The following is a 55494-nucleotide window of genomic DNA, read 5'->3' as shown; positions in this document are numbered from 1 at the left end:
CCGCGCACCCGCCTCCCGGGCCCGCTCCTCGAACTGCCGCTCCAGCTGCGCCTGGGGGCACTTGAGGATCGGCTCCGGCTCGGTCTCGGGCGCGGTGATGAACAGGCCCGGCAGCCCGGCGAAGTGGAAGGGGCTCCCGGTCCGGGCGCCCCGGGCACCGGCGTACGGGGCGGCCGGCCCCGGCAGATGGCCGCGCCGGGCCAGGCACTGCACGGCCCGGGCGTGCAGCGTGGTCGCCTTGGGCCGGTCGCAGACGCCGGACCGGGATTCGAGGAGCAGCGTGTCGACTCCGTACCCGGCCAACTCGGCCGCCACGAGCATCCCGACGGGTCCCCCGCCGACCACCGCCACCTGTGCCCGCATACGACGCTCCCCCTGCACCGCGGTGCCCTCCCCGTGGGCGACCCCTCAGGCGCAGAAATATACCGGGTGTCCCGTTTCTTTTCCAAGGAACGGGAAACCTCGCAGCGAGCAGCGGAACGGGCTGCCCAACGTGGCGCCCACCGGCTACGGAAGGATCCCGCCCACCGCCGAGGACATCGGCCCGCCCTCCGAACGCTCCGTCTTGCGCCCCTTGTTGCCCGGTGCCAGCGTCCGGGCGTCCACGGCCTCGGCCGGCGCCCCCGTCGCGTACAGCCCGTCGGGGGCGGTGTCCCGGTCGTGCGGCAGCAGCCAGAACACCCGCCGCCGGAAGGTGCCGGAGGAGCGCGAGGGCTTCGCCTTCGGCCCGAGCAGCGCGTAGCCGACCATCCGTCCGTCGCGGTGGTACGCGGGCCGCCCGCGCCGCGTCGGCAGCCGGTCCAGGCTCTGGCGGACGTAGTCGAGCCGGCTGATGTCCTCGAGCCAGACGAGCTCCACCTCGTGGACGATCTCGTCTTCTGCGATGAGGGCGCTCATACTGTCTCCTCGTCCGCGAGCAGGCCGATGCCCGGGTAGTACTTGCGCTGGTTGGACAGGATCATTTCCTTCGGCGAGGCCAGTCCCACCGACTCGCGCACGCGCGCCGCGAAGGCCCGGGAAGAGATCGCCGGGGCGCCCTCATGCTGGCACCAGCCCCTGTACGCCGCGTAGAGCTGCGCTTGTTCCACCCTCAGATCGGCCTCCAGCCGGCAGGTCTCGCCGATGAAGCGCCCGGTGTGGTCCTCGGTCTCCGCGTACGCCGTCGTCGCGATCCGGACCCGCTCCGGACCCGTGAGGTCGCGGTCGCCGCCGAGGTAGCGGCGGGCGCCGTCGATGAGCCAGTTGAGGATGCCCGGACCCTCCTGGGTGACGAGTACGTCCGCCAGGTTGTCGATCTTGCGGTCGTCGGAGACGACCCGCTCGAACGGGATCAGCCGCATGCGCCGCCAGAACGCGAAACCGCCGGTGCCGACCTCGGGCCGGTGGTTGCCCAGCAGCCACATCTTGTGCGTCGGCTCGAAGCTGAAGAAGTCCTGGCGCATCCGGCGCGCCTTGATGCGGTCCCCGCCGGTGAGCAGTTTGACGCGGGCCTCGTCGAAGCGGTCGCCCGGTTTGACCTCGCTGCACACGATCACGCGGCGGCCGTGCAGTTCGGCGAGGTCGGTCGGGTGCCCCTCGTACGGGCGCGACATCAGGAACCCGGGGGGCGCGGCGTCCGCGTAGTCCCCGAGCAGCTTCATCAGGACGTCCAGCAGTACGGACTTGCCGTTCTTGCCGGAGCCGAACAGGAACGGCATGACCTGGGCGCCCACGTCCCCGGTGACGGAGTAGCCGAGCAGCAGCTGGAGGAAGTCGATCATCTCCGCGCCCTCCGGCCCCTCGCCGAAGGTGTCCGTCAGGAAGCGGTTCCAGCGGGGCGTGGGCATCTGCCGCGGCGCCGCCGAGGTGGAGCGGGAGTGGAAGTCCTTCGTGGGCTCGGCCGGGCGGATGTGCCCGGTCCGCAGGTCCACGACTCCGGCGGGCGTGCACAGGGCGTACGGATCGGCGTCCAGGCGCGCCGCGTTGAGCACCATGCCCGGGGCGGACTTCGCCTGGGTGAGCATGGCGTTCATGCCGCTGGTGCTGAGCGTGCGGCGGCGGTGCTGCTGGAGTGCGGCGGCGGGGTGGACGCCCCGGGGGTCGGTGGTCGCGATGGACTCCGCCAGGTCGCCCGCGGACCACATGACGGTGTCGTCCTCGTCGATCTGCCAGCGCGTGCCGTCCCAGCGGAACCAGCCGATCCCGGGAACGTGCCGGTAGTCGTTGCGGTAGAGCTTGACGAACAGCTTGGCGTTGCCGCGGTCGGTGAGCGTGTCGGGCAGCAGTCCGTCGGCCGTCGCCTCGCCGCCGGCCACGGCCAGGGCGTCCAAGGCCTCCAGGGGCTCTCGCGGGCCGCTGTCGGCCCTCTCCCGGCCCGTCGCGTATCCGGCGGACTCCAGACTCTCCAGGCTCTCCAACGACTCCTGGGACCCGCGCGGCGCCGGTACGGGCTGCGCGAGGATCTGCGCCGCGACGGCCTGTACGTCGAAACCGGCCGGCATGCCGTCGTTCTCCGCACTCGCGTGCGGCCTTGCCTGCGGCCTCACACGCGGCCTCGGAGGGCCAGCGGACGCGCCAGGCCCGCGCTGAGCCCGCCGCGGATGATGGCGCGGCAGCGGCCCTCCTGCCCGGGGCGGGCCTGTTCGGCCGCGTCCTCCAGGGCCCGCAGGGCCTCGGCCTCGGTGACGTGTCCGGCGGCCACGAGTCCCCCGGCGGTGTAGGCGGCGCGGTTCAACTTCTCGGAGAACGCAGCCCCTTCGGGTATCGCCGCGCAGCCGGCGACCTCGGCCAGCACTCCCGCCAGGACCCGGTCCGACACCGCTCGTCCGCCTCCGGCCGCGATGACGGCCTGCCGGGCCCGGGGCGGCACGGGCCGGGGGCCGGGGACGGCCTCGGCGGGCAGGTGCCCGGTGCGCTCCAGTTCCCCGGCCAGCCAGCCGGGGAGCGGCGCGGGATGCCGTACGGGCCCCAGCGGCCGGTAGACCCCGGCGGGGGTCACGGTCCCGGGGGCCACGATGTACCCGCCGTGCGCCCGTACGTCGACCTGCCAGGCGAGGGCCCGGCCGCTGCCCGACCCGGCGGAGCACTGCCAGCGCAGGCCGCCCTCGTTGCGGTACCAGACGTGCAGGCCCCCGGAGGGGGTCCGTACGCGCAGGGTCGTCTCGTCGTCCGCCGGGCTCGTGGCACCGCGTAAGGCGGCCAGCACGCCCAGGGTGTGGAAGCCGTCGGCCAGCCCGGTCAGATCGACGGTGTCGGCGATGGGGATGCCCGGCAGCAGCCGTTCGCGGCCGGGGAGTTCCGTCGCGTGCGCGTCGATGTCGATGACGACGAGGCCTGCCGGACCGGTGGCGACGCCGACCCCGAGATCGGGCCGGGCACCCCACCACTGCCGGATCCGCTCGCAGTCGAGCGTCGCGGCGTGGAACCCGTGGCACCAGCGGCCCGCGCGCAGGCAGTCGCAGGCGCCGCGGTCGTGGCCCGGAACGCGGCACGCGTCGCAGTTGGCCACGGGCGTCTTGCGGCCCGGCGCAAGAGGGTGAACCGGCCACCCCTGGCGCGCGCACCACGTGGCAGTCGTCAGAGGCTGCGACACGACCGCGGCGGTTCTCGTGAACTGCCTTGGGTCGCTGCGCGAAACCCGCAGCTCAGCTGCCATCCACTTCCCCCATCAGCGACTGAAGCGACTCAACGCCCGACAACAGGTTAGCGAAACCGGTGGGAGGCGAGAGGCATATGAGCCAGAACAGATGTACGCGTCCACGAACGGCCCCAGCGACTGAGCGACTGAAGACACAGCGACCGAGTCTCGTTCGGTAGCTCGTTGAGTCGCTCACAGAACACCAGGTCACAGCCTCACGCAAGGCAAAACAGCGACTGAAGCGACTCAAGACCCCTATATATGACGCGCACACGCGCAAGCGCACGCGCACGCCAATGTCTCCATATACCCGGACCTTGAGTCGCTTCAGTCGCTGTTTTCTCCGTCCATGCCATCTGACCTGCACTTTCTCTTCCGCTCTGAGAGCGACCGAAGAGTCGCTCAGTCGCTTTCCTTCAGTCGCTGCCCCCCGCCCCGCGCGCTCCGGGCTTTCTTGAGCGGTTCTGGATCCCCGCTCCGGCGGGAAGCGAGCAGCGACTGAACGGCGCGAAGGGGCGGCGCACCCCGACGTGGTGTCGGAGTGCGCCGCCCCGGGGCGGGCCGGGCGCTCCCGGCTACTTCGGGTCGCGGTCGAAGGCCGACTTCGACCAGCAGTAGCCGAGCACGCAGAGCGCGAGGCACCAGCCGAGCGCGAGCCACCCGTTGATGCCGATCTCGGTGCCGAGCAGCAGCCCACGCAGCGTCTCGATGGCCGGCGTGAACGGCTGGTACTCGGCGATCGGCCGGAACCAGCCGGGCATCGCGTCGACCGGGACGAAGGCGCTGGAGATGAGGGGGAGGAAGATCAGCGGCATCGCATTGTTGCTGGCCGCCTCGGCGTTCGGGCTGACCATGCCCATCCCGACCGCGATCCAGGTGAGCGCCAGGGCGAACAGGGTGAGCAGTCCGAACGCCGCGAGCCATTCGAGGGCGGTGGCGTCCACGGAGCGGAAGCCGATGGCCACGCCCACGGCCCCCACCAGGACCACACTGGCGACCGACTGCAGCACGCTGCCGACGACGTGCCCGACGAGCACCGAGCCCCGGTGGATCGCCATCGTGCGGAAGCGGGCGATGATGCCCTCGGTCATGTCGTTGGAGACGGACACCGCGGTACCGATCGTGGTGGAGCCGACGGTCATCAGCAGGAGGCCCGGCACGAGGTAGGCGATGTACGCGGAGCGGTCGGCGCCGCCGCCCATGCCCGCGCTCATCACGTCACCGAAGACGTAGACGAAGAGCAGCAGCAGCATGATCGGCGTCAGCAGCAGGTTCAGGGTCATCGACGGATAGCGGCGCGCGTGCAGGAGGTTGCGGCGCAGCATCGTGGACGAGTCGCGGACGGCGAGGGCGAGCGTGCTCATCGGGCGGTCTCCTTGGGCTGGTCGGTGTCGCCGCCGCCGGTCAGGGCGAAGAACACGTCGTCGAGGTCGGGGGTGTGCACCGTCAGCTCGTCCGCCTCGATGCCGGCGGAGTCCAGCCGGTCGAGGAGGGAGCGCAGCTCGCGCTGGCTGCCGTCACTGGGGATCTGGACCGACAGCGCCTCGTCGTCCCGGGTGACCCCGCGGAGCGCGAGGGTGGCGTTCCGGTAAGCGGCCGGGTCGGAGAAGCGCAGGCGGACGTGTCCGCCGGGGATCAGCCGCTTCAGCTCCTCGGCGGTGCCCTCGGCCGCGATCCTGCCGTTGTCCAGCACGGCGATGCGGTCGGCGAGCTGGTCCGCCTCCTCCAGGTACTGCGTGGTGAGGAAGACGGTGACGCCGTCCGTGACCAGCTCGCGGATGATCTGCCACATGTTGTGGCGGCTGCGCGGGTCGAGACCCGTGGTCGGCTCGTCCAAAAAGATGATCCGCGGGTTGCCGACCAGCGTCATGGCGATGTCGAGGCGGCGCTTCATGCCGCCGGAGTACGTGGAGGCCGGCTTCCCGGCCGCCTCCACCAGGTCGAAGCGCTCCAGCAGCTCTGCGGCGACGCGCCGCCCCTCGCTGCGGGAGAGGTGGTGCAGGTCCGCCATGAGGAGCATGTTCTCCTCGCCGGTGATGAGCCCGTCGACGGCGGAGAACTGCCCGGTGACGCCGATCGCGGCGCGCACCCCTTCCGGTGAGGCGGCGATGTCGTGGCCCGCGACCCGGGCCTGACCGCCGTCGGCGGTGATGAGCGTGGACAGGATCTTCACGACGGTGGTCTTGCCGGCGCCGTTGGGTCCGAGCAGTGCGAACACGGATCCGGCCGGGATGTGCAGATCGACGCCGTCGAGGACGGTCTTGTCACCGTACGACTTGCGCAGACCGGTGGTGGAGACGGCTGCGGGCGACGTGTGACCGTTCGCCCGCCTTGGCGTGGGCATGACAGAAGAAGGCATGGGGCCCTCCGTTCGAAGGCTGAAGTGGTCGGAAGACGGCGTCGTTCGAGGGGTGGGGGATCAGGCCTTGGCGCGGCGGACGTCGATGTTGCCGTGCCGGGTGCGGGCGCGGACCTGGACGGTCTCCTCGGTCCCTCCCGGGGTCTCGGACGGGGTGAGCGCGTTGCGCACCTGGCCGGAGGCCGAGCTGACGTCGAGCCAGGCGGCCGTGCCCTCGCGGACGCCGACCTCGATGGCGCCGTAGGAGGTCTCCAACTGGACGGTGCCGCGCACCACTTCACCGACGCGCAGGGTGCCGTGGGCGGTGGTCGCGGTGACCGAGTCCTCGGCGCGCCGGATCTCGATGTCGCCGTTGGCGCCGCTCACGCGCAGCTCTCCGGTCGCGGCGCCGACCGTCGTGGTGCCGTGCGAGTTCTTCAGGACGGCGGACCCGTCGACGAGTCCGACGCGCAGGCTGCCGGAGCTGGTGGTGATCTCGGCCGTGCCCTCGACCCGGTCGACCGTGATGGACCCGTGCGAGGCCTTCAGGTGCAGCGGACCGGTGGTGTCGAGGCGGACGTCGCCGGAGGAGGTCTTCACACGGACCTCACCGAGCCGGCCCTCGCCGAGCACCTGGGTCCAGGAGCCGGTCGTGTCGATGCGCGAGCCGGTGGGCAGTTCGACCGTCACGTCGACGACGCCGGTGCGGCCGAACATGTTGGACTTGGGCGTCCTGACGGTCAGTACGCCGCCCGAGTACGTGACCTCGGTCTGCTCGGCCGTCCGCACGTCCAGGTCCTTCTTGGGGTCGCGGGGGTTCACCTCGACGACGGTGTCGGTGCGGTCGCCGGCGACGAACTGGATGGAACCGGCCTCCACGCGCGCCGTGGCCGAGATCGGTTCGGGGGTGTCGAAAGAAGGCATGGCTGTCCCGTCCTCTTGGGTCTGTGGGGTGAAGTGGTGGCGTGTTGCGGGCTTGAGGCTTGAGGCTTGCGGGCTGGGGCCCGGGGCCTGGGGGCTAGCGCACCCAGCCGGTGATGCTCTGTCCGACGTTCTGGGTCTTCTCCGCCGGCCGCGGCCGGGCGCTGCCGTCGACCGCGGCCGACACGGCCCGTACCAGCCAGGCGTTGACCGACAGGCCCTCGCGGTTCGCGGCCTCCTCGGCGCGTGCCTTGAGGTGGGCCGGCAGGCGCAGGTTGACGCGGGCGGTGCCGCCCTCGTCGCCGTCGGCCGGGGCCGCGGCCGGCAGCGGCTCGACGAACGCGTCCGGCTCCGCGGGGGCGCCGCCGCCGGTGGACGGCAGCGTCACGACGAAGTCAGGGTCCAGACCGCGCAGCCGTACGTCGACCGAGCCGGGGGCGAGCTCGCGGGTGATCTCGTCCATCGCGGCGGAGAGCACATTGAGCATGGTCAGCCGGGTCGCCGACTCCAGAGGGGCCGTGAGCCGCTCGGCCAGCTTCCGGGCGTCTTCCCCACCGGCTTCGGCGGCCACCGCGAGCTCGCGGCGAAGGTTGTCGACATAAGGCGTGAGGTCCATGGCTCAATGATGGCACCACAATGGCGCCACTTGCAAGCCTTCATGGCACCAAGCATGGCGCCGACTTGGCCAAACACTCCCTCACCTGCGAAAACGCGAGAAAACCCATGGGGCTCGCGATGGCGCCACACGCACTGACGCACCCTCGAAGGCGCCACATGACACCACGTGGCACCGAATGGCGCTCCGTGGTGCCACGTGGCACCACGCCGGGAGCCGACCCGGCGGCACTTCGAGTACGAAACCCCTTGCGCAATGGTCAAGAAGTGTTGACCATTGAGCCATGCCTACCGATGATCTTCCCGAGACGTTCCACGTCACCACGGACGAGCAGCTGCGCGCCGTTTCCAACCTCACGCGTCACCGGATCATGGCCGTCCTCCGCTTCGAGCCCGCGACGATCACGCAGATCGCCGAACGGGTGGGCCTCGCGAAAGGGAGTTCCAGCTACCACGTACGGCTGCTGGAGCGGGCCGGCCTGGTGAAGGTGGTGCGAACGCGGAAGGTCCGGGGGGTCACCGAGCGGTACTACGCGATGGCCGCGCGGGCGATCGTGCTGCCGGATCCGGGCGAGGGAGGGCCGGACGTGCTGATGCGGCATGCGGTGGCGGACCTGGAGGCGGCGCCGGCGGACGCCGAGCGGCACGTGGGGATGGCGCACCTGCGGCTCACCGACGAGCAGTTCGCGGAACTGGGGGCGCGGCTGGAGGCGCTGGCCAACGAGTACCGGCAGCTGTCCGACCCGTCGCTGCCGGACGCGTCACTCGTCTTCGCACTGTTCCACCCGGCACCGCGCCGACAGGCCGAAGGGGACGCCAAGTGACCTCTGACATACGGAAGTTGCCGACCGGGTTCGGACGCCTGTGGACCGCGCAGACGGTGTCCTCCTTCGGTGACGGGGTGACGCATGCCGCGCTGCCGCTGCTCGCGCTGACGCTGACGCGGGATCCGATGGCGCTCGCCGTCGTCACGGCCGCCGGAACGCTGCCGTGGCTGCTGTTCGGGGTGCTCGGCGGTGCGCTGGTGGACCGGTGGGACCGCCGGTGCACGATGTGGATCACGGACGCGGCGCGTGCGGTGCTGCTCGCGGCAGCGGCGGCAGCGGCGGCGCTCGACGTGCTGGGCATTCCACTGCTCGCGACCGTCGCCTTCCTGCTCGGCCTCGGCGGACTCTTCTTCGACACGGCCGCCACTGCCTATCTACCGGATCTGCTCGGCCGCGACCCCGCGCTCCTGGAGCGCGCCAACTCCCGCCTGCGCGGCACCCAGACCGCCGCGTCCGGCTTCGCGGGGCCGCCCGCGGGCAGTGCGCTGCTCGCGCTCGGGCGGGCGGTTCCGCTGCTCGCCGACGCGGTGTCGTTCGCGCTCTGCGCACTGCTCGTACGGTCGCTGCCCGCCGCACCGCGGCCTGTACCGCAGGCCCGTGAGTCGCTGCTGCGACAGGCGCGGGCCGGCGCCGCCTACGTCCTGCGGAACCAGTTGCTGCTCGGGCTCGCGCTGCGCCCGGCGGTCGGGAACATCGCCTTCCTGGCCGTGGAGACCGTACTCGCCCTCTTCGCGCACGACCGTCTCGGCATCGGCACCTTCGGCTTCGGCCTGCTCCTCACGGCGGAGGCCACCGGCGGCCTGCTCGGCGCGGGCATCGCCTCCTTCCTCGGCCGGCGCCTCGGCACCGGCACCGCGCTGACCTGCACGGCCGCGGTCGAGGGACTCGCCATCCTGGGCCTTGCCGCCGCCCCGAACCCGTACGTCGCCGGCCTCGCGCTCGCCGTCTGCGGGGCGGGCATGGGCGCCACGATGGTGCTCGCCCCCTCCCTCCGACAGGCGATCGTCCCCGCCCACCTGATGGGCCGCGTCGCCTCCACCTCCCGCATGCTCGCCCTGTGCGCCGCCCCGTTCGGCGCCTTCCTCGGCGGCTGGCTGGCCACCACCTACGACGTGCGCACCCCGCTCTACACCGCCGCCGGTCTCCTCCTCACCATGACCGCCGTCACCGCGACCATGACCGGCAACCGCCGGGTCGAGGCGGCGCTGCGTGCCGCCGCCCTCGGGGACGACGCCACCCACGACGCCGCGAGCGGCTCCTCGCCCACGAACCGACCGGTGTAGGGGGCCGGGCCCCGCGCAGCCTCAGCCGGTCTGCGGGCCGTACTCCCCCGTCAGCAGCAGCTTCTTCTGCGGCTTGCCCATCGCGTTGCGCGGGATCGCCGCCACGAACCGCACCTCCCGCGGCCGCTTGTGCACGGACAGGTACGCGGCGACGAAATCCGTGAGCTCCGCCCCCGTCACCCCCTCCGCCACCACGAACGCCACGACCCGCTGCCCCAGGTCCGCGTCCGGCACACCCACCACCGCGGCCTCGCTCACCCCGGGGTGGTCCAGCAGCGCGTTCTCGATCTCACCGGCGCCGACCCGGTACCCGCCCGTCTTGATCATGTCGATGGAGGCCCGCCCCACGATCCGGTGCACCCCGTCCACCTCGTCGACGGCCGCGATGTCGCCCGTACGGAACCATCCGTCCTCGGTGTACGCGGCCGCCGTGGCCTCCGGCCGGCCCAGGTACCCGGCGAACAACGTCGGCCCGGTCAGCTGGAGTTCGCCGATCTCGGCACCCGGCTCGGCGACGATCCGGGTACGGATCCCCGGCAGCGGGGTGCCGACCGTGCCGGGCCGCACCTCGCCGCCCGCCCGCCCGCTCACGGTGATCAGCGTCTCCGTCATCCCGTACCGCTCCACCGGCCGCAGCCCCGTCAGCCGCTCCAGGTCCCGGAACACGGGCGCGGGCAGCGCCGCGCTCCCCGACACCAGCAGCCGGGCCCCGGACAGCGCGCCCGCGGCCTCGGGGTCCGCGGCGATACGGGACCACACGGTCGGCACCCCGAAGTACAGGCTTCCGCCCGCCTCCGCGTACGCCTCGGGCGTCGGCCGCCCGGTGTGCACGAGGCGGCTGCCGGTGCGCAGGGCCCCGAGCACGCCGAGTACGAGCCCGTGCACGTGGAACAGCGGCAGCCCGTGCACGAGGGTGTCCTCGGCGCTCCACTGCCAGGCTCCGGCCAGCGCGTCCAGGTCGGCGGCGAGCGCCGCGCCGGTCAGCACCACGCCCTTGGGCGCGCCCGTGGTCCCGGAGGTGTACAGCACCAGCGCCGGGTCCTCGGGCGCGGCGGCGGGCCCGGTCCAGTCGGAGCGCCGGGCGAAGTCCACCTCCACGACCTCGGCCCCGGAGTCCCGCAGGACGTGCTCGCGCTCGGCGGGCCCGGCGTCGGGCGGCAGCGGTACGAAGGGCACCCCGGCCAGCAGCCCCCCGACCGCGGCGGCGACGGTCTCCAGGGAGGCCGTCGCGGTCACCGCGAAGGACTTCGCCCCGGCCACATCGGCGGCCACCGCCCGGGCCGCACCCAGCAGTTCCTCGTACGAGGCGGTCCGCCCCGCGACGGAGACCGCATCCATCCGATCCCCGTACACCCCGTCCAACGCCGTCAGCACGGTCACGTCCCCCTCGGTGTTCACTCCGGCAGCTCGGCCCCAGGCTACGGCCGCCCTCTCCACCGGGGCTGGAGGAGCGGGGTCCGGAGAGGAGCGGGGTCCGGAGCCGAAGCCCCGGACCTCCCGCCCGCGCTCGGGTCCGGCGCTCAGATCACACCCTGGGCGAGCATCGCGTCGGCGACCCGCTCGAAGCCGGCGATGTTGGCGCCCGTCACGTAGTCGCCCGGGCTCCCGTACCGCTCGGCGGTCTCGTACGCGACCGCGTGGATCGAGCGCATGATGCCCGCGAGCTCCTCCTCGACGCGCTGCGCGCTCCAGGCGATACGGGCGGCGTTCTGACTCATCTCCAGGGCGCTGACGGCGACTCCGCCCGCGTTGGCGGCCTTGCCGGGCCCGAAGGCGACCCCGGCCTCCTGCAGGAGCCGTACCGCCTGCGGGGTGGTCGGCATGTTGGCGCCCTCGGAGACCGCCTTGACCCCGCTCGCGATGAGCGTACGGGCGTCCTGGCCGTCCAGCTCGTTCTGCGTGGCGGAGGGGAAGGCCACGTCCGCCGGGACCTCCCAGACCCGCCCGCCCGGCACGTACCGCGCCGAGGCGCCGCGCCGCTCCGCGTACTCGCTCACGCGGCCGCGCTCGACCTCCTTGACCTGCTTCAGCAGCGCGAGGTCGATGCCCTTGTCGTCGACGACGTAGCCGTGGGAGTCCGAGCAGGTCAGTGGGTTCGCGCCGAGCTGCTGGAGCTTCTCGATCGTGTACAGCGCCACATTGCCCGAGCCGGAGACCACAGCCGACAGGCCCTCCAGCGACTCGCCCCGCACCTTCAGCATCTCGGCGGCGAACAGGACGCTGCCGTAGCCGGTGGCCTGCGGCCGGATCGCGGAGCCGCCCCAGCCGGCTCCCTTGCCGGTCAGGACCCCGGCCTCCCAGCGGTTGGTGATGCGCCGGTACTGGCCGAACAGGTAGCCGATCTCGCGGCCGCCGACGCCGATGTCCCCTGCCGGGACGTCGGTGTGCTCGCCGATGTGCCGGTGCAGCTCGGTCATGAACGACTGGCAGAACCGCATGACCTCGGCGTCCGAGCGACCGCGCGGGTCGAAGTCGCTGCCGCCCTTGCCGCCGCCGATGCCCAGCCCCGTCAGCGCGTTCTTGAAGATCTGCTCGAAGCCCAGGAACTTCACCACGCCGATGTCCACGGAGGGGTGGAAGCGCAGGCCGCCCTTGTACGGTCCCAGCGCGCTGTTGAACTCGACGCGGTAGCCGCGGTTGACGTGGACCCGGCCGCGATCGTCCTGCCACGGCACCCGGAACACGATCTGCCGCTCCGGCTCCGTCAGCCGCTCGACCAACGCCACCGCAGGATCCGCGTACTCGGGCCGGGCGGCGAAAACGGGTGCCAGGGTCTCCAGGACCTCCCGCACCGCCTGGTGGAACTCCGGCTGAGCGGGGTTGCGGCGCTCGATCTCGGCCCGCAGTGCTTCCAGCCTGTCCTTCGAGTCCTTCACGTGTGTCCTCCAGAGAGTGCGCGGTGCTTAGACGACGGCAGGTGCATGCATGGTGCCAGCAGGTCCGCGAATATCGGTCGTTTCCGAGCGGAGTGTGTCCAGGACGCGCATTTTTTGCAGAGCCCTAGGATCGGCAGCCTTGAGCTTCGACGACCCGCACATGACCGCGAGCAGACGATCAGCAGGGGGAACCGGACGTGGACACCGCGAGACTTGCCGCACTCATCGCCGCCACCGTCACCACGGGCCTCATGGCGGGCCTGTTCTTCGCCTTCGACGTGTCCGTGATGCCGGCGCTGCGGCGCTCGGACGACCGGACGCTCATCCGGGTGATGCAGCGCGTCAACGTCGCCATCGTCAACGGCCTGTTCATGACCGCCTTCCTCGGCTCCCTGCTGCTGACGGCCCTCGCCCTGGTCCTGCACCTCGCCTCCGGCGCGGGCTCCGTGGCGCCGCCGCTGATCGCCGCCCTCGTCGCGTACGCCCTGCAGCTCGGTGTCACGGGCCGGATCAACATCCCGCTCAACAACGCCCTGGACAGGGCGGGCCCCGTCGAGCACATCGCCGACCCGGCCGCCGTCCGGCAGGCCTTCGAGGCGCGCTGGGCGGCGGCCAACCGCCGGCGGACACTGCTGTGCACGATCGCGCTCGGCTGCCTGGCCTGGGCCCTGGTCCTCAGCGGCCGCCTCTGACCGGGCCCTGACGGCGCCTCACCGGGGGCCGGTCGCCCGCCCGTACAGCACCAGCGCCCGCACGAGGGCGATCAGTGCCGCCGTACTGGACACCGTGCGCACGATGTTGGCGGCGACCCAGGTCCCCTCGAACCGGTCCACGATCGAGAAGTCGGTCAGCCGGGCCGCGTCGCCCGCGTCCGCGAGCTCGTTGTTCAGCGGGATGTTCACGGTGAAGGTGATCACCAGGACGGCGAGGTAGAGCACGGCCGCCGCCCCCGCCCACACCGCGACCCCGCGCCGGCCCCTTCGCAGTTCCACGGCCGCCGAGGCGAAGGCGGCGAGCAGGGCCACCACGAAGACGGTGCCGAACAGCCCGCTCCCGTCGATGACGGCGTTCATGTTCTGCATCGCGGTGACGTACGTCCGCTCGTCGCCCCGCGCCAGCCCCGGCATCACCGAGACGTCGAACGCGAAGAACAGGCCCGCCATCAGGCCCACGAGCACGGTCGAGACCGTGAGCAGGACGGTCGCCATCCGGCTGCCGCCGCCGACGGCGATGGTGTTCGTCTGCATGGGAAGCTCCCTTCTGCTGGTACTGATACTTGGTACTGGTACTGGCACTGATCGGATCCCGTCGCCGAACATCCGCCGCCGGCGCAGGACACGGCCTCGGCTAGGGTGCGGCCATGAGCACCTCCGCACTGCGCCTGGAGCCGGTCACCGCAGCCAATTTCGATGCGGTGTGCGCGGTCCAGGTACGGCCCGACCAGGCCCATCTCGTCTCCCCCGTGGTCAAGTCCCTCGCCGAGGCCTACGTCCACGGGGACACCGCCCGGCCGCTCGCCGTCGTCGACGGCGACGAGGTGGTCGGCTTCGTCATGGCCTTCGTCGACATCGCCTGGAACCCGGAGCGCGACCCCGCCGACATCCGCTCGGGCATCTGGCGGCTGAACGTCTCCGCCGCCCACCAGGCCAAGGGCTACGGCCGCTTCGCGGTCCAGGCCCTCACCGCCGAGCTCCGCAGCCGCGGCGCCGACCGCGCCTACGTCACGTGGGAGCAAGGCCCCGGCACGCCCGAGCCGTTCTACCTGGGCCTGGGCTTCCAGCTGACCGGCGAGACGAGCGGCGGCCAGACCGTGGGCGTACTGGACCTGTCCCTCTAGGCATTCCCCGGCAGGACCACGGTGCGCGACGGCCCGCCCGCCTCCGGCCGGGCCGTCGGCGCAGCCGCCGCCCCCGTACGGAACTCCTGCGGGCTCACCCCCCGTACCCGCTTGAACGCCGTCGACAGCGCGAACGCCGACCCGTACCCGACCCGCCGGGCCACCGTCGCCACCGTGGCGTCCGGCTCCCGCAGCAGATCGGCCGCCAGTGCCAGCCGCCACCCCGTCAGGTACGCCATCGGCGGCTCGCCCACCAGCTCCGTGAACCGCCGCGCCAGCGAGGCCCGCGAGACCCCGGCCTTGTGCGCGAGCTCCTCCACCGTCCAGCCGTGGGCCGGGTTCTCGTGCAGCAGCCGCAGCGCCCGGCCGACCACCGGATCGCCCTGCGCCCGGTACCAGCCCGGTGCCCCCGAGCCGGGATCCGCGAGCCACGTCCGCACCACCCCGATCAGCAGCAGGTCGAGCAGCCGGTCCAGGACGAGCTCCTGGCCCGGCTCCTCCCGGGAGATCTCGGTGGCGAGCAGTCCGATCAGCGTGGCGTCCGCGGCCGCCGCCGGCCGGACCACGATCGTCGGCAGCGCGGCCAGCAGCCGGCGGCCGATCTCGCTGGGCGCCTGGTACGTGCCGCTCAGCATCACCGCCGACCCGGCCTCCTGGAGCTCCGCGCCCCACGTCCGCACGCCCAGCGCCATGCTGTCGGTGACGTCCTCGCCGTCCGAGGTGCTGCACCGCTGGTCCGGGTCCACCGTGATCTGCACCGGCGTGTCCGGGGAGTCGGCGATCGTGTAGGGCTCGGGCCCCCGTACGACCGCCACGTCCCCGGGGCCGATCCGTACGGGCTCACCGCCGTCGGGGAGCAGCCAGCTCGAGCCGTGCACCATCGTGGCCACCGAGAGCGGGGCCCGGTCCTCGATCCGCACCGCCCAGGGCGGGTTGTAGACGGCCTTGAGGAGGAAGGCACCCCGGGCCTTGGGTCCTTCGAGCAGACCGGTCAGCGTGTCCATGGCCCCATCCTCTCCCCGGCCCCGTGTCAGGAACTCAAACCTCCCAGACACCGGTGGCCGCCGCCTCGCGAGCGAAGTCGGCGAAGTCCTTGGGCCGGCGCCCGAGGACCTCCTCCACCCCGTGCACCAGATGCGCGTTGCGCCCGTCGAGGATCTGCGTGAACAGGTCGGCGAACTCCTCGGGCAGGCCGTTCTCGCGGAGCGCGGCCCGGTACTCCTCGTCCGAGACGGGCGCGTACGCGATCTCACGCCCCGTCGCCTTCGACAGCTCGGCGGCGACGTCGGCGAAGCTCATCAGCCGCGGCCCGGACAGCTCGTACGTCCGGCCGATGTGCCGGTCGCCGGTCAGCGCGGCCACCACCACGTCGGCGATGTCGTCGGTGTCGACGAACGCCTCGACGGCGTCCGCGGTCGGCAGGACGATCTCCCCGGACCGTACGGGCTCCAGGAAGAAGTCCTCGTCGAAGTTCTGGTTGAACCAGCTGGCCCTGACGACCGTCCAGTCGGCCCCGGACGCCTTCAGGCTCTCCTCCCCACGCCGAGCGGCCTCCTCACCCCGCCCGGACAGCAGCACCAGCCGCCGCGCCCCGGCGGCCACGGCCGCCTCCGAGAACGCGCCGACCTGCTCGGCGGCCCCCGGAAACCCGAGGTCCGGGTAGTAGGTCACGTACACCCGGTCGACGCCCTCCAGCGCCGGCCCCCAGGTCCCGGGCACGTTCCAGTCGAAGGCGGGGGCCCCGGTACGCGACCCGATCCGCACGGCACGCCCCTGCCCGCGCAGCTTCTGCGCAACGCGCCGCCCGGTCTTGCCGTTCCCGCCGATGACGAGGGTGAGGGAGTGGGTGTCGTTCGTCGTCTGTGCCCGTGTCTGTGTCATGCCTCAAGTCAAGCCCGCCCCGGCGAGACGCGACATCGCCGAAAAGCTCAACTCCATGCGCAAGCGTCCACGCGGCGCTCAGGCCCGTCCGGCGTCCTCACCGAGGGTGTGCGCGACGAGGGCGTTGGCGTGGCCGTGCCCGATCCCGTGCTCGGCCTTGAGCCAGGAGACCAGCTCCATGTGCTTGCTCAGCGGCGAGGACCGGATCAGGTCCTTCCACTCCGCGACGGGACGCCCGTACTTCTTCTCGATCGAAGGGAAGTAACTGGCGGGGCCCTTCACCGGCTCGCTCATCTCTGCGATTCTCCTGTCATCCTGGCTGTCGTCCGCGTCGTACAAAGGGTTGGACCCGGTCCCGCCCCGAAACTCATCGCTGTCCCCGCAAGAATCTTGGAAGAGGTCCTCCACGCGCCTCCTGGCCGATCTTCTCGCCAAGTCAGCCGGAAACGGGACCGCTTCGGTCAAACCGGCCGATCAGAGTCCCTCAACTAGGGTCGAGATCAAGCAATGTGATCACATGTCGGTATGACCCCCACGAGGACTCTCTACCTGCTCTGCTCCGCAGCCCCGCCCGTCTTCGACGTGGCCCACGTGATCGAGGACGCCCAGTCCCGCGGCTGGGACGTCTGCCTCGGCCTCACGCCCACCGCCGCGCACTGGGTCGCCGGAAGCCTCGACGGCCTGGCGGCCCTGACCGGGCACCCCGTGCGATGGCAGTACAAACTCCCCGGCGAGCCAGACGTATGGCCCGCCGCCGACGCCCTGCTCTTCGCCCCGGCGACCTTCAACTCCCTCAACGCCTGGGCCCTCGGCCTCACCGACAGCTTCGCCGTCGGCGTCGCCGCGGAGGCCATCGGCAAGGGCACCCCGGTCGTCACCATGCCCTGCACGAACGCCGCCCTCGCCGCCCACCCGCAGTTCGACCAGTCCCTGGCCACCCTGCGCGGCGCCGGCGTCCGCGTCCTCTACGGCGAGGGCGGCTTCATCCCCGGCCCGGCCGGCGTCGACGCCCCGCCCCACTTCCCCTGGCCGGCGGCCCTCACCGCCCTGGACTCCGCGACCACCCCGCACACCCCGTGAAGCAGGCGGCTACTCCCCGGTCGCCCCGTCGATCGCCTCGCGCAGCAGATCCGCGTGCCCGTTGTGCCGGGCGTACTCCTCGATCATGTGGGCCAGGATGTAGTGCAGCGAGTACGCCTGACCGCCGTCGTGCCCCGTCACGTCGAGCGACTCGGCGGCGTCCACGATCGCCCGGGAGCGCGCGCACGCGTCCTCCCAGATCCTGAACGCCTCCGCCGGATCCGCGTCCTCGACGTGGAACTCCGTCCACTCCCCCGCCGCGTTCCTCGGGAAGCAGCCGCGTACGTCCTCGTCGTTCAGGACGTTGCGGAACCACCCCCGCTCGACCTCCGCCAGGTGGCGCACCAGCCCGATCAGACTCAGCCCGGACGGCGCGACCGCCCTGCACCGCAACTGCTCGTCGGTCAGCCCCGCGCACTTCATCATCAGGGTGTCCCGCTGCCACTGGAGGACGCTGGTCAGGGTGGCGCGCTCATCGCCCGTCAGTACGGGCCGGGTCCGCTGCTCGTCGATCACCACCCGATGATCACAGCCGTACGCCGTCCCGCGCCCCCCGTTCCACATCCCGGACCGTTAACGCCGTTAACGCCGTTAACGCCGACAACCCCGGGGGCTCATCCATGTGGATCATTAACGGCGTTAACGCCGGCCCCGGCCGAGGGCCCGGGGTGCCCGGGCAGCGGGACCGTTAACGGCGTTAACGGCGTCAACGCCGCGCGCCGACCATGGCGGCCTCGGCATCCGGCTCCCCGGCCCGCGCCCGCAAGGCCCGTACGACCGGCCCGGTCACCGCGGTCGTCACCAAAGCCATCAGCACGAGCGCCGTGAACAGCTCCGCCCCGATCACCCCGAGCCCGAGCCCCACGTTCAGCACCACCAGCTCCGTCACCCCGCGGCAGTTCATCAGCGCCCCCAGCGTCACCGCGTCCCGCGCCGGCTGCCCCGCCAGCAGCGCGGCCCCCGCCCCGCCGCCCCACTTCCCGGCGACCGCGACCGCCAGCACCGCCACCGCCCACAGCCACACAGTGCCGCCGCCCAGCAGCCCCACGTCCGTCTTCAGCCCGCTCCCGACGAAGAACAGCGGCAGCAGCACCGGCACCGCGAACGCCCGCATCCGCTCCGCCGCGGCCCCGACCACCGCCGTCCTCGGCACGACCGCCCCGAACACGAACGCTCCGAACAGCGCGTGCACCCCCATCGCGTTCGTCGCGTACGCCGCCAGACAGAGCCCACTGCACAACCAGACCACCGGACCGGCGCCGGACTCCGGATCCGGCGCCCACCTCTCCACCCCCCACGCCAGCAACGGCCGTACGCCCCACCACATCCCCGCCAGGAACAGCCCGGCCAGCGCTCCCATGCCGACGGTCCCCCAGGCACCCCCTCCCCCGCCCCCCAGCGGCTGGGCGATGGCCACCACCAACGCCAGGAGGCACCACGCCACCACGTCGGCCACCGCCGCACACGCCATTGCCAGCGCGCCCACCGGCGTCCCGTACAGCCCCTGGTCCTTCAGGATCCGCGCCAGCACCGGAAACGCGGTCACGCTCATCGCGACGGCCACGAACAACACGAACTCGGCCCGCCCGACCCCTTCCGGCGCGAGGGACCCGTACATCGCCAGCGCCAGCAGGCCCCCGAGCCCCAGCGGGATCCACACACTCGCCTGGCTCACCAACACCACGGCCCGCCCGCGCCCCCGCAGCAACCCGGGGTCGAGCTCCAGCCCTACCAGGAACATGAAGACCAGCAGCCCCAGGTTCCCCAGTACCCCCAAGGACGGAAGGACCTCCCCCGGCAGCAGCCACCGGCTCCCCGCCGGCCAGAGCCACCCGAGCAACGAGGGACCGAGCAGGATCCCGACCAGGATCTCCCCGACCACGGCCGTCTGCCCGAGCCTGCGCATCACGGCGGCGGCCACGCCGCACGCGAGAACGACGACGGGTACGGCCACCAGCACGGCTTCGAGCGGATCACGTGACGCTCCCACCATCACAGGCTTCCGCCGATCCCCCGGCCCCGGCAACGAACCGCCCCACACTTCCGGGGGTCCGACCGTTAACGGCGTTAACGCCGTTAACACCTCGACGCCCGCCGGAAAGAAGAATCGCCGTGCAGTGAAGGCAACCCACCAAGACCACGGGAGACCACAATGACCGCACGCATGGGAAACCCCGCCCTCGTCGTCCCCGGCGCCATGGCCGGCCTGTCGGCCATCGGGAAGGCGGTCGCCGCCACCGGGATCAGCGAGCGGACCCTCGAACTCGTCCACCTCCGCGCCGGCCAGATCAACGCCTGCGGCGTGTGCCTCGACATGCACCCCAAGATCGCGAAGAAGCTCGGCGAGACCGACGAGCGCCTCTTCGCGGTCGCCGGCTGGCGCGACACCCCGTACTTCACGGAGGCCGAGCGCTCCGCCCTCGCCCTGGCGGAGGCCGTGACCCGCGTCGCGGACCGCAGCGACCCGGTCCCGGACGAGGTCCGGCGCCGAGTGGTCCTGAGCCGCGACCGTTAACGGCGTTAACGCCGTTAACGGTCGCCGGTTCCGACGAACCGTCAGTCACTCCCACTTAAAAGTACTTGTCGACTGGTTTTCTTTGGGGTCGCGCCACTAGATTGAACCTTGTACGAGCTTCAGCAGCGGCAAGCGGCAACGCACCAGGAGACCCCCACATGGCAAGGGCCCGGCAGGAACGCGCCGAGATCACCCGGCAAGCAATCCTCGACGGCGCAGCCATCGCCTTCGACCGCTTCGGCTTCGGCGCCGCCAGCCTCAGCGACGTGGTCAAGCACGCCGGAGTCACCAAGGGCGCCCTGTACTTCCACTTCCAGTCCAAGGAAGCCCTCGCCCGCACCCTGATGGACGAGCAGTTCCAAGTCTCCGAAGGCGTCCCCGCCATCGAGGAGCCCGGCCTCCAGACGGTCATCGACCTGACCCACCAGATGGCGTACGGACTGCGCTCCAACGTCCGCATCCGCGCAGCCATCCGCCTCGTCATCGAGTTCGGCTCCTTCACCAACCCCGACCCCACCCCGTACAACACCTGGATCGACACCGCCTTCGGCTGCCTGAAGCCGGCCCAGGACAGGGGCGACGTCTTCCCGACGCTCGACCTGTACGACCTCTCGACGCTCCTCGTCGGCGCGTTCACCGGTATCCAGGTCACCTCACACGTGCGCACCGGCCGCGAGGACCTGCACACCCGCGTCTTCGACCTGTGGCACTTCCTCCTCCCGGGAATCGTCCCCGCGGGCCGCCTCCCCCGCTTCGACCCGGCGGGCTCGCCCGAGTGCCGGGCCGAACTCGGGCTGACCACCATCCCGGACTCCCCGGCGGTGCCGGTCGGCTGACGGCGTGTCCAGGGCGGCCTCGCACACGCCGTGGTGAACCACGGGGGTGCTCGCTACGGAGTGTGCGAGGCCGCCCTGTCGCGTACCCGGCGCCCGTAACTCCACCCCTCACACGAAACGACGGACCATTTCGTTAGCAAAACCCAAGCGTGGCGCGCACATGGACCCGTGAACGTTAGTAAAGTCCCTCTCATGACTTCGCCCTCGACCCAGAGCGACCGAGAGAAGGTCGTCTCCAAGCTCCCCCCGTGGCTCCGCCAGGAGTTGAAAATCCGCACCGCGCAACTGCGGGTGGACATCCAGGACGCCGTGCACCAGGGAATCGCCCACTGGAGCGCCCTCGCCTCCGCCCCCTCCCCCGTCGACACCTCGGGCGCCGAATCGTTCTCCACCTGGCTGCCCTCCGGCCAGTGGGAGTCCTTCCGCGCCGGCTCCAAGGACCGCGGAGTCTCCCTCATCCAGGGCCTCGCCCAAGCGGTCCGCCTCTGGCTGGAGATGAACCCCGCGCCCACCGTCAGGCGTCCCTCCGTCGTACGCCGCATCGTCGTGTGCAACCAGAAGGGCGGCGTCGGCAAGACCGCCATCACCGCCGGCACGGCAGAGGCCCTCGCCGAGGACCCGGACAGCCTCCACCCGGTCCGCATCGCCCGCCAGCTGGCCCGCCGCTCTGCGACCGAAGACGGCGAGGACGGCAGGGTGGGCGGGCACCAGCCCCCCGAGACCACCCCCCTCGACCTCGAAGACCTCCCCGGCCTCGGCATGCGCGTCCTGCTGATCGACTTCGACCCCCAGGGCCACCTCACCAAGCAGCTCGGCCAGCAGCCACTGCCCATCGGCGGCGACAGCCTCACCTGCCACATGGCCGGCGAGGCCAAGGGCCCCCTCGCCGACCTGATCGTCCCCGTCCCGGACCAGCGCTTCGGCAACCGCCTCCACCTCCTGCCCGCCTGCACGGACGCCTTCCTCCTCGACGTCCGCCTCTCCACCGTCCGCGCCCGCGAGGCCGCCCTCGAACGCGCGCTGGCCCCCGTCGAGTCCGAGTACGACGTCATCCTCATCGACTGCCCGCCCAGCCTGGGCCTCAGCATGGACGCCGCCATCTACTACGGGCGCCGCCGCGACACCGAGCAGCCGGGTGCCTCCGGCGCGCTGATCGTCGTACAGGCGGAGGATTCGTCGGCCGACGCGTACGACCTCCTCACCTCCCAGATCAACGACCTGCGCGACGACCTCAGCCTCGACATCGACTACCTCGGCCTCGTCGTCAACCTCTACGACGGCCGCCGCGGCTACATCGCGACGTCCTCGCTGCAGGCCTGGATGGACATAAAGGATCCGCGTGTCGTGGCGATCGTGCCCGACCTCAAGGAACAGCGCGAAGCCGTCCGCGTGAAGCAGCCGCTGTTCGTCTACTCACCCAAGGGCGACCAGGCCATCGCGCTGCGCGCCCTCGCCAGGGAGATCTCATGAGCAAGGCCGACAAACTCGGAGTCTCGGCATCCTTCGCCCGGGCCCAGCCCGTCGGCGTCAGCCCCCGCCGCGCGGCGATCGCGGAGGCCACGGGAGCGCCCACCTCCGGCATGGTCGCGCCGTCCGAGGTCCCCATCGAGGCACTCGCCCACAACCCGTTCAACCTCCGAGAGGACCTCACCGAACTCGACGAGCTGGCCCAGTCCCTCATCTCCCGCGGCCAGCTCCAGCCCCTCGCCGTCGCCACCCGCATGGCGTTCATGGAAGCCCACCCGGGCCAGACCGACGGTCTGGGCCGTGCCCCGTACGTGGTCATCGACGGCAACCGCCGTCTCGCGGCGGCCCAGCTCGCCGGACTGAAGACCATGCACATCCATGTGAACGACGCCCTGTCCGCCTCCGCGGCGGACATCCTGGAGTCGGCGCTGATCGCCAACGTCCACCGCGTGGACGTGGCCCCCATGGACCAGGCACGTGCGCTCCAGGAGCTCGTCGACGTCCACGGCTCCCAGGCCCAGGTCGCGAAGCGGCTGGGCAAGACGCCGGCCTGGGTCTCCCAGCGCCTGACCCTCCTGAACCTGACCCCGGCGCTCCAGGAGAAGGTCGACACCGGGGAGCTCAAGGTCGAACCGGCCCGCCGGATCGGACGGCTCCCCCAGGAGAAGCAGGAGGAGGCGGCGGACGAGACCCTGAGCTCCCCCAACCCGCCGCGCCAGCGCACGCACACTCCCCCGCCGACCGTTAACGGCGTTAACGCCGTTAACGCTCCCACCCCGGCTCCGGCTCCGGCCCCTCCGACCGTTAACGCCGTTAACGCCGTTAACGCTCCGGCCGCGGTACCCGCCGCGCCCCGGATCACGATCGCCACGGACTCCCCGGAAACGATCGCGGACGGCCTCACGGCCCACCTCACCCCGGACGACCTCAAGGCCGTCACCGAGCTCCTGATGCAACGGCTCTGAGCCGGGCCTCCGGGGCAGCACCTACGCCGGGGGCGTTAACGCCGTTAACGCCGTTAACGCTGTCAGCGCCCCCACGTGCGCTTCATGTGCGTTCAGCCGTGCGGTTCACCTAGGCTGCACACGGAGGTAAGTACCGATGCCCGACGAACAAGAGAGCCTCTTCGCAGCGGTCGACGCGCTGCTCGAAGAAGCCGCCCAGGACCCGCTCCCGCACCCGGACGAGCGCAAGCGCCTGCGCGAAGCCGCGGGCCTGAGCCAGGACCAGATCGCCAAGGCCCTCTCCGTCCGCCGCGAAACGGTCACGTCCTGGGAGACCGGCCGTACGGCCCCCCGCGCCCCCAAGCGCGCTGCCTACGCCCGCCTCCTCGAAGGCCTCTCCACCCTCCACCCGGACCCGACCGTCAACGCCCCGGCCCCGACCTCGGCCCCGGTACCCCCGACCGTTAACGCCGTTAACGCTCCGACCCCGGAACAGCCGACCCCGGCACAGCCCCCGGCACCGGCCGCGTCAGCCCCGCCGACCGTTAACGCCGTTAACGCCGCCGGAGCCCCGACCCCCGCGCGCGCCGCAGGCGCCGCCCGCCCCACCCCCCTGGAAGGGAACGGTCCCCTCGTCGTCCTCGACGGCACCGACAAGGCCCACGCCGCCCACGGCCTCCTCCTCCCCCTCCCTCCCAAGGCCCGCACCGACCTCCCCACCCTCATCTCCTGGGCCCTCGGCCCCGACGCCGATCTCCGCTCCCCCCGCCTCCACCGCAACGGCAAGGACGGCGACCCCCTCCTCGTCCTCACCCCCGCCGCCGCCGAGGCGCTCGGCCTGCCCCCCGCCCTCGAGGACCGCCGCACCCTCCGCCTCCCCGACAACCACCCCACCCTCAAGCTCCTCGCCAAGGCCAAGTGGCAGCTCACCCGCCGCGGCTTCGGTCCCTGGCCCCGCATCTACCGCCCCGCCACCCCCACCACCGGCCGCCAGTGCGTCCAGCTCGCGGTCCTCCCATGGGGCGCCCTCGACGCCCGCGCCTGGGGCGAGCACACCGCCGGGCTCCCCGCTCCGGAACTGGCCGCGCTGCTCACCACGTACGCCTCCCGCGTCCTGACCCCCCGCGGCTCCACCGCCGTCTCCGGCCTCGAACTCATGACGGCCCTGCGCCCGCCCACCCGCGCCGCCCGCAACCCCGAGACCAACACCTGGGAGTCCGCACCCGTCGCCGGCTCCCTCACCCGAGCCGTCGACCCGGCCCCGCCCGAGGCCCCCGACGAGCACCCGGTCGTCGCCGCCCTTTACCCCCGCGCCCACCAGCGCACCCCGGACCAGGTCCTCGACGAAGAGGCGTACGACTGGATCCGCGACCCCCAGCTGCTCACCGACGCCGAATGCACCCGCACCCACGCCGTCGGCATCGACGTGAACATGGCCTTCGCCGCGGCGGCCAACCGCCTCCCCGTCGGCATCGGCCCCGCCGTCCACACCCAGGGCCCCCGCTTCGACCCGAAGATCCCCGGCTGCTGGCTCGCGGACCTCTCCTCCCTCGAACTGGACCCGCGCCTCCCCAGTCCCTTCACACCCAACGGCCACCCGCCCACCGGCCCCGCCTGGTACGCGACCCCGACCCTCGCCTACGCGCAGGAGCTCGGCCACCCCGTCCACGCCGCCGAGGCCTGGCTCCGCCCGGACCACGGCCCGTACCTCGACGCCTGGTACACCCGCCTGCGTGACGCGTACGTGGCGACCATGGCGGACCTCGGTGTCACCTCCGCGCTCCCCGAGCCCGCGTTCCTCGCGGCGATGGCCGAGCTCCAGGAGCACCCCGACCCCGTCCTGAAACCGGTCCTCTCGGCCATCAAGTCCACCGTCAAGGGCGGCATCGGCAAGCTCCGCGAACGCCCCCAGGGCGCCGCGTACCGCCCGGGCGAACCCTGGCCCGCCCTCGAACGCCCCACCTGGCGCCCCGACATCCGCGCCGCCGTCATCTCCACGGCCCGCGTCAACATGCACCGCAAGATGAACAAGCTCGCCGCCGCCGGGCTCCACCCCGTCGCCGTCCTCTCCGACTGCGCGGTGTACCTCTCCGACGGCCCGAGCCCCCTCGACTTCCTCCCCCGCACCCCCGAGGGCAAGCCGCTCCCCGGCGGCTTCCGCCTCGGCGTCAGCCCCGGCATGGTCAAGCACGAGGGCACCCAGTCCCTCCTGTGGGCCGTCGAGATGCTCGACCAGGGACTCAACCCCGCACGCCACATCAAGGGCCACGACGCCGCGGCCGACGGAGAGTAGCCGGACATGCCCGAGATCGACGACAGCCTCACCCGAGCCGACGAGCAGCACTTCACCCGCCCCGTCCCCAAGTCGGCGGGTGCCCAGATGCGGTTCCTCGTCAAGCAGCTCAAGTCCACCCGCGAGGCGGCCCGCCTGCTCGGCATCTCCCAGCGCACGGTCGAGCGCTACGTCAAGGACCGGCTCCGGCAGCCCAAGCCCGCCCTCGCCGCCCGCATGGAGTCCGAGGTACGCCGCCGCTGGCAGCCCCTGGTGCGCAAGCGGGCCCGTACGAAGGCCGCCCGGACGACCGGCCTCGTCATCGAGACCCGCGCCCGCTTCGGCTTCACCGCCGCCCCCGGCACCACCGACGACGGCCGCATGCGCCGCATCACCCAGCACCTGCCCCCGGAGTACGCGGGCCGCCTCTTCGCCGCCCAGGAGGCCGGCGCCGGCGAGGCCCAGCTGCGCGCCATCGCAGCGGAAGGCCTCCAGGAGATCTACTTCAAGGACAACGGAGCCCGCGCCGGCGGCCTGCTGGTGGAGTTCACCGACATCGACTACGTCGACTTCGCGTTCTGAGGACGCACCCGACCGACGCCCACAGGGTCTGAAGGGACCGAACACGCCATGCCGCTACGACCTGTCCAGGTGAACATCAAGGCCCTCGACGCCTCGGCGCTCGGCCGGTTCTGGGCGGCGGCACTCGGCTGGACCGCCTCCGCCGGGACACCCGGCGTGACCACCTACGTCGGACCCGCCGGCCCCTTCGTCTGGCCGGACCCGGTCGCCGTCGGCATCGACGTGGTCACCGTCCCGGAGCCCAGGACGAACACCAAGAACCGTGTGCACCTCGATCTCGCGACGACCTCCGCGGCCCACCGGGCGGAGCTCGTCGCGCGCCTTCGGTCCCTCGGTGCGACGCCCGCCGACGTGGGCCAGGGCGAAGTGCCGTGGACGGTCCTCGCCGACCCCGAGGGCAACGAGTTCTGCGTACTGGAGCCCCGGGAGGTCTACCGGGACACCGGACCGATCGCCGCGGTGGTGGTCGACTGCGCGGATCCGCGGGCGATGGCCCGGTTCTGGGACGCGGCGATCGACTGGACCCTGCACGAGGTGTCCGACGACCAGGCGGTGCTGCGCTCCGCCCGGGGCGTCGGCCCGTATCTCGAGTTCATCCGCACGCCCGACGTGAAGACCGTGCCGGACCGCGTCCATCTCGACCTGCTGGGGTATCCCGGTGACGACGAAGCGGCGGAGGCGGCCCGGCTGCGGACCCTCGGCGCCGTCGATCTCGACCTCGGCCAGGGCGACGTTCCGTGGACCTGCCTGGCGGATCCGGAAGACCACGAGCTCTGCGTCCTCGCCCTGTCCTGACCCGGAACGGGGGACAGGACAGGGACCGAACAGGGACCGGAGGGACTCAAGGGACTGAAAAACGGAATCACGAACAAGAAACGGAAACCAGGAATCCGGAAGCCGGGCGACGGAACAAAGCAGCCGAAATCAGGCGCGGAAGGCGGCCGGTGTCACGCGACCGTGGGCGCCGACAGACCGCGCTGGGAGCGCTCGGTCTTCCTGCCCACCTGCCGCGGCCCGATCGTCCGCGGGTCGACGGCCTCGCCCGGCGCGCCCTCCCGGTACAGGCCGTGCGGCTCGGCATCCCGGTCGTGCGGCAGCAGGTAGAAGACGCGCCGCTTCTGCAGACCGCTGTCCGGATCCGCCTCGGCGGTGTCGCCGAGCTCGGTGAAGCCGATCATGCGCCCGTCCCGGTGGTAGCGCGGCTTCCCCCGGCGGCGGGGCGTTTTGTCCAGGGCCTGGCGCACGTAGTCGAGCTCTTCGGGGTCCTCCAGCCACACCACTTTGTCCTCGTGGGCGAGATCGCTTGATGTCAGTAGCGAGCTCATGGCCTGGGTCCCTCCTCGATCACGTGGGCCCGGTGGAGCCCCTGGTCCCTCCACGCCGCGGACGGCGGCGCCGATGCCGGTATACAGCAGGGCCCTGCGGGCCGCTGCCGGGTGGTGGGTCTGTTCATCGTCCTTGTCCATCGTAGGCGTGCCCACCCCGGGGCGGCATCACCCATCGTCCGATCACGTCGTGGTTGCCCTGTTCGCCTCGCGCGGAGTCTGCTCCTCATCGGCCAGGAGAGCCAGTCCGGGGTAGAACTTCTGCCCGTTCGAGCGGAGCATCTCGTTGGGCGAGGCGACGCCGACCTCGGCGCGGATGCGTGTCGCGAACGCGCGCGTGGTCGCGGGCCGCAGCCCCTCGCCGTCGAGGCACCAGGCACTGTACGCCCGGTACAGGGCGCCCTGCTCGACCTTGAGGTCGCGGGGATCGGGCAGGTCGGCCCCGCCCGTGGTGCAGCACTCGCCGAGGAACCGCCCGATGTGGTCCTCGGTCGTCGCGTACGCCTGCGTGGCGCTGCGGACGACGCTCGGCCCCGTCAGGGCCGGCTTGGCGGCGAGATAGGCCTTGGCCCCCTGGATCATCCAGTGCAGGATGCCGGGGCCCTCCTCCTGTACGAGCGTCTCCGCCAGATTGTCGATCTTGCGGTGGTCGGGGACGACCTTCTCGAACGGGATGAGCCGGATGCGGCGCCAGAACGCATGTCCGCCGGTGCCGACCTCGGGACGGTGGTTGCCGAGCAGCCAGAGTTTGTGGGTGGGCTCGAAGCTGAAGAAGTCCTGCCGCATCCGCCGGGCCTTGAGCCGGTCGCCACCGGTCAGCAGTTTGACCCGGGCCTCGTCGAACTTGTCGTGCGGCTTGAGCTCGCTGCAGACGAACAGGCGCCGGCCGTGCAGCTCGGTCAGCTCAGTGGAGTGCTCGTTGAACTTGCCGCGCTCCATCAGGAAGCCGGGCGGCGCCACGTCCGCGTAGTCCCCGAGGATCTTGATGACGACGTCGAGGAGGGCGGACTTGCCGTTCGCGCCGACGCCGTAGAGGAAGGGCAGGACCTGCCCGCCGACGTCGCCGGTGATGGAGTAGCCGAGCAGGAGATGAAGGAAGTTGATCATCTCCTGCCCCTTCTCGTCGTCCCCGAACGTCTCGTCGAGGAAGCGGTGGAACCGGGGCGTCGGCATCGCCTCGGGCGCCAGGTGCGTGGCGCGCGAGTGCAGGTCCCGCGTGGGGTCGGGCTTGTGCAGGTCGCCCGTACGGAGGTCCACGACGCCCGCCGGGGTGCACAGGGCGTACTTGTCCCCGTCCAGGGTGTCGGGGTCCAGGGCCAGTTCGGGGGAGGCCTTCGCCTGGGTGAGCATGGCCTTGACGCCCGAGGTGGACATCGCGCGCTTGCGGTGCTGGGACAGCTCGCGGTCGGTGAAGTAGCCGCGCGAGTCGTGGATCGGCAGCTCCTCCGCCATGTCGCCCGCGGCCCAGATCGCGGCCTTCTCGCCGCCGGTGCGCTTCCAGCGGTACTCGTCCCAGACGTACCAGCCGAGCCCCTCGACGTGCCGGAACCGGTCGTGGTGGAGGTGGGCGAACAGCTTGGCGTTGCCGCGGTCGCTGAGGTTGTGCAGGAGGCCTGTCTGGATGAAGTCGGCGCCGCCCCCGCCGGCGGGGACCGGGGCAGCGTTCTGCTGGGCGGGCAGGCGCCGCCTGCCGCGCGCCGCGGCGGCGGCGGCGAACGCGGCCGACGCCGTGGGCGCCGGCGATCCGGCGCGCGATCCTGCGGGCTCACCGGTCACGCCCTGATCCACCGTCACCTCGGCCGTGAACGCGGCGAGCTGTTCCGCCGCCGCCTGGGCGTTGAACCCCGTGCTCTTGGCGCTGCTCATGTGCGTTCCTTGGGGTGGATCGGCCGATCGCTTCCGGCGCGCAGCCCTGACTCGACGATGAGGACGTTGCGGCGGGACTGGCGGGGCCGCGCCCGGTCCGCCGCTTCGAGCAGGAGCAGGCGGCCCTCCGCCGCGTCGAGATGGCCGCCCGCGACGAGCCCGCCCGCGGTGAAGGCGGCACGGTTGAGCTTCTCGCTGAAGGCCGTTCCGGACGGGCTCGCCCCACAGGAGCCGACCTCCTCCAGAAGGCCCCTCAGCAGCCGTCTCCCGGCCTCCTGTCGACCGCCCCGCAGGGGAAGCCCCCGTACGGCTGCGGGGGCGGGAGAAGGGCCGGGGGAGGGCTCGGCGGGCGCGGGGGAGTCCGCGTGTCCCGTACGGACGAGCTCTGCCGCCAGCCACAGCGGCAGGGACGCGGGTACCCGGGCCCCCGGCAGCGCCTCGTAGACCCCGGCGGCCGTGCGCGTCGTCGGAGCCACGATGTAGCCCCCCTCGGCCCGTACGTCGACCTGCCAGGCGAGCGCGACCCGGGAGCTCGACCCGCTGGAACACCGCAACCGTGGCCCGCCCTTGGGCGCCCGGTACCAGATGTGCATCCCCCCGGACGGCGTGCGGACCCGCAGGGTCGAGGCGTCCTCGCAGGGGTCGGGCCGGGACCGGTGGGCGGCCAGCAGCGCCAAGGTGTCGAATCCGCTCTGCAGTCCGGTCAGGTCGACGCGGTCGTCGATGGGGATGCCGGGCAGCAGCCGCTGCCGGTCGGGCAGCCCGCAGGCGTGGGCGTCGACGTCGATGACGACGAGCCCGGCGGCGCCACAGGCCACGCCGATGCCGAACTCGGGCTCCCTGCGCCACCATTCGCGCAGGGTGTCCAGGTCGGTGGTGGCCGCGTGGAACCCGTGGCACCAACGGCCCTGCGCATGGCAGGGGCACGCCTCGGGGGAGTGGTGACGGCCGGTGCACTCCCGGCAGTTCGCGGCGGGCGTCTTGGTGCCGGGGGCCAAGGGGTGCACCGGATAGCCGCGCGAGGCCAGCCAGGCCGCCACGTCCAGCGCCGTCCCGCCGGTCGCGCCGCGGCGCGGGTTCTCGGGATGGACCAGCACTGGCTCTTCCTTGACGCGGTGTCGGGGGCGGCTGTCGGGCACGGCTGTTCGTGTCCCCTGACCCGGTCCCTGACCTACAGGCTGGCTGACCTGCGCCTCAGGGACCAGAGGGACTGAAGATTCACTATTGCGGAGATTACCGCAGGGACCGCGGGGGCTCGGGCGCCAGGCACCGCTATATCGAGAATTCAGTCCCTTCAGTCCCTCAGTCCCTGAAGTTCTACCCTGGTTCGTCCGGAAAAGTTCTGTCTTCGAATCGGCTGCCACCCCGGGCGTGTCGCGGCTGGCCCACCGCCCCCGACCGTCGGCTCCAGCAGCCCTCGAGTACGACGCCAGACCTGCATGCCGACCGCGGGCTCCGGCAGACGGGTCCTGAGACAGGTACTGAACCACTCAGGCCCTCGTTCAGTCCCTCTCTTTTCAGTCCCTCAGTAAACATGCAGGTCAAAGCCTTGCGCCTCAGGACTCAGGGACTGAAGGGACTCAGAATCACTACTTCCGCTCTTTATGTGCGTGTGTGTATGCGCGCATGCATATAAGAAGCCTGGTAGTTCATATCTGGCTCATAACTGGAAAGTTGGGTCCCTTCAGTCCCTGGACCACCGGCCTCAACCCCCTGACCTGCAGGTTCAGGTAGTGACTGAAGGGACAGGGACCGAAGCGTTCCCACCGGCGTTCAGTACCTGTCGGGGGAGGGAGTACCGAGGGAGGGGGCACCGCCGCGCACAACCCAGGTTCCGGGACCCACCGGACGGGCCACCCCGGCCACGCCGAACCAGGAGCAGATCCGCCCCACCCGGCCGAGTCGGCGCCGAGAGGGACGGAGCGGGTGAGCCCGGCCCGCCGGGCGGTTGAGGGCGCCGGGGGGCGCCGGGGGGCCGCTCGTACGCCGAACGCGCGGCGCGGTGCCGACCGGGCCGCGCGGCACCCGCACATCGCGTGTACGCCCGGGGCCCCGATGTGCGGCCTGAAGGGCACCGCGCCGGTCCATGACATCTGTCATGCGAACCCATGAGGCCACTCACTGCGAAGCCGGTGCACGGAACGCAAAGATCGAGGCATGAACGCCATCACCGAACGGCATGTGATCGAGGTCACAGGTCTCTGGAGGTGCTACGGGCCACCCGGAGACGCCGGGTTCGACGCGGTCCGCGTCGAACCCGGCCTGATCGACCACTCGCGCGGGCTGATCCTGGCCTCCGTCACCATCGCCCTGGTCCTCGCGCAACTCCCACACCCGGCGGTGGCACTCGCCCCCGTCCCTCGCCGCGGGCGCCCGCGCGCCGGCCGCCGCCCCTGCCGTACTCGCCTTCACGGCCACCACCTGGGCGGTCATCGGCACGCTGATGCGGTCCTCCGTCCGGTTCCTCGCAGTCCTGTGGCAGCTCAACGCCGCCCGCGAGGCCCGGACCCGGCTCGTCGTCGCGGAAGAACGCCTGCGCCTCCGCCCGGGGCCTCCACCACGAGATCCGCGAGGTGGCCGACGGCTACCGCTCCGGAACCCTGCGCCACGGCCCCTCGGCCGGGCAGACCCACCGACCGACCGCGCACCCACCGACAGGGAGACGTCGATGATCCGCGTCCTGCTGGCCGATGACGACTACCTCATCCGCGGCGCGTTCGCCGCACTGCTCTCCCTGGAGGAGGACCTGGAGATCGTGGCCGAGGCGGCCACCGGCCCCGACGCGATCGAGATGGCACTGCACCACAGGCCGGACGTCGCCGTGCTCGATCTCCAGATGCCCGGCAAGGACGGGGTGGCGGTGGTCGAGAGGCTGACGGAGGTCCTCCCGAGCTGCAAAACCGTGATCGTGACCGGTCACGCCCTGCCCGGCCGGCTCAAGCGCGCCCTCACCCACGGGGTCAACGGCTTCGTCCTCAAGGCGGTCTCCGCCCACGAACTGGCCACCGTCATCCGCAGCGTCCACACGGGCAACCGCTACATCGACCCGGTCGTCGCCGCCGACGCCATCAGCGAGGGCGCCTCGATCGAAGAGGTCGCCGAACGGGCAGCCCTCGCCCCGGGCACCGTCCGCAACCGCCTCTCCTCGGGCACCACAGAACCGGGAGCCGAGAACCGCCACGCGGCAGCCCGCCCGGCCCGCCAAGGCGGTTGGATCAACTAGACCGGGCGGCGCCCCACGCGGAGATCATCGGGGCGGTGGTGAGGTCGAGGCGGCCCGACTCGACGCTCGCGAGATGCCGGTCGATCTCCTCGCCGGTCGCGAGGCCCGCCCCGACCGGCGGGCCGCGCACCTGCCTGACCGTCGCCGCCTCCAGCACATCGCAGGCGGCCGAGGTCACCGGAAAGTACGCGTCCGCGGCGACGTCGGTCAGTCCCGCACCCCGCAGCAGCCGGGGCAGCTTGCGCCGTACGCGAGATCGGCGCCGCGGGCGGCCGGCAGCGCGCGGAACCCGGCCCTCAGCCTGTTGGCCAAGACCTGCTCGGGCCCGTACTCGGCCAGGCAGATCAGCGGCTGCGCCGCCGGATCGGCATCCTCCACGATCGGCGACCCGCCGGGCCGCGGCGCGCCGGCCATCGCCCGCAGGACCTGCTCCCTGTCGGCCACGTGCACGAGCACCAGCCGCGCGTGGACCAGGTCGAAACCGCTCCCCGGCGGCTCCTCCCGCCCCACGTCATGGCGCGGCACTTCGACGATCCCGCCCTCGGTCGGCGCGGCCCAGGACGTGTCGATGTCGGTCGCGACGACCTGCCCGCCGGGCCCGACCCGGTCGGCCGGCCACGACACGACCGAGGAGCCGCCGGCCCCCCTCCCGGCACCGCCACCCGGGAGCGATCCCCAGCCCCTCGACGTGCCGGAAGGTCGTGGGATCGAACAGCGCCCCGAGCGCATCGAAGCGAACACCGGCCTCGGCCTGCGCGTTGTCCGGAAGACAGCCGTCACCATCGTCACGCGTCACGAGGCGATCGTCCCCCGGGCCCCGGGCCCCGGGCCCCGGGCGCCGGGCGTGAGGTCCGGTACAGCACGCACCGCCGAAGCGGCCCCTCGGGCACGCTCGGGTCCTCGAAGTCCTCGGCCGGGTCCCGCGCCATGCCGATCCGGCGCATCACGGCCTGCGAGCGCACGTTGGCGAGGGTGGTCGTCGCGATGATCTCCGGCAGCCCGAGGGTCTCGAAGCCGAAGGCCAGACAGGCCAGACCGGCCTCGGTGGCGTAACCGTGCCCCCACGCCGAACGCGCCAGCCGCCACCCGACGTCCACCCCCGCGAACGGCATGCCCTCGTCCACCACGTCCAAGCCGGCGCGGCCGAGGAACTCGCCGCTCTCCCGGCTTTCGAGCGCCCACCACCCGAAACCCCGCTGGTCGAACTCGGCGCGCATGCGCGCCACCGCGCCGTCGCTCTGCTCTCGCGTCAGCAGTTCCCCCAGGTGCTCGCGGACTTCGGGATCGGCCATCATCGCCGCCCACGGCTCGAGGTCGGACTCCCGCCACCGGCGGAGCAGAAGACGCGCGGTACGCAGTTCCGGCATGCCGTCCACCCAACGCCACCACGATCCGGATGTCGACCGGATTGATGGCTGCCGAATAGAGCGAATGGTGCTAGCGTCATTGGCATCATGCTGCTGAGGCTGAACATCGCGGACAACCGCCCACTCCACGAACAGGTGGCCGGCGCCGTCCGGCGCGCCATCGCCGACGGGGAGTGCGGTCCGGGCGACCGGCTGCCGCCCGCGCGGGAGTTGTCGCAGGCGCTGGGCGTCAACGCCAACACCGTCCTACGGGCCCTGCGCGCCCTGCGCGACGAAGGGCTGCTGGAGTTCCGGCGCGGTCGCGGGGTCACCGTGGCCGGCGGCGCGGACGGACGGTCGGCGCTGCTGGAGCGCGTACGGGAGCTGGTGGCCGACGGCGCGCGACTGGGGTACGGCAAGGCCGAACTCATAGAGATGATCAAGGAGGCGCAGTGAAGGACCGCGGGGGATCGAAGAGCGTGGCGGCGTGGGGAACGGCCGCCTGGGCGGCCGGGGTCCTCGCCCTGCTCGTGGCGCTGCCCCTGGCGGCGCGCAGAGGCTTGGAGGACCGACTGGCAACGCACTGGGGCGCCTTCGGCCGGCCCGACGGCTCGCTTCCGCTCTGGGGCGCCATACTGCTGCCGGCCTCGATCTGGACCGTGCTCGTCGCCGCCGCCGTGTTCTGGCGTGCGGCCCGCCGCTGGCGTGCGGCGGTACTCCTCTCGTGCGGGGTGCTGCTGGCGGGGGAGCAGCTCGCGATCGTACGGGCGAACCTCCACCACGCGGACTGGCACGACGCGGACTCGGTCACCGTCGGGGCCGTGGTCACGGTCGTGGCGGCAGCGGTGGCCGCCCTCGCGGGCACACTCGCGAGCCGCCGGCCCACCGCCCCCGCCTCGCCCCCGCAGGGCCCCCGGATGGACATCCCCGCAGGCGAACGCCGGGTATGGCTCTCCCGCACCACGAACCCGTGGCTGACCCTCCTCGCGGCCGTCACCGGGCTGGTCGCACTGGCCGCGCTGATCGCCGGGATCGGCGACCTCACGAAGCCGATGTGGCTGCTGATCGTGCCGTTCGCGGTGGTCTCGATGACCGTACTGACCTGCTCCTCGGTACGCGTACGCATCGCCGAGCGCGGTCTGGACGTGGCCTTCGGCCCCCTAGGGTGGCCGGTACGGCGCTGGGCCGCGGCGGACATCGACTGGGCCCGCGCCGAGCCCCGCACCCCGGCGCAGGTCGGCGGCTGGGGCTACCGCCTCAGCGGTCTGGGCACGACGGTGATGCTCCGCAGCGGCGCGTGCCTGGTCATCCGCTCCAAGGGCAAGGACTTCGCGGTCACGGTCGACGACGCCGAACGAGCCGCGGCCCTCCTGAACTCCCTGGCCGCGAAGCCCGCCGAACGCCCCTGACCCGAGTCCCCCGCCGACCGCCCCCTATCCTCGCCGCATGCCTCTGCCGCGCACCCGTCAGGTCATCACCCGCCACCTCGACGGGCGGATCCACGCCTACGACCTGGCCTGCGCCGGCTTCGGCGAACTGGCGCCCACCGCCGTGTTCCGCCCGCGCGCCGGGGACGAGGTGGTGTCCTCGGCGGTCCGGCCCGACCTCCGCGGGGCGGTGTACACCACCCTGAACGAGATCGTCAGCCTCACCGCCGCCGGCGAGGTGGCGTGGACCTCGTCGTTCGAGCCGCACTCGGACACCCCGTACGGGCACCGCCCCGGCTGTGTGCTCTCCCTGGACGCCCGCACGGTCTGGGTCTACCGCCCGGACGTCATGGCCGGCCGCGGGCAGTCGGACCAGTGGGTCGCGTACGACGCGGACAGCGGCACCGTCGTCGCCCGCCACGAACTGGACACGTCGGGGCACGGCGGAATCCACCTCGTGCACCCGACGGACGGCAGCGTGTACCTCGACGTCGGAGAGGGCCAGGACGGCACCGTCATCTTCCGCGGAGCGGCCCCGGCCATCGGCGCCGAGCCGGAATTCGCCACGTACCCGTGGGTCGACCGCTGCCTCGTCGACATGGCGCCGGGCGGCGAGCAGTTCATGACCGTCGACCACGGGCAGAACGACGTCGCCTTCCACCACCACCCCAGCGGCGACGTGCTCTTCACCCTCCCCGTGGAGGCCTTCGGCCACGACCCGGAGGCGGACTTCGTGGAATGGGCCGGCGGCTACCTCACCCCGGACACGGCCGTCGTCACGCTGGGCGGCGAGGACGAGGGCGCACAGCAGGAGTGGTACCGCTACCACCTCGTCGACGTCCGTACGGGCACGGTCGGAGGCGAGCTCGCCGTCGAGGTGGGGAGGAGCCCGTACGAACTCGCCCCCCTGGGCGACGGCACCTGGCTCACGGAGGCCGCCTCCGGCCACCCCTTCCGCCGCCGGTCCACCCCCTGGTGAGTGTCTTACCGATTGCTTACGAGGCCTCTCCGCAAAGCCCGTTGGCCCCTGCCCGCGTCTAGCGTGATCGGCACATCTCCTGATCATGAAGGACGGAAAAATGACCGTTGGGGCCGTTGAGACGCTTCCGGTGTGCGCTTACCCGGACTGCGGCAACCACGCCGAAGCGCCGACGCCGGACGCCCCGGCGCCCCGCTACTGCGCCCACCCGGACCACAACGCACTCGGCGCCTTCCGCCGTTTCCGCACGAAGCGGCAGGAGCGCAAGGAGGAGAAGCGCCAGGCGGCCGAGGCCGAGAAAGCGGCCAAGGCGGCGACGGCGCCCGCACCCGCAGCCCCCCAGGCGGCCGCTCCCCGGCCCGCGACGGACACGACGCAAGCCCTCCCGGACGAACCCGGAACCCGCGAGGACCTCCTGGCCCTGATGTCCCGGCTGGCCACGGACCTGCCGGTCTACATCGAAGAGCTCGCCATCATCACCGACTCGGCCGCCGCCGAGTCGCGCATCGAGACGGTGACCAAGGCCTCGGCCCAGCGGACGCTCGCCGCCGAGCAGCGCACCACCCTGGCGGAGGAGGCCGCGGAGCAGGCCATCGCCGAACTGGACGCGGCCAGGCAGGGCTTCGACGAGGAGACGGAGCGGATCCGCAAGGAGACCGCGCAGCAGGTGGCCGACGTCGAGTTCGTACGGGCCGAGCTCGAACGCTACCGCGAGCGCGTCGCCCACCTGGAGGAGCGCCTGGACAGGGTTCGCGAAGAGGCGGACACCGCCCGCCGCGAGCGCGCCGACCTCGCCCTCCACCTCGAACGCCACCACACGGACCACACGGACCACGCCGCCTGCACCGTCCCCGTACAGTCCCCCGCCCCGCAGATGACGTAGGGGCCAGGGGCCAGGGGCCAGCGGCCACCCAAACGGCCTCGGCCCTTCGGCGCCGCACCGTCACGCGCTGCGCGGCCTGCGCAGCAGGAGCCCGCTCAGGGCGATCGCGCCGAGCAGCAGCCCCGTACCCGTCGCGAAGGCCACGTGGTAGCCGCCGGTGAGGGCTTCGGCCGGGCCACTGCCGGCAGCGGCCAGGCCTCGGGTGCGGGAGGCGGCCAGGGTGGAGAGGACGGCCACGCCGAGCGCCATCCCGATCTGCTGGGTGGTGTTGAACAGCCCCGAGGCGAGCCCCGCGTCCTCCTTCCCGGCCCCGGACATCGCCAGAGCGGTGAGCGCCGGCGTGGCCAGCCCGAACCCCGCGGCGAGCAGCATCACCGGCAGCAGGTCGGTGGCGTACCGGGCATGGACCGGCAGCCGCGTCAGCAGGGCGAGCGCGAGGACGAGCAGGGCCAGACCGGTCACCAGCACGCGCCGTTCGCCGAACCGGGCCATCAGCCGGGCCGACGCGCCCAGAGCGACCACTCCGATCACCACGGCCGCCGGAAGCATCGCCAGACCCGTCGCGGCGGCCCCGTACCCCAGTACCTTCTGCAGGTAGAGCGCCACCAGGACCTGGAACGAGAACAACGCGGCCACCATCAGCATCTGGACCAGATTGGCCCCGACCACGGTCCGCGAGCGCAGGATCCGCATCGGGATCAGCGGGTTGCCCCCACGGCCCTGGCGCCGGACGAACAGGACCAGCAGGGCCACGGCGACGCCCCCGAGACCGAGGGTGTGCGGGGATGCCCACCCGTGTTCCTCCACGCCGACCACCGAGTAGATGCCGAGCATCAGCCCCGCGGTGACCAGCAGCGCCCCGAGTACGTCGGCACCGGCGCGCACCCCCAGCCCCCGGTCGGCGGGGAGCGCGGGCACGGCGAGCAGCACGGCGGCGAGCCCGATGGGCAGGTTGATGAAGAAGATCCAGTGCCAGTCGAGGCCGTCGGTGAGGATCCCGCCGAACACCTGGCCCAGCGAGGCGCCGGCCGCGCCGGTGAACGAGAAGACGGCGATGGCCTTGGCACGCTCGCGGGCCTCGGTGAACAGGGTGATCAGGATGCCGAGGCCGACCGCGGAGGCCATCGCGCTTCCGGCGCCCTGGAGGAACCGGGCGGCTATGAGCTGAGCGGGGGAGTCGGCGAACCCGGCGAGTACCGACGCGGCAGTGAACACCGCGGTCCCGGCCAGGAACATCCGCTTGCGGTCGATCAGGTCGCCGAGACGTCCGGCGAGCAGCAGCAGACTGCCGAAGGCGATCAGGTACGCGTTGACGACCCAGCTCAGCCCGGCGGGAGTGAAGCCGAGGTCGTTCTGCATGGCGGGCATCGCCACGGTGACGATGCTGCCGTCGAGGACCGTCATCAGCATTCCGGTGGCGAGCACACCGAGCGCGGTCCACCGCGACCGCACCCCCCGGCCCCCGGGCCCGACAGGTGCGGGAACTTCCGCAGCAACAGCAACAGGATTCATAGGTGTCTCTCCCATCGGCACAGCCCCAAAGGAACATCGGAACCGTAGCAGATAGTTTCGTTGCAGACGATATTCAACGGATCGAATTGCTAGACTCGTCGTATGACCGCGATGGCGCCCGCCCGAACCCAGCCCGATCTCTCCTTCCTCCTGGACCACACCAGCCACGCCCTGCGCACCCGTATGGCAGCGGCCCTGGGCGAGATCGGCCTCACCGCCCGGATGCACTGCGTCCTCGTTCACGCGCTGGAGGAGGAGCGGACCCAGATCCAACTGGCCGAGATCGGCGACATGGACAAGACGACGATGGTCGTCACGGTCGACGCCCTGGAGAAGGCGGGCCTGGCCGAGCGGCGGCCCTCCGCCAAGGACCGGCGGGCACGCATCATCGCGGTCACCGAAAAGGGAGCAGCGCTCGCCGCCACCAGCCGGCGGATCGTCGACGAGGTCCACGCCGAGGCCCTGGCCTCCCTCACCCCCGCCGACCGCGAAACCCTGCTGCGCGTCCTGACCGTGCTGGCCGAGGGCCCCCTGGAAACCCCGGCGGAAACCCCCCGCCCCACCCGCCGCGCCCGCCAATGACCCCGAAACGACCTTGCCGACACGGACGCTGTGGTGATGACATGGCCAGGTCCGAAGTCGGCGTTCGCAAGGGGGATGTGGCGTGGTCGAGCTGGGTGTGTTCCTGGGCTTGATGGGTGTGGCGGCGGCATGGATGGTGAGGACCCTGCTGCGCCGCGGCAAGCGTCGTACGGAGAATGCGGAAGGCCTGCTGATAGAGCTGGCCCGCACGTCGCAGGCGAGCAGCGACCGGAGTTCGTACAACTCGAACGCCGTGCACCACTCGATCACGTACGGAACCGGCTACCGGCCCTGACCCGACTTCGCAGGCCGATCCCGACCGGGCCCTTACGGATGGGCCCTTACGGCCGGGCGTGTTCCGCGAGCGCCGCCGCGGTGGCGCTCGCGAAGGCTTGCGGGTTGTCCGGCATGATGTTGTGGCCACAGTCCGGGATCGGGACGACGGACACCCCGGCCCGGGCGAGTTCGTCGCCGCCGGGGAGCGGGCCGCCGGCCTCGGGCAGGAGGTAGGCGCGCGGAATCTTCAGGTCCGCCAGCAGTTCGCGCAGGGTGGGAACGGTCCCGCGGATGAGGTGCGCGGCGCTGCGGTGGAGGGCTTCCCGGCCGGCGAGCCGCATGGTGGACCACCAGTGGGCGCCGACCCGGTCGCGGACCTCCGCCCAGCCGCCGGCCAGGAACTCCTCCTCGGAGTACGCGGCGATGCCGCTGCTGCCGCCGGAGCCGGGCGCCGGCGGGATCGGGTCGAGGTTGGCGTCGACCAGGACCAGGCGGGAGACCAGGCGGGGGTGGCGGGCGGCCAGGACGATGGCCACGGAGCCGCCCATGCTGTGCCCGATCACCTCGGCTCCGGCGACGCCCGCGGAATCAAGAGCGGTCGCAAGGGCGTCGGCGTGCGATTCCAGCGTGTAGGCGAAGTCCGTCGGCCGGTCGCTCATGCCGTGCCCGAGCAGGTCGATCAGCAGCGAACGGCGGCCGGCCGGCAGCGGGTGTACCGCGACCTCGGTGAAGTGGGCGGGCGACGTCGCACCCAGGCCGTGTACGTAGACGCGGGACGGCTCCCGGCCCGGCAGCTCCACCCAGCGGATCCGGTCGCCGTCGGCCGTCACCGTGGCGGTACGCACAGTCTGCTCCCCTGCAGTCGAGATCGGTGGTCGGACGAGACCAGCGCCCGTCCGGCCGATCATGGCCGAGGCCGCGCCCCCGGATGTTAGCTTCCTCCCCGTGGCGGAACACCAGGACGAAACCCGAGCGGCCTACGACGAAGTCGTCGACCTCTACGCGTCGTTGTTCGCCGACCGGCTGGAGACGCGGCCGTTCGCGCGGGCCATGATCGGCACTTTCGCCGAGCTGGTGCGCGGTACGGGAAACCCGCGGACGGCCGACGTCGGATGCGGCCCCGGACATCTGACGGCCATGCTGCACGACCTCGAACTGGACGCCTTCGGGCTCGACATCTCCCCGGCCATGGTCCACCACGCCCGGCGGGCCCATCCGGCGATCCGGTTCGACGAGGCCCGGATGGAGGCCCTGCCGGTCGAGGACCGCGCGCTCGGCGGCGTCCTGGCCCACTACTCGATGATCCACACCCCGCCGGGGGAACTGCCCGCGCTGCTCGCCGAACAAGTACGCGTCCTGGCACCAGGAGGCCTGCTCCTGGTCTCGTTCTTCGCGACCGACGGACGAACGGAGCCGGTCCGCTTCGACCACAAGGTGACGCCCGCCTACAGCTGGCCGGTGGACCGCTTCGCCGAGCTGCTGGCCGAAGCCGGCCTCGCCCCCTTCGCCCGGCTGATCCACGACCCGGACTCCGAACGGGGTTTCCTGGACGCCCACTTGCTGGCCCGCCGCCCGTGAGGCATTACCGGAGGGCGCCTCAGTCCGTCCCCTCGGGCGGCGTGGACCGCGACGCACGACGCCCCTGCCACCACATGCTCACACCGGCGAGGCCTCCGGCGGCGACGAAGAAGCCCGCCTTGACCGCGGCCTTCCCGGACAGCCAGGCCGCGCCGAAGCCCAGGTTCAGCCCCAGCCACCAGAAGACCGCGCACACGCCCGCCGCGGCGAGCAGTCCCGCCACGATCCCCATCGCAGCCCGCGGCCATCGGCGTCCGCCGGCATCGTCCTCCGTGTCACTGGTCATGCGCACAACATTAGAAGCCCGTGGACGCGGCCTTCGTCCTACGAACGATGACCGTGCGCACGACTTTCGTCGCGAAAAGCCCCCCGGCGCCCGACGAGAGTCTCTGACGGCACGGGGGCGTCACGAACGCAGACGGGCGTTGAGCCGGGCGGCCTGACGCGTCAGGTGGTCCCGCTCGGCGAGGTTGGGTGCCTTGTGGGCCGCCTCGGCGTACAGCCGGGCCGCGGTCGTCAGGTCGCCGTCGCGCTCGTGGAGGTACGCGGCCACCGCGGTGTGGCGGGGCAGAGAGTCGTCCAGCGCCGCGAGCGCCGCCAGGCCGGCGCGCGGTCCGTCCGCCTCGCCGATGGCGACCGCGCGGTTGAGGCGTACGACCGGGCTCTCCGTCAGACGCGCGAGCTCGTCGTACCACTCCACGATCTGCACCCAGTCGGTCTCCCCGGCGGTGCGCGCGTCGGCGTGGAGCGCCGCGATGGCGGCCTGGGCCTGGAACTCGCCCAACCGGTCGCGGGCGAGGGCCGCCTGCAGCACGCGGACGCCCTCGGCGATCGACGCCGTGTCCCACCGGCCGCGGTCCTGCTCGGCGAGCGGTACGAGGCTGCCGTCGGAGGCGGTCCGGGTGGCGCGCCGGGCATGGTGGAGCAGCATGAGGGCGAGCAGCCCCGCCACTTCAGGGTGGTCGATCGCGCCGGCGAGCTGCCGGGTCAGCCGGATCGCCTCGGCGGCGAGGTCCACGTCGCCGGAGTAGCCCTCGTTGAAGACCAGGTAGAGGACGCGCAACACGGTGGCGACGTCGCCGGGCTGATCGAAGCGCACGCCGGAGAGGGTCCGCTTCGCCCGGCTGATCCTCTGCGCCATGGTCGCCTCGGGCACCAGGTACGCCTGGGCGATCTGGCGGGTGGTGAGACCGCCGACGGCGCGCAGGGTGAGCGCGACCGCCGACGACGGCGTCAGTGAGGGGTGGGCGCACAGGAAGTAGAGCTGGAGCGTGTCGTCCACCGCGGGTGAGGGCCCGGGCGCCGGTTCCTCCTCGACGCGGTCCTCACGCCTGCGCCGTGAGGCGTCCGCCCGGGTCGCGTCGAGGAACCGCCGCCAGGCCACGGTGACCAGCCAGCCCTTCGCATCCCGCGGCGGGTCGGCCGGCCAGACACGGACCGCCTCGACCAGGGCGTCCTGCACGGCGTCCTCGGCCGCCGCGAAGTCTGCTCCGCGGCGGACGAGGATCGCGAGGACGCCTGGTGTGAGGCTCCGGAGCAGTGCCTCGTCCATGGACGGGGTCACTCCGTGATGGTGGGCGGCGCAGCCAGGAACGGGCGCAGCTCGAGCCACTCGTGGATCGGCTTCCCGCCCGCCCCGGGGGCGGCCGACAGCTCCCCGGCCAGCTCGACGGCGCGCTCGTAGCTGTCGACGTCGATCACCATCCACCCGGCGATCAGGTCCTTGGTCTCGGCGAACGGCCCGTCGGTGACCGGCGGGCGCCCCTCACCGTCGTACCGCACGAACGTCCCCTCGGGGGCGAGCGCCTGCCCGTCGACGAACTCGCCGGTCCCCTCGAGCCGGGCCGCGAAGTCGTGCATGTACTGGATGTGAGCCGAGATCTCCTCGGGCGTCCACCGGTCCATGGGCACGTCGTTGACCGGTGCCGGGGCGCCACGGTAGTGCTTGAGCAGCAGGTACTTGGCCATGGTGTCTCTCCTCGGTACTGATGCGACCCATTCTGGCCGCCTTCACTCCAAGGACGGAGCCGCCCACACGTTCTCGACATCCCCGCCCATCCTCTTTCTGACTCGCGTACGTGATCGCGATGGCGGCGCACCCCCACACGATGCTCCTCGACAAAGCCGCGTCACGTCGTGCCGGCGGGCTGTGGCATCACCGCAGGTCCGACGTGTGGGGACGGCGAAGCGGGACGTAACGGGGGAGCGGGGGCCTGTGGCCGACGGATCCCGCAATGGAAGTTCGTCGAGCCCATCGATGAGAATTCCGCCGCCGGAGCCGGGGCCGAGACCGAGGTGCTGGAACATCTGCGTATGTTGTACGAGGCCGCTCACCCATGGGAGGGCCGGCTGTTGCCGAGGGCGACGGCTTGGGCAGCGACGGCGTCTGCGCATCTGAGCGATGCGAGTGCGTCACCGCCGTCGACGGCAACGACGACCCGAAGTCTCTGCCCGTGGTCCCGGAGCGCGCCCGCACGAAGCTCAACCAGATGGTGGCGAGGAAGACCCGCCAGCCCAAGAGGAAGATCCAGCCGCTCGCGCGGCTGTGCGTGTGGTGGAAGACGAACGCCATCCTCGAATCCGGCGTCGCGTCCGGATCACTTCGCGCGGCCATTTCAGACGCATCCACCAGAATGCTCTTGGCTGTCGTCAGTGCCGCCTCGGCCTCTCCAGCGCCCGCGTACGCATGGGCCAGGCATGCTGCGTACCATGCTCGGTCTCTCCGGTAAGTGGCATCGAAGCCGGCGAGTCCTTTCGTCAGGTTCTCGATCGCGCTCGGCCAATGCTTCAGGTGCAGCACCCGCGGCCGCGCACGGTGGGCGTACACCCGCATCAACACGGCCGTCGCCCGGCCTGCTGCTCGACGTGACCGGCTGGAGCCCGCAGGACCCCGCGGGCGGAGCGTTGCTCGTGGCTGAGCTCGGGGCGGCCGGGCCGGGTGGCCGGTGCGACTACGAGCCGGCTGAACCGCCGTGCGGCGCCGAAGCCGTCGTGGCCCGGTTCGTGTGGCGGGGCGACGCCCCGTGCGGGGGCGCCGGGGCTGACGCTTTGACGCGTTCCCGCCCCACCTCCCCCGCACGAACGCGAGCCCCGGAGTGCACTTGAGTTCGTCTCCAGCAGGGCTCCGTCGCCTCCCGAGCCGTCTGGAGGAATCTGGCATGCATACGAGCCGAGCGGACGTCGAGTCCGCGGCGAGCACATTTCAGGAGTTCCTTCGTTGAAGGTCTCCTGACCCACGAGGAGGTGAATGCCACATGGAGAACAAGGAGCTTCAGACCGAGACCGCCGAGCAGGCGGAGATCGCGTTCGACGAGATCCCGGACAGCTACCTGTCCGAGTCCTCGCAGCTCATGCAGGGTGACTGACAACCCCACCGCGGCACCACAGGGTGGCGCGACTCCCGTCGCGCCACCCGGTACGCCGGCCGCCATCACGCCAGGAGAAGCATGACCGCCACAGCCCCCCTTGCCGACACCGAGATCCTCTTCGGGGCCCACCCCGACCGCGCGCGGGCCGCTCGCCTCCGGCGGAGCATCAACGGTGTTCTCGCGAAAGACCTCCGCGTCTACGTGGACTCGGCTGCGAGGCGGCTGCCCAACAGCGCCGCGGCCGCTGCGGCCGCCCTCGAGGGCCTCGACGTCACCCGCAAGCTCAACCCCCTGCTCTTCACGCTCCACTGGCAGCTCAACGAGGCACTCCGTACGCAGCAGCCCGGCGCCGTGTCCGCCGCCCTCGGCCGCCTGGCACGTGTAGCGACCGACGGCGAGCTGTACGGCGACGGGTTCCGGGTCGAGACGATGGACTGGGACGTCATCGATGCGGAGGCGGCGAGCTTCTTCACCGGCAAGGACGGCCCCCGTTCGGAACGCGGAGGGCTCGTCGAGATCGCTCCGGTCACTCCGGCGGAGCTCGGCACCGGCAAGGTGTGGGTCTCACAGGCGCTGGACGCGCTGCGGGAGCTGGACCCGGAGCTCCACGAGGAGTTCTACGAACTGGTCTCCCGGCTGCGCCTCGTCCACGGCAGCGTGATCCGAGGAGCCACCAGCTCGCGTTGCTGGGGTCTGAACTACCTGCGCGTCCCCGACCCGGGGGCGGAGTCGGCAGAGCCGGTCAACTACTTCCTGGACCACCTGGTCCACGAGTCGGGCCACTTGATGCTGCACGCCCTCATGAGCGCGGACCCGCTGTTGAAGAACCCCTTCGAAGCCCGCCACTCGGCCCCGATCCGCAGGGACGCCCGCCCCCTCTACGGCGTCTTCCACGCGACGTTCGTACTGAGCCGCATCTCGCGCGTCCTCGCCCGCCACACCGCCGCCGACCCGCGCCCCGTCACCCGGGCCCTGCGGGACGAGTCCGTGCAGCGCTTCCGCAAGGGCTACGAGACGATCATCGAGCACGCCGACCTGACCGACGCGGGCCGCATGGTCCTCGCCTCGTGCCGCGAACTGGTCGAAGCCGAGCTCTGAGGCGACCTCGCCCCAGCACGACGAAACCCACCACCGGAGTTCTCACGTGACCATCGTCGAACCCACCGCGGACCTCTCCTTCCACGCGCGACCCCAGGCGAATCGAACGCCGGCGCTGCGGTCCCGCATCAACGCGACGCTGGTCCGTGACCTCCGGCAGTACACCACCGTGGCATCGACGTTGCTGCCGCGGACATCCGAGGCGGCCGCCCGGACCCTGCGCCACATCAGCACCGAGAGCAGACTCAACCCGCAGCTGTTCACGCTGCACTGGATGTTGGGACGGGCTCTTCGCGCGCAGGACCCGGGCGGCGTCCTCACGGCCCTGGGTCGGATCTCCCAGATGGGGGACGCGGGAGGTTTTCACCGACCCGACTTGACCGTCGACACCGTCTCCTGGGACCTGGCTGACGCCGAGGTGTCGAGTTTCCTGCTGGGCAAGGACGGCCCCCGGTCCCGGGGCGGGGAGGTGGTCGAGATCGCCGCGGTCTCCGACGCCCGGCTGATCGAGGGGCGCCGGCGGATCGGGGAGAGCCTCGAGATACTGCGCGAGCTCGATCCGGCCATGCACGCGGAGTTCGCCGACCTGGTCGCCGCCGTACGTCTGTTCGATCGGTCCACGCTCACCGGTTCCACCACGACCGGCATCTCCAGCCTCCGTTACTGGGGGCAGATGTACCTGCGCCACCCCGACGCCGAGGAGGCGGCCGACCCGACGCTCTTCTTCCTCGAGCACCTGGTCCACGAGTCCTCACACATCCTGCTGCACGCCATCATGGGGATCGACCCCTTGCTGACGAACGGCTTCGCCGCCCGCTACCAGGCTCCGATCCGCAATGACCGCCGCCCCCTGTACGGGATCTACCACGCCATGTTCGTCCTGAGCCGGATCCACCGCGTCCTGGCCCGGTACGCGGACGCCACGGGCGCGCCGGGCGCGCGGGCGGCCCGCGACGTGGCCCTGAAAAGGTTCGGCATGGGCTACAGCACCGTCATGGAGCACGCCGACCTCACCCCCGCCGGCCACAGCGTGGCCGCCTCCTGCAAGGAGATCGTTGCTGCGTAGCGCTGAGGACCTCCGCAGGCTACCGGTCAGGCGGCACGAACACGCCCCGGCCTGTGCCCCGGAGTTCCTCAGCGTCTCCAGCGGACTGGGATTCTCCATCGGCGGGCAGCGGCACGCCGCGCTCGGGTTCGGGTGCTCGCGCAGCCCCGAACGCAGTCGTGACTCCGCGCTGTGGGAAACGTACGAGCGTCTGCTGATGGTCGCCGAGATCTCGGGCAGCCTCGGACGACGAGTCCACGGCACGACCCGGAGCGGCGCCACCACCGGCAGCCGACCGTTCGAGGACATCGTGCCGCGCCCCTGGCACAGCACCTATCGTCCGGGTCTGGACGCCACCGGTCTTGCGGTGCACGCCACCACCCCGGCCGCACGGCTCTCCGCCGAACGAGAGCTCCTGGAGCGGACCCTGCTCGCGACCATCTGGTACGGCACCGAACCGCTCCCCAGCGAGATCACCGACCACTCCTGTGTGACCAGGGGCCGCATGCGGACGTACACGTTCGGCTGCCGGCTCGGGTTCTTCTCGCTCGCGGCCTGGCACGACCCGGACAGCGAGATCTTCGTCATCGGCTCCGCGGTGCGGGAAAGTCGGGAACAGGCCGTCGAGCACGCACTGAGTGAGGCGGTCATGGTGTACGACGGCGTGTGGGAAGGCAGAACCCCTCGCTACCACACCTCGCTCTCGCGGGGCCGGTACGAGTCCCTGCGGGGCGAGCTGCACGTGCCCCGTGCGCGCCACCTGGCCGCCCGACTGGTGGGTGGTGGTCGGCCCAGCGCCGGCAGCGAGCCGCTCGGCGACGAGATCACGCTCTATCAGCTCGTCGAATGGGAAGGCGTGTCCCTCGTCAGGGCTGTCGCCCCCGAAGGCGCCAACACCCTCAAGGCCCGCCGGAGACAGGGTCGAGCCGTACCTCCGGATCCGTTCACCTGATATCCGGACCACTAGGCTTCCGCACCCACGATCCGAACTTCCCAGGAGTCGAGCATGGCCGACACGCAATTCCCTCCCGCGCCACCCATCGAACTGGGTCTCGATCGACGCGAACGCGGAGACCAGTTCGAGACGCTTTCCCACGTCTATTCCGTCGGACGCCCCTCCTACCCGACGGAGTTCCTGCACTCGCTCATCGCCCCGGTGGCGCCGGACGCGCACGTGCTCGAGGTAGGAGCCGGAACGGGCCAGGCCACCGGCCTTCTGCTGGACCTGTTCAGCCGCGTGACCGCGATCGAGCCCGGCAGCAACCTGTGCCGCCAGGCCCAGGACAGGATGGCCGGCCACCCGAACGTCGACGTCCACGAGTCGTATTTCGAGGATTGGCACACCGGTACCTACGACTGCGTCTTCTCGGCGTCCGCATTCCACTGGACCGATCCCACCCGGTCCTATTCCTTGGCCCGGAAGCTGCTCAAGCCCGCTGGGAAGCTGGTCTTCGTCACCTACTCCGAACTCATCGGCGACGACGAGTGGGAACGGCGCTGCGCCGACATCCGAAGCCTGTTCACCCGGCACGCCCCCCACCACAAGGGACCGCGCTTCGGCACCCGGACGGCCGACGAGCTCTTCGAGGGTCTGGAAGCCCACCCGGACTCGATCGGCCGTGCCCTCGAGTACGTGGAGTTCGGCAAGCCCCTGGAAGCCGACTCTGTCCCGGTCGAGGACATGTTCGGGCCCGTGACCGTGGCGGGTGAGGTCCAGAACCGCGAGTACGGCGCGGACGGTTTCGTTGCGGCGCTGGAGTCCTACGGGGCCTTCCGGCGCATGGACGACCGCGCGCGCAGCGCACTGAGGCAGGCCGTGCGCGACTACGTTCTGACCGAGTGCCAAAACCGCATCACCCGCCCCTTCGCCCTGATCGGACTCACCGCCACCCGCACGCCCTGACGGGTCGAGCGCTGATCCGCCGCATGCCCAGGAGCGCCGGTGCCCACACCAGTTCCCCGGCGCACGTACCGCGCGACACTCACAGGCGTAGCGGTCAACGCCTTCGGCAACGGGCTGATGACGCCCTACGTCATCAGCTGGCTGGCCGTGCTTCCGCACGGATCCACGCGGGTGGCCGGCATCCTCTTCGGCGCGACGGGGGCCGGGCAACTCATCGCGACCTTGTACGCCGGTCGCCTGCTCACGCGGGTCCCTCCTCGTAAGGTGCTGGCCGGCGCGCTCTCCCTGTCGGCCTTGGCGGCCCTTCTCCTCACGCTTGCGGGCAGCCTTCCCGCCGCCGCCGTCCTGCTCTTCTTTCTGGGGTCGGTCCAGGGAATCGCCTCGGCCGCGCAAGCCGCGGTCCTGGGTTCTCTCACCCTCGCCGGCGGGCGAGAGGACCGGGTCTGGTCCCATCTGCAGGTCGTCCTCAACCTGGGCCAGGGACTCGGCTTCCTCGCTGGGGGCTACATGGTCACCGGCAACCTCGCCGACACCATGCGCCCCGTCTTCCTTGTCAACGCCGCTACGTTCGCCCTCTTCGCCGCAGTCGTGTACGTGGTGCTGCCGCGCCACAGCCCTGCCGCCTTCGGCACGCGCGAGGATGCCACGGGCTCCTACCGGGAAGTGCTGCGTCAGCCTCACGCCCGCCGGCTCCTCATCGCCGACGGCATCTACTTCACGTTCGGCATCGGGTTCCTTCTCCTGCTGCCGCTCCTCGCGAGCCAGGCGAAGCTGCTGTCCCTGCGGCAGGTCGCGGTACTCCTTGCGGCCAATACGGTGATCATCATTTGTCTGCAGTTGCCCGTCTCTCGCATCGCCGGGAGGTTGAACCGCCCGACGGCCGTGCGAATCCTCTTCTTCGGGGCTTCGGCGGCCTGGCTCCTCCTGGTGGTGGGCCTCCAGCTTGGCAGCCGTACGGCCGCTCTGATCATCGCCTGGGGTGCCGTGTTCCTCTTCTCCCTCACCGAGTGCCTCCACACGGCCTGCCTCGTGCCGCAGCTGCCCGAAGCCGTGTCCGAGACCAATCGACCCCGCATCCTCGCGCTCCACGTCTTCGCCAGCAAGACCGGCCTCATCGCGGGACCTGCGCTCGGAGGCGTTCTCATGGGGTACGGCGTGGAATGGGCATGGGTATCCGCTGCTTGCCTGCTCACGGTTCCGGCGCTCTTCCCGCCCGGTCGCCGCACGGCCACCGCGTCGAAGCACCCATCAGGGGTCGCCATGTTGGGGAGTAGCTCAGCACGGAGAGCGCCCTCTTCCTCGGGAGAGTGACGTGTCGCGACGGCGCCGCTGGTCGCGGTGACCGCCTGCTCGAACCGATCGAAGGCGGACCAGGACCCGGCGCAGTGGCTGCCGCCGGCGCCCGATGCGTTGTGCCGGTACGGCGCGGAGCGGACCGCGACGAAGCTGCGCTGGGGCCTCGCGGCTGATGGACATCGCGGCTGGCTGCGGCGGGACCGACGTCGAGTTCACCCCGGCTCCGTACACGCCCGGCGACGAGCCGCAGCACCCCCCTTATGGGCCCGGAGGGGGCGCTTTCGTGCTGTCTGAGGCCTGGCTACTGACGGTCCGCACCCACAGCGTCCAGCGCCACAGCCCACGGGTACGGTCGCTTCTCGCCTGGGGCGTTCGGCTCGAATCCACCTGGACCGAACAGCACTCGAACCCCGGCTTCGCGCAGCGTCGCGAGTGACAGCGGGAACTGCGGGTGCTGGGCGTACGCGCTGTTGACACACGGCATCGCCGTCAGGGGGATGCCCTTGCCGATCGCCTCTGCGACGAACCCCACCAGCCATGTGCCAGTGATCCCCAAAGCCCAGGAGTTCAGCGTGTTCATCGTTGCCGGGGCTACGAGCACTGCGTCCGCAGGCGGCCACACGTCCGGGTGGCCAGGGCGCTTGTACCGGTATCGGACGGGGTGCCCGGTCAGGGCTGCCAGCCCGTCGAGGCTGTCTTCCAGCCAGTCGGCGGCCGCCGGCGTGAGGCCAAGACACACGTCCCAGCCGCGGCCCTGGGCCTCCTCGATCACACCAGCGATCTCGAAGACGGGCGGGGCGGCCGAACAGAGCAGGTACAGAGTCCTCGTCGTCATGGCTCCCGAGCCTATGCAATCGCCTCCCATTCTCGAGGAGTCGGGGGCGACGGCAGACCGAGCGCACTATGCGCGGGGATCGTCCATGACGACGAGTCGTGGACGGAGAGCCGGTATGCCCGCACCAGACGATGATCACACCGGATCCCGGATCCAGGAGCAGCGGCGCCTGGCTCGCCTGACGCAGCGCGAGCTCGCCGACAGGATCCCGTACAGCCTCAGCCTCTTGAGCCAAGTCGAATGCGGGGCGCGCCCCGCGACACCCGGCTTCGTAGCGGCCGTGGCGCAGGCGCTCAGGGTGGACACGTCCCAGCTGACAGGACCCTCTGCCGTGACGTCGCTGCCACCTGATCGACTGGTCGCGCTGGTCGCCCCTATCCGGGAAGCCCTCGACCGGTACGACCTCGGCCCGATCCCGGATCTGCCCACCTCACGGCCGGTGCCGGAACTGACCGCTGCAGCAGATGCCTTATGCCAGCAGGTTCGGGCCACCCACCTGCGCTCGGCTACCAAGGGGCTGCCAGCGCTCATCCTGGGGCTGACACATACCGCGTGGACGGAGCCGTCAACGCCGGTGTGGCGGGCTCTTGCCTCGGCCTACCGGACCGCTCACGACGTGGCGCTCAAGCTCGATCACCCAGACCTGGCCCGCGTCGCCCTGGACCGGATGGGATGGGCTGCGGCCCGCGCCTCCGACCCATGCATCGAGGCGGTGCAGCGCTACAAGCGGGCGACCCTGTGGCGCTGCGCCACGTCCAAGCCACTGATCCTGTCGGGTCAGAACCTGCTCACCGGCGACACGAGCCGCGAGGCTCTCGCCGTGACTGGTCAACTTCACCTGGGCATGGCTACCGTGGCCGCGAAGAACGAGGATGCGACCGCAGTCGAGACCCACCTGGCAGCCGCCCGCGAGTTGGCGGACCGAGTTGGGGGCGAGGCCGGGGACGTGCACTGGCTGTCGTTCGGGCGGGTGAACGTACAGCTGCACGAGCTCGGCGCCTCGATCGCGATGCGGGACTTCGACGACGCGCTCGGCCAGGCTCGCACCCTGAAACTGCCGGCATCGACGCTGACCTCACGACGTGCCCGATACCTCGTGGACCGGGCACTCGTCGAGATGGAAGCGGGCTCCGCGAAGACGTCGCTGAAGTTCTTGGCGCAGGCGCGGCAGGTCGCGCCCGAGCAGACCCGGCATCTTCCGGGAACCCGGGCCACGATCCGCGGGTTGGTGCACATGTCCCGGCGGGCGCCCGACAGTCTCGGGGGGATGGCTCGCTGGGTCGGGCTGTAGCACTCACAAATCTGTGAGTGTTCGCGCGCTGCAGGAGCGTCAGGCTGGGGTCACCACCCGCTGACGACGGTAGGGAACAGCGCCATGGAGCAGCAGACACACGTGCGGCTGGCCGCCTTGACGGCTCGGGCGCTCGCTCCGTACGCCTCCCGTCCTACTCCAGAGGATGTGGCCGGGCTCGTCGACGACCTCATCACCTGTGGCTGGCACCTGCACCACGAGGTCGCCAGCATCCCGGCCGCAGAGCGGACCCCCAGTGCGGCCGACGGCCTCACCGAGTGGGAGTACTGCTCCGCCGCGGGCCCTCGGGGGTCCGGACCGCACGCGAACTGGAACCACGCCAGAGGCCTGGCCCGCGTGCTCCAGAAGCTGGCGCGGGCGCTGGAGCTGCACCGTGGGATGGGTGTCCTGTGACCGAGCACGGTCGCCAGATCGCCTATGTCGCAGCCGTGCTCGTCATCTTCGCTGCGATCGTCGTCGGCACCCTCTGACCCCCGCCGCCGGCGTCTGCCACATCCCCCCGGCGGCTGCCCGGGTCGGGTCGATCGCACCATCGGAATCTCACCGAGGAGCAAACCCATGACGTCTCCGTCTCCCGCATGCGGCACCGAGCCCACCCCGCCGGCGCCGCCCTGCAGCTCCAGGAACCCGGTCGCTGCCGGAGCGACGCTCACTGCGATCCGCCCGCTGGGCGCCCGAGAGCTCCTGACCGACAGCGCGTTCTCGGGACTGGTGGCCACCACCAGGAGTAACAACCCGGGAATGCCGCAGCCTTTGGCCGAGCGAATCGTCGTTGAGGGGGTGGCTTTCATCGCCACCTGCGCCGCCAACCCAGGGACTCCGCTGGCTCCGTCTCCGGTCGTCGATGAGGGGTGGCACTCGGCCGTCCTCCACACCCGGCTGTACCGCGAGCTGTGCACGCGGCTCGGTGGGTTCGTCGACCACTACCCGGAGCCGCCGAACGATCCCTCGGGTTTCCGATCGGACATCATCGAGTTCACTCTGGACACCATGCGCGCGACCGGGTACGCGCCCGATCTGGAGCTGTGGGCCGGGCCGGTGGGAAACACGATCACCGTCGCGGCGCAGACGTGGCACTCACCCGCCTGCGGGCCGATCCAGCCCATGCCCACCCCGCAGTGCCTGTCTGAGCCGGACGTGAAACCCCAGTCTGCCTGACGGGCGCTACGCGGCGCCGGACGGAAGGACAGAGCCATGCCTGAGCAGGAATGGACAGACCCTCGGTACGCAGAGCTCGTAGAGCGCTGGCGCGAGGCACAGCAGCCGATGTCTCGGGACCCGGAGCCTGCTCCGGCCCGCGGGTTCATCGTGCGGCCTCCGTCTCGCTCCTGAGTCAAGAGCCCCGGCCCTCTGGAGGGCCGGGGTCCATCTCACCCTCTGGAGCAGATGTGTCCGACTGGGACGAGTACGCCCGCCGCACCGCGGCGCCGCCGTCGCCCGCGTTCTCCTGGACCCCCCACCCTGGACACGGGCCGGGCCTGGAGTTGCTGGAGCTGGATGCAGGATCCGCAGTCCTGGAACTCGGCTGCGGCCGCGGTGACCGACTCGCCCGGTGCGCCGCGATCGGCGCGCGGCCGGCGGTTGGCATTGACGTGTCCGCCGTGCAGGTGGGGTTGGCCAGGGCGGCCTGGGGAAGCACGATCGACGTGCACCGCGCGGATGCCGTCGCGTGGTTGGACACGCACACCGCTCAGTACAGCGCCATGTTCTCGGTGTTCGGAGCACACTGGTTCACCGACCCGGCCCGGCTCCTGCCGGCCGCGCGACAACGCCTTTGCTCCGGCGGAGTGCTAGTGCTCGCGCATCTTCGGCCGAGCGCCTCGCCAACAACGCGGGGAGGGCGAGGGGTACAGCGTCTCGTGCTGCGATGGGAAGGAGAGGCACATCGGTGGGCGGAGGCACTGGACGCTGCCGGATTCGGTCGAGTCTCGGCATAAACGGTCCCGGCGCCTCGGGGCCGGTACGGCGACACGGTGCTGATCAAGGCCCTGGCGTAGATGGTCAGGCCACTGGCGGATGTGCTGGACCATATTCGCGTTGATGGCCGCAGTCTGCGTGCGGCATCGTTCCAGCCCTGCAGCCACCTCTTCGTAGTCCGGGCGGTCCAGGCTGGCCAGAAGTTCGCCAGCGACGGCGGTGGGAGCGGGGCGGTTCGCCGGCGGCCCCCGCTCCACCCGCTCGAGGGAGTGCAATCTGCGGGCAGCGCTCGGCCGGAAACTCTCGAGATGTCGGGGTGCTACCCCGTCGCGGCCTCGGTGGCCAGGGCCGCATCCCGTACTTCCGAACGTACCCGGCCGCCGAAGCCACCGGTGCGGCTGTCCGTGAGAGGCCGCGATCCGCTTCACGTGGCGGGGCGTTACTCGTTCGCGCGCGGCCAGGTGCCGGTGGGGAGACCGAGGAAGAGGCTGGGCATATGTCTGCCAAGCTGATGGTCTATCCGCCCGACGAGGAGGGCTGACGCCGGGTCCGCTACGACGGTGTCGCCATCGGGGTCGAGCACCGTCCGGCCGACATCCGGGTTTTCCGCGCTGCCGCCGGGCTGGAGAGTGCCGAGTACGTGGACCTGACCGAGCCCGACTTCGTGGAGTGGCGCGGCGCCGGCGCCGAGGAGTGGGAACCCTTCCCCTGAAGCACTGACCACTTCCGTTTCAGACGGACCCCACGCGCGGGCGCTCCGCGTACCGGTGGGTGAGTGGACAAGCCTGTCACCCACCGGTGAGTGAGGGGTTCTGTAGTCACCACTACATCTCTCCGTCGCAGGTCAGCGCCGGGAGTTGGTGGGGTTGTCGGACCGGGCGGGCGGTGGATGCGCCGCCGAGGCCGCGTCCGCGGCTGATGGTGATCCCGCTTGCCCGGCCCCGGACGCGCGGGACGGCTCCGGGACCTGGCCTCGCGGGCTGGAGCTGGGCACACAGGGGAGGAACCATCGGGGGAACCTGGAGGGGAATCAAGGGGGGAATCCATAGGGGAAACACGGGGGGAACTGCATCCTGCTTTCGCTCTGCGTTCATGCAGGTCAGGCCACATTTCCAGACCGGTGAGTTCGCGGACATATATCTCTGGAGGGGGGGCAGGGAGGTGGGCTGGGGTGAGCTCGGGAGGGGTAAGCGTGCGGTGGTAGAGGGTTGTACCGGAAGGGGGCTGGAGGGTTGTCTGCAGGGGTGCACTAGGCGGGGGACCGCCGGTGTGACCGGAGGTGGGACCCACTGAATTTGGTGATCTTCCGTTTTCCCAGGTCAGGGGCCGTTGGCAAGCCCCCTTCGGAGAACGACACCTCTCCCCTCGCGATAGCCGAGGGGAGAGGTCTATCCGTATCCCGGGGGCCGGCGGTCGCGCGGAGGGGTACATGTACCGGTACGGCTCGTGAACGGATCCGGTGGCCCCTCGTCCCTCGTCGTGGAACGGGCAAGGGAGATCGTGGACGGGTACGCGCCGCTCAAGGTCACGCTGCGACAGGTGTTCTCTGCATGGTTTGAGGGTGTCTCACCGCTCTCACTTCTTGGCACGGCAGGGGCATGGCCGCTCCGCGTGCGAGCTGATCCGGGTTCGCGGGTGCCGTGCTCCTGGGAGCGCGGCCCTTTGGCGGGCGAGTGCGAGTCCCGTCCGTCCAGCGACGGACGGGACTCGCTCCTCAGGCGGCGCCGGCCTTCGCGGTCTCTGCGGCGTCGGACGCCTTGGCGGCGGCCGGTCGCGGCTTGCGGATGAGCGGGACCGTCGCGCACGCGGCGAGCAGGGACGCCGCGGCGACCG

55 protein-coding genes and 2 pseudogenes (1 of these 57 only partly in view) are annotated in these 55494 nt (G+C 71.5%); 30 read left to right on the top strand and 27 right to left on the bottom strand.

What is annotated here, in order from left to right; translation table 11 throughout:
* From ACFXGI_RS21625 to ACFXGI_RS21590, 8 genes are all read right to left on the bottom strand, one after another.
* Positions 1-363: the start of an FAD-dependent monooxygenase gene (locus tag ACFXGI_RS21625; protein WP_384708972.1), read on the bottom strand. The gene continues 1143 nt to the left of window position 1, outside the view; only the first 363 of its 1506 coding nucleotides appear in the window; it begins with the start codon at positions 361-363; its stop codon lies beyond the left edge, outside the window.
* A 144-nt stretch (positions 364-507) separates the two neighbouring features.
* Positions 508-897, bottom strand: coding sequence for a DUF6009 family protein (locus ACFXGI_RS21620; RefSeq protein ID WP_384708969.1), 390 nt, complete (start codon positions 895-897; stop codon positions 508-510).
* Positions 894-2480, bottom strand: a complete 1587-nt coding sequence (locus tag ACFXGI_RS21615; protein WP_384708966.1) for a phage/plasmid primase, P4 family — start codon at positions 2478-2480, stop codon at positions 894-896. The genes ACFXGI_RS21620 and ACFXGI_RS21615 overlap by 4 nt, the downstream gene beginning before the upstream one ends.
* 41 nt (positions 2481-2521) lie before the next feature.
* The gene (locus ACFXGI_RS21610) at positions 2522-3634 is read right to left on the bottom strand and encodes a bifunctional DNA primase/polymerase (protein ID WP_384708963.1); all 1113 of its coding nucleotides are present in this window, start codon (positions 3632-3634) and stop codon (positions 2522-2524) included.
* A gap of 557 nt (positions 3635-4191) precedes the next feature.
* Complete coding sequence (locus ACFXGI_RS21605) at positions 4192-4980, bottom strand: ABC transporter permease (RefSeq protein WP_384708960.1); 789 nt, start codon at positions 4978-4980, stop codon at positions 4192-4194.
* On the bottom strand, positions 4977-5975 hold the full coding sequence (locus tag ACFXGI_RS21600; protein WP_384708956.1) for an ATP-binding cassette domain-containing protein: 999 nt from the start codon (positions 5973-5975) through the stop codon (positions 4977-4979). The genes ACFXGI_RS21605 and ACFXGI_RS21600 overlap by 4 nt, the downstream gene beginning before the upstream one ends.
* 60 nt (positions 5976-6035) lie before the next feature.
* A complete protein-coding gene (locus ACFXGI_RS21595; protein WP_384708953.1) occupies positions 6036-6878 on the bottom strand; it encodes a DUF4097 domain-containing protein in 843 nt (280 codons plus the stop codon).
* 94 nt (positions 6879-6972) lie between these two features.
* Entirely contained in the window at positions 6973-7491 is a 519-nt protein-coding gene (locus tag ACFXGI_RS21590) for a hypothetical protein (RefSeq protein WP_384708951.1), read from the bottom strand.
* Positions 7492-7774: 283 nt separating this feature from the next.
* Between ACFXGI_RS21590 and ACFXGI_RS21585 the strand changes: the two genes are divergently transcribed.
* Both ACFXGI_RS21585 and ACFXGI_RS21580 read left to right on the top strand, forming a co-directional pair.
* On the top strand, positions 7775-8314 hold the full coding sequence (locus ACFXGI_RS21585) for an ArsR/SmtB family transcription factor (protein WP_384708948.1): 540 nt from the start codon (positions 7775-7777) through the stop codon (positions 8312-8314).
* Positions 8311-9600 (top strand): MFS transporter, encoded by a 1290-nt coding sequence (locus ACFXGI_RS21580; RefSeq protein ID WP_384708945.1) that lies wholly within the window; start codon positions 8311-8313, stop codon positions 9598-9600. Before ACFXGI_RS21585 ends, ACFXGI_RS21580 begins: the two co-directional genes overlap by 4 nt.
* Positions 9601-9621: 21 nt before the next feature.
* Here ACFXGI_RS21580 and ACFXGI_RS21575 read toward each other — a convergent pair whose 3' ends face one another.
* Positions 9622-10938, bottom strand: a complete 1317-nt coding sequence (locus ACFXGI_RS21575; RefSeq protein ID WP_384709126.1) for an AMP-binding protein — start codon at positions 10936-10938, stop codon at positions 9622-9624.
* A gap of 182 nt (positions 10939-11120) precedes the next feature.
* Complete coding sequence (gdhA, locus tag ACFXGI_RS21570) at positions 11121-12476, bottom strand: NADP-specific glutamate dehydrogenase (RefSeq protein WP_384708942.1); 1356 nt, start codon at positions 12474-12476, stop codon at positions 11121-11123.
* A 197-nt stretch (positions 12477-12673) separates the two neighbouring features.
* Here gdhA and ACFXGI_RS21565 point away from each other — a divergent pair, with 197 nt between their 5' ends.
* Complete coding sequence (locus ACFXGI_RS21565) at positions 12674-13168, top strand: DUF1772 domain-containing protein (protein ID WP_384708939.1); 495 nt, start codon at positions 12674-12676, stop codon at positions 13166-13168.
* Positions 13169-13186: 18 nt separating this feature from the next.
* Here the strand turns inward: ACFXGI_RS21565 and ACFXGI_RS21560 are convergent, their stop codons facing one another.
* A complete protein-coding gene (locus ACFXGI_RS21560) occupies positions 13187-13723 on the bottom strand; it encodes a DUF1772 domain-containing protein (protein ID WP_384708936.1) in 537 nt (178 codons plus the stop codon).
* Between the two features lie 113 nt (positions 13724-13836).
* Here ACFXGI_RS21560 and ACFXGI_RS21555 point away from each other — a divergent pair, with 113 nt between their 5' ends.
* The gene (locus ACFXGI_RS21555) at positions 13837-14313 is read left to right on the top strand and encodes a GNAT family N-acetyltransferase (RefSeq protein WP_384708933.1); all 477 of its coding nucleotides are present in this window, start codon (positions 13837-13839) and stop codon (positions 14311-14313) included.
* On the opposite strand, the gene ACFXGI_RS21550 is transcribed toward ACFXGI_RS21555, so the two are convergent.
* From ACFXGI_RS21550 to ACFXGI_RS21540, 3 genes are all read right to left on the bottom strand, one after another.
* On the bottom strand, positions 14310-15317 hold the full coding sequence (locus tag ACFXGI_RS21550) for an AraC family transcriptional regulator (protein ID WP_384708930.1): 1008 nt from the start codon (positions 15315-15317) through the stop codon (positions 14310-14312). The two genes, ACFXGI_RS21555 and ACFXGI_RS21550, sit on opposite strands and share 4 nt — an antisense overlap.
* Positions 15318-15351: 34 nt before the next feature.
* Positions 15352-16194, bottom strand: coding sequence for an NAD(P)H-binding protein (locus tag ACFXGI_RS21545; RefSeq protein WP_384708927.1), 843 nt, complete (start codon positions 16192-16194; stop codon positions 15352-15354).
* Positions 16195-16272: 78 nt separating this feature from the next.
* Positions 16273-16488 (bottom strand): DUF4287 domain-containing protein, encoded by a 216-nt coding sequence (locus ACFXGI_RS21540; RefSeq protein ID WP_229344221.1) that lies wholly within the window; start codon positions 16486-16488, stop codon positions 16273-16275.
* Positions 16489-16719: 231 nt separating this feature from the next.
* Here ACFXGI_RS21540 and ACFXGI_RS21535 point away from each other — a divergent pair, with 231 nt between their 5' ends.
* Complete coding sequence (locus ACFXGI_RS21535) at positions 16720-17274, top strand: flavoprotein (protein WP_384708924.1); 555 nt, start codon at positions 16720-16722, stop codon at positions 17272-17274.
* 9 nt (positions 17275-17283) lie between these two features.
* On the opposite strand, the gene ACFXGI_RS21530 is transcribed toward ACFXGI_RS21535, so the two are convergent.
* Together ACFXGI_RS21530 and ACFXGI_RS21525 are read right to left on the bottom strand one after the other, a co-directional pair.
* Positions 17284-17790 (bottom strand): DinB family protein, encoded by a 507-nt coding sequence (locus ACFXGI_RS21530; protein ID WP_384708921.1) that lies wholly within the window; start codon positions 17788-17790, stop codon positions 17284-17286.
* 190 nt (positions 17791-17980) lie between these two features.
* The gene (locus ACFXGI_RS21525) at positions 17981-19267 is read right to left on the bottom strand and encodes a cation:proton antiporter (protein ID WP_384708918.1); all 1287 of its coding nucleotides are present in this window, start codon (positions 19265-19267) and stop codon (positions 17981-17983) included.
* Positions 19268-19426: 159 nt separating this feature from the next.
* Between ACFXGI_RS21525 and ACFXGI_RS21520 the strand changes: the two genes are divergently transcribed.
* The 7 genes from ACFXGI_RS21520 to ACFXGI_RS21490 all read left to right on the top strand — a co-directional run bounded on the left by ACFXGI_RS21520 (position 19427) and on the right by ACFXGI_RS21490 (position 26685).
* Positions 19427-19789: a carboxymuconolactone decarboxylase family protein gene (locus ACFXGI_RS21520; RefSeq protein ID WP_384708915.1), complete on the top strand. Its 363-nt coding sequence runs from the start codon at positions 19427-19429 to the stop codon at positions 19787-19789.
* A gap of 158 nt (positions 19790-19947) precedes the next feature.
* Entirely contained in the window at positions 19948-20625 is a 678-nt protein-coding gene (locus ACFXGI_RS21515; protein WP_384708912.1) for a ScbR family autoregulator-binding transcription factor, read from the top strand.
* A 192-nt stretch (positions 20626-20817) separates the two neighbouring features.
* Positions 20818-22095, top strand: coding sequence for a ParA family protein (locus ACFXGI_RS21510; protein WP_384708909.1), 1278 nt, complete (start codon positions 20818-20820; stop codon positions 22093-22095).
* Positions 22092-23057 carry a ParB/RepB/Spo0J family partition protein gene (locus tag ACFXGI_RS21505; RefSeq protein WP_384708906.1) on the top strand — a complete coding sequence of 322 codons (966 nt, stop codon included), beginning with the start codon at positions 22092-22094 and terminating at the stop codon, positions 23055-23057. The genes ACFXGI_RS21510 and ACFXGI_RS21505 overlap by 4 nt, the downstream gene beginning before the upstream one ends.
* 136 nt (positions 23058-23193) lie before the next feature.
* Complete coding sequence (tap, locus tag ACFXGI_RS21500) at positions 23194-25329, top strand: telomere-associated protein Tap (protein WP_384708903.1); 2136 nt, start codon at positions 23194-23196, stop codon at positions 25327-25329.
* Positions 25330-25335: 6 nt separating this feature from the next.
* Positions 25336-25890, top strand: coding sequence for a telomere-protecting terminal protein Tpg (tpg, locus tag ACFXGI_RS21495; protein ID WP_384708900.1), 555 nt, complete (start codon positions 25336-25338; stop codon positions 25888-25890).
* A gap of 48 nt (positions 25891-25938) precedes the next feature.
* On the top strand, positions 25939-26685 hold the full coding sequence (locus tag ACFXGI_RS21490) for a VOC family protein (RefSeq protein ID WP_384708897.1): 747 nt from the start codon (positions 25939-25941) through the stop codon (positions 26683-26685).
* A gap of 152 nt (positions 26686-26837) precedes the next feature.
* Here the strand turns inward: ACFXGI_RS21490 and ACFXGI_RS21485 are convergent, their stop codons facing one another.
* The 3 genes from ACFXGI_RS21485 to ACFXGI_RS21475 form a co-directional block, all read right to left on the bottom strand.
* Positions 26838-27215 carry a DUF6009 family protein gene (locus ACFXGI_RS21485; protein ID WP_030872546.1) on the bottom strand — a complete coding sequence of 126 codons (378 nt, stop codon included), beginning with the start codon at positions 27213-27215 and terminating at the stop codon, positions 26838-26840.
* A gap of 183 nt (positions 27216-27398) precedes the next feature.
* Entirely contained in the window at positions 27399-29081 is a 1683-nt protein-coding gene (locus ACFXGI_RS21480; protein WP_384708894.1) for a phage/plasmid primase, P4 family, read from the bottom strand.
* The gene (locus ACFXGI_RS21475) at positions 29078-30178 is read right to left on the bottom strand and encodes a bifunctional DNA primase/polymerase (RefSeq protein ID WP_384708891.1); all 1101 of its coding nucleotides are present in this window, start codon (positions 30176-30178) and stop codon (positions 29078-29080) included. Before ACFXGI_RS21475 ends, ACFXGI_RS21480 begins: the two co-directional genes overlap by 4 nt.
* 1571 nt (positions 30179-31749) lie before the next feature.
* Between ACFXGI_RS21475 and ACFXGI_RS21470 the strand changes: the two genes are divergently transcribed.
* On the top strand, positions 31750-32304 hold the full coding sequence (locus tag ACFXGI_RS21470) for a response regulator (RefSeq protein ID WP_384708888.1): 555 nt from the start codon (positions 31750-31752) through the stop codon (positions 32302-32304).
* Here ACFXGI_RS21470 and ACFXGI_RS21465 read toward each other — a convergent pair.
* A pseudogene (locus ACFXGI_RS21465) lies at positions 32297-33100 on the bottom strand (methyltransferase domain-containing protein). The gene ACFXGI_RS21470 and the pseudogene ACFXGI_RS21465 overlap by 8 nt on opposite strands.
* Positions 33090-33671: a GNAT family N-acetyltransferase gene (locus ACFXGI_RS21460; RefSeq protein WP_384708885.1), complete on the bottom strand. Its 582-nt coding sequence runs from the start codon at positions 33669-33671 to the stop codon at positions 33090-33092. The pseudogene ACFXGI_RS21465 and the gene ACFXGI_RS21460 overlap by 11 nt, the downstream one beginning before the upstream one ends.
* 87 nt (positions 33672-33758) lie before the next feature.
* Between ACFXGI_RS21460 and ACFXGI_RS21455 the strand changes: the two genes are divergently transcribed.
* The 4 genes from ACFXGI_RS21455 to ACFXGI_RS21440 all read left to right on the top strand — a co-directional run bounded on the left by ACFXGI_RS21455 (position 33759) and on the right by ACFXGI_RS21440 (position 36939).
* The gene (locus ACFXGI_RS21455) at positions 33759-34106 is read left to right on the top strand and encodes a GntR family transcriptional regulator (protein WP_384708882.1); all 348 of its coding nucleotides are present in this window, start codon (positions 33759-33761) and stop codon (positions 34104-34106) included.
* Positions 34103-35059, top strand: a complete 957-nt coding sequence (locus ACFXGI_RS21450; protein WP_384708879.1) for a DUF1648 domain-containing protein — start codon at positions 34103-34105, stop codon at positions 35057-35059. Before ACFXGI_RS21455 ends, ACFXGI_RS21450 begins: the two co-directional genes overlap by 4 nt.
* Positions 35060-35096: 37 nt before the next feature.
* Positions 35097-36056, top strand: coding sequence for a hypothetical protein (locus ACFXGI_RS21445; RefSeq protein WP_384708876.1), 960 nt, complete (start codon positions 35097-35099; stop codon positions 36054-36056).
* A 100-nt stretch (positions 36057-36156) separates the two neighbouring features.
* The gene (locus tag ACFXGI_RS21440) at positions 36157-36939 is read left to right on the top strand and encodes a hypothetical protein (RefSeq protein WP_384708873.1); all 783 of its coding nucleotides are present in this window, start codon (positions 36157-36159) and stop codon (positions 36937-36939) included.
* 60 nt (positions 36940-36999) lie between these two features.
* On the opposite strand, the gene ACFXGI_RS21435 is transcribed toward ACFXGI_RS21440, so the two are convergent.
* The gene (locus tag ACFXGI_RS21435; RefSeq protein WP_384709123.1) at positions 37000-38349 is read right to left on the bottom strand and encodes an MFS transporter; all 1350 of its coding nucleotides are present in this window, start codon (positions 38347-38349) and stop codon (positions 37000-37002) included.
* Positions 38350-38553: 204 nt separating this feature from the next.
* On the opposite strand from ACFXGI_RS21435, the gene ACFXGI_RS21430 reads away from it, so the two are divergent.
* Both ACFXGI_RS21430 and ACFXGI_RS21425 read left to right on the top strand, forming a co-directional pair.
* Positions 38554-39033, top strand: a complete 480-nt coding sequence (locus ACFXGI_RS21430) for a MarR family winged helix-turn-helix transcriptional regulator (protein WP_384708870.1) — start codon at positions 38554-38556, stop codon at positions 39031-39033.
* Between the two features lie 82 nt (positions 39034-39115).
* Positions 39116-39328, top strand: a complete 213-nt coding sequence (locus ACFXGI_RS21425) for a hypothetical protein (RefSeq protein WP_384708867.1) — start codon at positions 39116-39118, stop codon at positions 39326-39328.
* Positions 39329-39374: 46 nt separating this feature from the next.
* Here the strand turns inward: ACFXGI_RS21425 and ACFXGI_RS21420 are convergent, their stop codons facing one another.
* Complete coding sequence (locus ACFXGI_RS21420; RefSeq protein ID WP_384708864.1) at positions 39375-40154, bottom strand: alpha/beta fold hydrolase; 780 nt, start codon at positions 40152-40154, stop codon at positions 39375-39377.
* Between the two features lie 100 nt (positions 40155-40254).
* Here ACFXGI_RS21420 and ACFXGI_RS21415 point away from each other — a divergent pair, with 100 nt between their 5' ends.
* On the top strand, positions 40255-40887 hold the full coding sequence (locus ACFXGI_RS21415) for a class I SAM-dependent methyltransferase (RefSeq protein ID WP_384708861.1): 633 nt from the start codon (positions 40255-40257) through the stop codon (positions 40885-40887).
* A gap of 19 nt (positions 40888-40906) precedes the next feature.
* Here the strand turns inward: ACFXGI_RS21415 and ACFXGI_RS21410 are convergent, their stop codons facing one another.
* The 3 genes from ACFXGI_RS21410 to ACFXGI_RS21400 form a co-directional block, all read right to left on the bottom strand.
* Positions 40907-41173: a hypothetical protein gene (locus ACFXGI_RS21410; RefSeq protein WP_384708858.1), complete on the bottom strand. Its 267-nt coding sequence runs from the start codon at positions 41171-41173 to the stop codon at positions 40907-40909.
* Between the two features lie 120 nt (positions 41174-41293).
* A complete protein-coding gene (locus ACFXGI_RS21405; protein WP_384709120.1) occupies positions 41294-42439 on the bottom strand; it encodes an RNA polymerase sigma factor in 1146 nt (381 codons plus the stop codon).
* Between the two features lie 8 nt (positions 42440-42447).
* A complete protein-coding gene (locus ACFXGI_RS21400) occupies positions 42448-42855 on the bottom strand; it encodes a YciI family protein (protein ID WP_384708855.1) in 408 nt (135 codons plus the stop codon).
* 1478 nt (positions 42856-44333) lie between these two features.
* Here ACFXGI_RS21400 and ACFXGI_RS21395 point away from each other — a divergent pair.
* The 6 genes and pseudogenes from ACFXGI_RS21395 to ACFXGI_RS21370 form a co-directional block, all read left to right on the top strand.
* Positions 44334-45353, top strand: coding sequence for an aKG-HExxH-type peptide beta-hydroxylase (locus tag ACFXGI_RS21395; protein WP_384708852.1), 1020 nt, complete (start codon positions 44334-44336; stop codon positions 45351-45353).
* A gap of 46 nt (positions 45354-45399) precedes the next feature.
* A complete protein-coding gene (locus ACFXGI_RS21390) occupies positions 45400-46419 on the top strand; it encodes an aKG-HExxH-type peptide beta-hydroxylase (protein ID WP_384708849.1) in 1020 nt (339 codons plus the stop codon).
* Positions 46409-47350, top strand: a complete 942-nt coding sequence (locus tag ACFXGI_RS21385; RefSeq protein WP_384708846.1) for a hypothetical protein — start codon at positions 46409-46411, stop codon at positions 47348-47350. Before ACFXGI_RS21390 ends, ACFXGI_RS21385 begins: the two co-directional genes overlap by 11 nt.
* Positions 47351-47404: 54 nt before the next feature.
* Positions 47405-48301 (top strand): class I SAM-dependent methyltransferase, encoded by an 897-nt coding sequence (locus ACFXGI_RS21380; protein WP_384708843.1) that lies wholly within the window; start codon positions 47405-47407, stop codon positions 48299-48301.
* A 39-nt stretch (positions 48302-48340) separates the two neighbouring features.
* Complete coding sequence (locus ACFXGI_RS21375) at positions 48341-49612, top strand: MFS transporter (protein ID WP_384708841.1); 1272 nt, start codon at positions 48341-48343, stop codon at positions 49610-49612.
* 12 nt (positions 49613-49624) lie between these two features.
* A pseudogene (locus ACFXGI_RS21370) lies at positions 49625-49823 on the top strand (HNH endonuclease); the annotation flags it as partial.
* Between the two features lie 75 nt (positions 49824-49898).
* Here ACFXGI_RS21370 and ACFXGI_RS21365 read toward each other — a convergent pair.
* The gene (locus ACFXGI_RS21365; protein WP_384708838.1) at positions 49899-50432 is read right to left on the bottom strand and encodes a flavoprotein; all 534 of its coding nucleotides are present in this window, start codon (positions 50430-50432) and stop codon (positions 49899-49901) included.
* Between the two features lie 115 nt (positions 50433-50547).
* Between ACFXGI_RS21365 and ACFXGI_RS21360 the strand changes: the two genes are divergently transcribed.
* The 4 genes from ACFXGI_RS21360 (at position 50548) to ACFXGI_RS21345 (ending at position 53681) form a co-directional block, all read left to right on the top strand.
* Positions 50548-51723 carry a helix-turn-helix domain-containing protein gene (locus ACFXGI_RS21360; RefSeq protein WP_384708836.1) on the top strand — a complete coding sequence of 392 codons (1176 nt, stop codon included), beginning with the start codon at positions 50548-50550 and terminating at the stop codon, positions 51721-51723.
* Positions 51724-51807: 84 nt separating this feature from the next.
* Positions 51808-52137: a DUF6415 family natural product biosynthesis protein gene (locus ACFXGI_RS21355; protein WP_384708833.1), complete on the top strand. Its 330-nt coding sequence runs from the start codon at positions 51808-51810 to the stop codon at positions 52135-52137.
* A 348-nt stretch (positions 52138-52485) separates the two neighbouring features.
* A complete protein-coding gene (locus tag ACFXGI_RS21350) occupies positions 52486-52902 on the top strand; it encodes a glycine-rich domain-containing protein (RefSeq protein WP_384708830.1) in 417 nt (138 codons plus the stop codon).
* Between the two features lie 50 nt (positions 52903-52952).
* The gene (locus ACFXGI_RS21345) at positions 52953-53681 is read left to right on the top strand and encodes a class I SAM-dependent methyltransferase (RefSeq protein ID WP_384708825.1); all 729 of its coding nucleotides are present in this window, start codon (positions 52953-52955) and stop codon (positions 53679-53681) included.
* Positions 53682-55494 lie beyond the last annotated feature (1813 nt).

Source organism: Streptomyces sp. NPDC059355 (assembly GCF_042752335.1).
Taxonomy (GTDB): Bacteria; Actinomycetota; Actinomycetes; order Streptomycetales; family Streptomycetaceae; genus Streptomyces.
Note: the sequence above shows the minus strand (reverse complement) of the source record. Positions and strands in the feature narration are given on the sequence as shown.

Coding starts and splice junctions, on each gene's coding strand:
- ACFXGI_RS21345 (WP_384708825.1), top strand. CDS start 52,953: ATGGACAGACCCTCGGTACGCAGAGCTCGTAGAGCGCTGGCGCGAGGC.
- ACFXGI_RS21615 (WP_384708966.1), bottom strand. CDS start 2,480: ATGCCGGCCGGTTTCGACGTACAGGCCGTCGCGGCGCAGATCCTCGCG.
- ACFXGI_RS21460 (WP_384708885.1), bottom strand. CDS start 33,671: ATGCCGGAACTGCGTACCGCGCGTCTTCTGCTCCGCCGGTGGCGGGAG.
- ACFXGI_RS21545 (WP_384708927.1), bottom strand. CDS start 16,194: ATGACACAGACACGGGCACAGACGACGAACGACACCCACTCCCTCACC.
- ACFXGI_RS21365 (WP_384708838.1), bottom strand. CDS start 50,432: ATGACGACGAGGACTCTGTACCTGCTCTGTTCGGCCGCCCCGCCCGTC.
- ACFXGI_RS21575 (WP_384709126.1), bottom strand. CDS start 10,938: ATGGATGCGGTCTCCGTCGCGGGGCGGACCGCCTCGTACGAGGAACTG.
- ACFXGI_RS21520 (WP_384708915.1), top strand. CDS start 19,427: ATGACCGCACGCATGGGAAACCCCGCCCTCGTCGTCCCCGGCGCCATG.
- ACFXGI_RS21590 (WP_384708951.1), bottom strand. CDS start 7,491: ATGGACCTCACGCCTTATGTCGACAACCTTCGCCGCGAGCTCGCGGTG.
- ACFXGI_RS21440 (WP_384708873.1), top strand. CDS start 36,157: ATGACCGTTGGGGCCGTTGAGACGCTTCCGGTGTGCGCTTACCCGGAC.
- ACFXGI_RS21585 (WP_384708948.1), top strand. CDS start 7,775: ATGCCTACCGATGATCTTCCCGAGACGTTCCACGTCACCACGGACGAG.
- ACFXGI_RS21455 (WP_384708882.1), top strand. CDS start 33,759: ATGCTGCTGAGGCTGAACATCGCGGACAACCGCCCACTCCACGAACAG.
- tap (WP_384708903.1), top strand. CDS start 23,194: ATGCCCGACGAACAAGAGAGCCTCTTCGCAGCGGTCGACGCGCTGCTC.
- ACFXGI_RS21430 (WP_384708870.1), top strand. CDS start 38,554: ATGACCGCGATGGCGCCCGCCCGAACCCAGCCCGATCTCTCCTTCCTC.
- ACFXGI_RS21595 (WP_384708953.1), bottom strand. CDS start 6,878: ATGCCTTCTTTCGACACCCCCGAACCGATCTCGGCCACGGCGCGCGTG.
- ACFXGI_RS21535 (WP_384708924.1), top strand. CDS start 16,720: ATGACCCCCACGAGGACTCTCTACCTGCTCTGCTCCGCAGCCCCGCCC.
- ACFXGI_RS21435 (WP_384709123.1), bottom strand. CDS start 38,349: ATGCTGATGACGGTCCTCGACGGCAGCATCGTCACCGTGGCGATGCCC.
- ACFXGI_RS21605 (WP_384708960.1), bottom strand. CDS start 4,980: ATGAGCACGCTCGCCCTCGCCGTCCGCGACTCGTCCACGATGCTGCGC.
- ACFXGI_RS21355 (WP_384708833.1), top strand. CDS start 51,808: ATGGAGCAGCAGACACACGTGCGGCTGGCCGCCTTGACGGCTCGGGCG.
- ACFXGI_RS21525 (WP_384708918.1), bottom strand. CDS start 19,267: ATGGTGGGAGCGTCACGTGATCCGCTCGAAGCCGTGCTGGTGGCCGTA.
- ACFXGI_RS21560 (WP_384708936.1), bottom strand. CDS start 13,723: ATGCAGACGAACACCATCGCCGTCGGCGGCGGCAGCCGGATGGCGACC.
- ACFXGI_RS21490 (WP_384708897.1), top strand. CDS start 25,939: ATGCCGCTACGACCTGTCCAGGTGAACATCAAGGCCCTCGACGCCTCG.
- ACFXGI_RS21380 (WP_384708843.1), top strand. CDS start 47,405: ATGGCCGACACGCAATTCCCTCCCGCGCCACCCATCGAACTGGGTCTC.
- ACFXGI_RS21350 (WP_384708830.1), top strand. CDS start 52,486: ATGCCGCAGCCTTTGGCCGAGCGAATCGTCGTTGAGGGGGTGGCTTTC.
- ACFXGI_RS21485 (WP_030872546.1), bottom strand. CDS start 27,215: ATGAGCTCGCTACTGACATCAAGCGATCTCGCCCACGAGGACAAAGTG.
- ACFXGI_RS21360 (WP_384708836.1), top strand. CDS start 50,548: ATGCCCGCACCAGACGATGATCACACCGGATCCCGGATCCAGGAGCAG.
- ACFXGI_RS21610 (WP_384708963.1), bottom strand. CDS start 3,634: ATGGCAGCTGAGCTGCGGGTTTCGCGCAGCGACCCAAGGCAGTTCACG.
- ACFXGI_RS21505 (WP_384708906.1), top strand. CDS start 22,092: ATGAGCAAGGCCGACAAACTCGGAGTCTCGGCATCCTTCGCCCGGGCC.
- ACFXGI_RS21515 (WP_384708912.1), top strand. CDS start 19,948: ATGGCAAGGGCCCGGCAGGAACGCGCCGAGATCACCCGGCAAGCAATC.
- ACFXGI_RS21395 (WP_384708852.1), top strand. CDS start 44,334: ATGACCGCCACAGCCCCCCTTGCCGACACCGAGATCCTCTTCGGGGCC.
- ACFXGI_RS21410 (WP_384708858.1), bottom strand. CDS start 41,173: ATGACCAGTGACACGGAGGACGATGCCGGCGGACGCCGATGGCCGCGG.
- ACFXGI_RS21400 (WP_384708855.1), bottom strand. CDS start 42,855: ATGGCCAAGTACCTGCTGCTCAAGCACTACCGTGGCGCCCCGGCACCG.
- ACFXGI_RS21480 (WP_384708894.1), bottom strand. CDS start 29,081: ATGAGCAGCGCCAAGAGCACGGGGTTCAACGCCCAGGCGGCGGCGGAA.
- ACFXGI_RS21510 (WP_384708909.1), top strand. CDS start 20,818: ATGACTTCGCCCTCGACCCAGAGCGACCGAGAGAAGGTCGTCTCCAAG.
- ACFXGI_RS21470 (WP_384708888.1), top strand. CDS start 31,750: ATGATCCGCGTCCTGCTGGCCGATGACGACTACCTCATCCGCGGCGCG.
- ACFXGI_RS21540 (WP_229344221.1), bottom strand. CDS start 16,488: ATGAGCGAGCCGGTGAAGGGCCCCGCCAGTTACTTCCCTTCGATCGAG.
- ACFXGI_RS21620 (WP_384708969.1), bottom strand. CDS start 897: ATGAGCGCCCTCATCGCAGAAGACGAGATCGTCCACGAGGTGGAGCTC.
- ACFXGI_RS21550 (WP_384708930.1), bottom strand. CDS start 15,317: ATGGACACGCTGACCGGTCTGCTCGAAGGACCCAAGGCCCGGGGTGCC.
- ACFXGI_RS21600 (WP_384708956.1), bottom strand. CDS start 5,975: ATGCCTTCTTCTGTCATGCCCACGCCAAGGCGGGCGAACGGTCACACG.
- ACFXGI_RS21555 (WP_384708933.1), top strand. CDS start 13,837: ATGAGCACCTCCGCACTGCGCCTGGAGCCGGTCACCGCAGCCAATTTC.
- ACFXGI_RS21405 (WP_384709120.1), bottom strand. CDS start 42,439: ATGGACGAGGCACTGCTCCGGAGCCTCACACCAGGCGTCCTCGCGATC.
- ACFXGI_RS21445 (WP_384708876.1), top strand. CDS start 35,097: ATGCCTCTGCCGCGCACCCGTCAGGTCATCACCCGCCACCTCGACGGG.
- tpg (WP_384708900.1), top strand. CDS start 25,336: ATGCCCGAGATCGACGACAGCCTCACCCGAGCCGACGAGCAGCACTTC.